The sequence below is a fragment of the Ruminococcus turbiniformis genome (assembly GCF_020687545.1).
GTDB classification, from domain to species: Bacteria; Bacillota; Clostridia; order Lachnospirales; family Lachnospiraceae; genus Mediterraneibacter; species Mediterraneibacter turbiniformis.
In genome coordinates, this window is sequence record NZ_JAJEQX010000014.1 from 1 (window position 1) to 57,671 (window position 57,671).

General features: G+C 46.9%; 46 protein-coding genes and 1 pseudogene (1 of these 47 running past the window's edge). 2 read left to right on the forward strand and 45 right to left on the reverse strand.

The features are described 5' to 3' along the window. A pseudogene (locus LKD70_RS08970) lies at nt 1-596 on the forward strand (hypothetical protein); the annotation flags it as partial. A 300-nt stretch (nt 597-896) separates the two neighbouring features. On the opposite strand, the gene LKD70_RS08975 reads toward LKD70_RS08970, so the two are convergent. The 39 genes from LKD70_RS08975 to LKD70_RS09165 form a co-directional block, all read right to left on the reverse strand. Beyond that, a complete protein-coding gene (locus tag LKD70_RS08975) occupies nt 897-1,643 on the reverse strand; it encodes a class B sortase (RefSeq protein ID WP_227707690.1) in 747 nt (248 codons plus the stop codon). Continuing rightward, complete coding sequence (locus LKD70_RS08980) at nt 1,640-2,416, reverse strand: pilin N-terminal domain-containing protein (RefSeq protein ID WP_227707691.1); 777 nt, start codon at nt 2,414-2,416, stop codon at nt 1,640-1,642. The genes LKD70_RS08975 and LKD70_RS08980 overlap by 4 nt, the downstream gene beginning before the upstream one ends. After that, nucleotides 2,409-3,227, reverse strand: coding sequence for a class C sortase (locus LKD70_RS08985; protein ID WP_227707692.1), 819 nt, complete (start codon nt 3,225-3,227; stop codon nt 2,409-2,411). The genes LKD70_RS08980 and LKD70_RS08985 overlap by 8 nt, the downstream gene beginning before the upstream one ends. Before the next feature lie 3 nt (nt 3,228-3,230). Continuing rightward, nucleotides 3,231-5,111, reverse strand: coding sequence for an isopeptide-forming domain-containing fimbrial protein (locus tag LKD70_RS18625; RefSeq protein WP_320442596.1), 1,881 nt, complete (start codon nt 5,109-5,111; stop codon nt 3,231-3,233). 233 nt (nt 5,112-5,344) lie between these two features. Then, nucleotides 5,345-6,322 carry an SPFH domain-containing protein gene (locus tag LKD70_RS08995; protein ID WP_227707693.1) on the reverse strand — a complete coding sequence of 326 codons (978 nt, stop codon included), beginning with the start codon at nt 6,320-6,322 and terminating at the stop codon, nt 5,345-5,347. Continuing rightward, complete coding sequence (locus LKD70_RS09000; protein WP_227707694.1) at nt 6,316-6,786, reverse strand: NfeD family protein; 471 nt, start codon at nt 6,784-6,786, stop codon at nt 6,316-6,318. The genes LKD70_RS08995 and LKD70_RS09000 overlap by 7 nt, the downstream gene beginning before the upstream one ends. Before the next feature lie 192 nt (nt 6,787-6,978). Then, the gene (gene tnpA, locus LKD70_RS09005) at nt 6,979-7,383 is read right to left on the reverse strand and encodes an IS200/IS605 family transposase (RefSeq protein WP_227707695.1); all 405 of its coding nucleotides are present in this window, start codon (nt 7,381-7,383) and stop codon (nt 6,979-6,981) included. Then, entirely contained in the window at nt 7,341-8,615 is a 1,275-nt protein-coding gene (gene iscB, locus LKD70_RS09010) for an RNA-guided endonuclease IscB (RefSeq protein WP_227707765.1), read from the reverse strand. The genes tnpA and iscB overlap by 43 nt, the downstream gene beginning before the upstream one ends. Nucleotides 8,616-9,133: 518 nt before the next feature. Then, entirely contained in the window at nt 9,134-9,313 is a 180-nt protein-coding gene (locus LKD70_RS09015) for a hypothetical protein (RefSeq protein ID WP_227707696.1), read from the reverse strand. Between the two features lie 57 nt (nt 9,314-9,370). Further along, nucleotides 9,371-10,486 (reverse strand): DUF4317 domain-containing protein, encoded by a 1,116-nt coding sequence (locus LKD70_RS09020; RefSeq protein ID WP_227707766.1) that lies wholly within the window; start codon nt 10,484-10,486, stop codon nt 9,371-9,373. A gap of 90 nt (nt 10,487-10,576) precedes the next feature. Beyond that, a complete protein-coding gene (locus tag LKD70_RS09025; protein WP_227707697.1) occupies nt 10,577-12,592 on the reverse strand; it encodes a type IA DNA topoisomerase in 2,016 nt (671 codons plus the stop codon). Then, nucleotides 12,589-12,864 (reverse strand): hypothetical protein, encoded by a 276-nt coding sequence (locus LKD70_RS09030; RefSeq protein ID WP_227707698.1) that lies wholly within the window; start codon nt 12,862-12,864, stop codon nt 12,589-12,591. Before LKD70_RS09030 ends, LKD70_RS09025 begins: the two co-directional genes overlap by 4 nt. After that, a complete protein-coding gene (locus tag LKD70_RS09035; RefSeq protein WP_227707699.1) occupies nt 12,861-13,046 on the reverse strand; it encodes a hypothetical protein in 186 nt (61 codons plus the stop codon). The genes LKD70_RS09030 and LKD70_RS09035 overlap by 4 nt, the downstream gene beginning before the upstream one ends. A 52-nt stretch (nt 13,047-13,098) precedes the next feature. Further along, nucleotides 13,099-13,347 carry a hypothetical protein gene (locus LKD70_RS09040; protein ID WP_227707700.1) on the reverse strand — a complete coding sequence of 83 codons (249 nt, stop codon included), beginning with the start codon at nt 13,345-13,347 and terminating at the stop codon, nt 13,099-13,101. A 93-nt stretch (nt 13,348-13,440) separates the two neighbouring features. Beyond that, entirely contained in the window at nt 13,441-15,027 is a 1,587-nt protein-coding gene (locus LKD70_RS09045) for a single-stranded-DNA-specific exonuclease RecJ (RefSeq protein WP_227707701.1), read from the reverse strand. 958 nt (nt 15,028-15,985) lie between these two features. Further along, nucleotides 15,986-16,165 (reverse strand): hypothetical protein, encoded by a 180-nt coding sequence (locus tag LKD70_RS09050; protein WP_227707702.1) that lies wholly within the window; start codon nt 16,163-16,165, stop codon nt 15,986-15,988. Between the two features lie 90 nt (nt 16,166-16,255). Next, nucleotides 16,256-17,992 (reverse strand): DUF6017 domain-containing protein, encoded by a 1,737-nt coding sequence (locus LKD70_RS18630; protein ID WP_227707703.1) that lies wholly within the window; start codon nt 17,990-17,992, stop codon nt 16,256-16,258. Nucleotides 17,993-18,077: 85 nt separating this feature from the next. After that, entirely contained in the window at nt 18,078-19,370 is a 1,293-nt protein-coding gene (gene clpX, locus LKD70_RS09060; protein ID WP_227707704.1) for an ATP-dependent Clp protease ATP-binding subunit ClpX, read from the reverse strand. Nucleotides 19,371-19,661: 291 nt separating this feature from the next. Then, nucleotides 19,662-20,582 (reverse strand): 3'-5' exonuclease, encoded by a 921-nt coding sequence (locus LKD70_RS09065; RefSeq protein ID WP_227707705.1) that lies wholly within the window; start codon nt 20,580-20,582, stop codon nt 19,662-19,664. Between the two features lie 72 nt (nt 20,583-20,654). Then, the gene (locus LKD70_RS09070) at nt 20,655-21,872 is read right to left on the reverse strand and encodes a hypothetical protein (RefSeq protein ID WP_227707706.1); all 1,218 of its coding nucleotides are present in this window, start codon (nt 21,870-21,872) and stop codon (nt 20,655-20,657) included. Nucleotides 21,873-21,959: 87 nt separating this feature from the next. Beyond that, nucleotides 21,960-22,793, reverse strand: a complete 834-nt coding sequence (locus tag LKD70_RS09075) for a single-stranded DNA-binding protein (protein ID WP_227707707.1) — start codon at nt 22,791-22,793, stop codon at nt 21,960-21,962. A gap of 105 nt (nt 22,794-22,898) precedes the next feature. Beyond that, entirely contained in the window at nt 22,899-24,731 is a 1,833-nt protein-coding gene (locus tag LKD70_RS09080) for a hypothetical protein (protein WP_227707708.1), read from the reverse strand. Nucleotides 24,732-24,850: 119 nt separating this feature from the next. Further along, nucleotides 24,851-25,621 carry a hypothetical protein gene (locus tag LKD70_RS09085; RefSeq protein ID WP_227707709.1) on the reverse strand — a complete coding sequence of 257 codons (771 nt, stop codon included), beginning with the start codon at nt 25,619-25,621 and terminating at the stop codon, nt 24,851-24,853. Continuing rightward, entirely contained in the window at nt 25,618-26,304 is a 687-nt protein-coding gene (locus tag LKD70_RS09090; protein WP_227707710.1) for a hypothetical protein, read from the reverse strand. The genes LKD70_RS09085 and LKD70_RS09090 overlap by 4 nt, the downstream gene beginning before the upstream one ends. 159 nt (nt 26,305-26,463) lie before the next feature. Further along, nucleotides 26,464-28,860, reverse strand: coding sequence for a VirB4-like conjugal transfer ATPase, CD1110 family (locus LKD70_RS09095; protein WP_227707711.1), 2,397 nt, complete (start codon nt 28,858-28,860; stop codon nt 26,464-26,466). After that, nucleotides 28,857-29,249 (reverse strand): PrgI family protein, encoded by a 393-nt coding sequence (locus LKD70_RS09100; protein WP_227707712.1) that lies wholly within the window; start codon nt 29,247-29,249, stop codon nt 28,857-28,859. The genes LKD70_RS09095 and LKD70_RS09100 overlap by 4 nt, the downstream gene beginning before the upstream one ends. A gap of 138 nt (nt 29,250-29,387) precedes the next feature. Continuing rightward, complete coding sequence (locus LKD70_RS09105) at nt 29,388-30,308, reverse strand: hypothetical protein (RefSeq protein ID WP_227707713.1); 921 nt, start codon at nt 30,306-30,308, stop codon at nt 29,388-29,390. A gap of 51 nt (nt 30,309-30,359) precedes the next feature. Next, nucleotides 30,360-30,848: a hypothetical protein gene (locus tag LKD70_RS09110; RefSeq protein WP_227707714.1), complete on the reverse strand. Its 489-nt coding sequence runs from the start codon at nt 30,846-30,848 to the stop codon at nt 30,360-30,362. 394 nt (nt 30,849-31,242) lie between these two features. Next, on the reverse strand, nt 31,243-31,929 hold the full coding sequence (locus LKD70_RS09115) for a hypothetical protein (RefSeq protein ID WP_227707715.1): 687 nt from the start codon (nt 31,927-31,929) through the stop codon (nt 31,243-31,245). Then, on the reverse strand, nt 31,914-32,924 hold the full coding sequence (locus LKD70_RS09120; protein WP_227707716.1) for a hypothetical protein: 1,011 nt from the start codon (nt 32,922-32,924) through the stop codon (nt 31,914-31,916). Before LKD70_RS09120 ends, LKD70_RS09115 begins: the two co-directional genes overlap by 16 nt. A gap of 5 nt (nt 32,925-32,929) precedes the next feature. After that, nucleotides 32,930-33,217: a hypothetical protein gene (locus LKD70_RS09125; protein WP_227707717.1), complete on the reverse strand. Its 288-nt coding sequence runs from the start codon at nt 33,215-33,217 to the stop codon at nt 32,930-32,932. A gap of 248 nt (nt 33,218-33,465) precedes the next feature. Beyond that, entirely contained in the window at nt 33,466-34,479 is a 1,014-nt protein-coding gene (locus LKD70_RS09130; RefSeq protein ID WP_320442597.1) for a transposase, read from the reverse strand. A 22-nt stretch (nt 34,480-34,501) separates the two neighbouring features. Then, nucleotides 34,502-35,158 carry a hypothetical protein gene (locus LKD70_RS09135; protein WP_227707718.1) on the reverse strand — a complete coding sequence of 219 codons (657 nt, stop codon included), beginning with the start codon at nt 35,156-35,158 and terminating at the stop codon, nt 34,502-34,504. Between the two features lie 27 nt (nt 35,159-35,185). Further along, nucleotides 35,186-36,319: a ParM/StbA family protein gene (locus LKD70_RS09140; RefSeq protein ID WP_227707719.1), complete on the reverse strand. Its 1,134-nt coding sequence runs from the start codon at nt 36,317-36,319 to the stop codon at nt 35,186-35,188. A gap of 130 nt (nt 36,320-36,449) precedes the next feature. Next, complete coding sequence (locus LKD70_RS18635) at nt 36,450-39,407, reverse strand: phage tail tip lysozyme (protein ID WP_227707720.1); 2,958 nt, start codon at nt 39,405-39,407, stop codon at nt 36,450-36,452. Nucleotides 39,408-40,358: 951 nt separating this feature from the next. Further along, nucleotides 40,359-42,620: a VirD4-like conjugal transfer protein, CD1115 family gene (locus LKD70_RS09150; protein ID WP_227707721.1), complete on the reverse strand. Its 2,262-nt coding sequence runs from the start codon at nt 42,618-42,620 to the stop codon at nt 40,359-40,361. 129 nt (nt 42,621-42,749) lie between these two features. After that, on the reverse strand, nt 42,750-44,111 hold the full coding sequence (locus LKD70_RS09155; RefSeq protein WP_227707722.1) for a hypothetical protein: 1,362 nt from the start codon (nt 44,109-44,111) through the stop codon (nt 42,750-42,752). Between the two features lie 317 nt (nt 44,112-44,428). Beyond that, nucleotides 44,429-45,355, reverse strand: a complete 927-nt coding sequence (locus tag LKD70_RS09160; protein WP_227707723.1) for a ParB/RepB/Spo0J family partition protein — start codon at nt 45,353-45,355, stop codon at nt 44,429-44,431. 117 nt (nt 45,356-45,472) lie between these two features. Then, entirely contained in the window at nt 45,473-47,515 is a 2,043-nt protein-coding gene (locus LKD70_RS09165) for an AAA family ATPase (protein ID WP_227707724.1), read from the reverse strand. Between the two features lie 186 nt (nt 47,516-47,701). On the opposite strand from LKD70_RS09165, the gene LKD70_RS09170 reads away from it, so the two are divergent. After that, on the forward strand, nt 47,702-48,361 hold the full coding sequence (locus tag LKD70_RS09170) for a hypothetical protein (RefSeq protein ID WP_227707725.1): 660 nt from the start codon (nt 47,702-47,704) through the stop codon (nt 48,359-48,361). A gap of 17 nt (nt 48,362-48,378) precedes the next feature. Here LKD70_RS09170 and dnaE read toward each other — a convergent pair whose 3' ends face one another. The 6 genes from dnaE to LKD70_RS09200 form a co-directional block, all read right to left on the reverse strand. After that, the gene (gene dnaE / locus LKD70_RS09175) at nt 48,379-52,182 is read right to left on the reverse strand and encodes a DNA polymerase III subunit alpha (RefSeq protein WP_227707726.1); all 3,804 of its coding nucleotides are present in this window, start codon (nt 52,180-52,182) and stop codon (nt 48,379-48,381) included. Nucleotides 52,183-52,217: 35 nt separating this feature from the next. Beyond that, a complete protein-coding gene (locus LKD70_RS09180; RefSeq protein WP_227707727.1) occupies nt 52,218-53,405 on the reverse strand; it encodes a leucine-rich repeat protein in 1,188 nt (395 codons plus the stop codon). A gap of 181 nt (nt 53,406-53,586) precedes the next feature. Further along, nucleotides 53,587-54,039 carry a hypothetical protein gene (locus LKD70_RS09185; RefSeq protein ID WP_227707728.1) on the reverse strand — a complete coding sequence of 151 codons (453 nt, stop codon included), beginning with the start codon at nt 54,037-54,039 and terminating at the stop codon, nt 53,587-53,589. A gap of 14 nt (nt 54,040-54,053) precedes the next feature. Continuing rightward, entirely contained in the window at nt 54,054-56,159 is a 2,106-nt protein-coding gene (locus LKD70_RS09190; RefSeq protein ID WP_227707729.1) for a coiled-coil domain-containing protein, read from the reverse strand. Beyond that, nucleotides 56,149-56,358, reverse strand: coding sequence for a helix-turn-helix domain-containing protein (locus LKD70_RS18765; RefSeq protein WP_407690940.1), 210 nt, complete (start codon nt 56,356-56,358; stop codon nt 56,149-56,151). Before LKD70_RS18765 ends, LKD70_RS09190 begins: the two co-directional genes overlap by 11 nt. A 292-nt stretch (nt 56,359-56,650) precedes the next feature. After that, nucleotides 56,651-57,671: the 3' portion of an LPD1 domain-containing protein gene (locus LKD70_RS09200; RefSeq protein WP_227707730.1), read on the reverse strand. 383 nt of this gene lie beyond the right edge of the window; the window shows 1,021 of its 1,404 coding nt (coding positions 384-1,404); the start codon falls outside the window, past its right edge — the gene reads right to left on this strand; the stop codon is at nt 56,651-56,653.

The following is a 57,671-nucleotide window of genomic DNA, read 5'->3' on the forward strand; positions in this document are numbered from 1 at the left end:
AGCATCAGATTGAAGTCATCGTTGTCGGCTACAATATAGGTACGAAGCAGGGAATAAACATCGGCAAGGCCAATAACCAGAACTTCGTCACGATTCCCTGTGAACGGTTTCTGTTCATCCTGAAAGTAGTGGGATGCCAGTATGGGATGCCGGTTGCAGAACAGGAGGAAAGCTACACCAGTAAGGCAAGCCTTCTGGATTTGGACGAAATCCCGGTCTATGGCAAAGAGGATACAGATGCTGTCGTTTTCTCCGGGCAGCGGGCGAAGCGCGGTATGTATCTATCAAGGGAAGGGAAGATCATTAGTGCTGACATCAACGGAGCAGGGAACATTCTGCGGAAGGCATACCCCCATGCATTTGACGGTGTAGATATGGGATATCTCTGCAGCGCTGTTTCTGTTATTACGGGAGAACAGATCCTGCATAAAAAGCAGAAGCCTCCGGTAAAACATTACCGGCGTCATCGAAGTGATGCCGGGAAAGTCCGCCATTTTTACCGCCAGGAAAAACGCATGCAGCTGCGCATGGTGTGGGATAACAGGGACGATACCTTTAAAAAGAGAAACAGGCCGGCAGCAAAAGCAACGGCCTGAAAAGTAAGCCCCGACGAGGGGTTAGGGGGCGTGTGTCCGCCCCGGGAGGCGCAGTTTGCCTCCTGAAGCTCCAAATCGACAGAAGTCGCTTGGAGTAGTTCACGTGGCATTTTTCTCTCTCCCTGTATAATAATTTCTTAATATTATGGTACAAAAAAACTGCCTTACCCATATTGGGCAGGCAGATTCCCTCTGGGAGCGGGGGCAGAGGGATGATGGTATGTATCAGTATATATTCAAAAAATAGGAGGTAAATGTAGCTACATAGCCAAAAAGTGAGGTGATCCCGCTCCAAGATTATTACAAAACAAAACGTTCTTTTTCCGTGTAAAATGATACCGTAAACCGGTTTGGTGTGCCGGTATATCCATTGCATGTAGCAAGCGTAAACACCTGCCTGGGCTGTTCCGGCTGCGCAGCCCCAATCGAACTTCTTTCAGACAGCTCAGTGATCAGTTCCTGCTGATCGTCATGGGCCTCTGCAAAGATCGGGTCATCATACCTGCATCCGAATGCAGAAAACACTCTACACTGTTTTGTACGGTCCGGCAGGTAGATATACATGGTACTGTTATGGGAAGCATAATCCGTGGATTGATAATTTGTCAAATCTCCAAACATCTGCTTGGATATCATGTTATGACCAAAGAGCTGAACATATTGATCCTCTAACAAATCGGTACCCGCATACCCAAAGATAGACCCTGCATAAAGATAATTCCCATTGTAATCTTTTGACAGGTATTCCTGATCCGTATCCCCAACCAGGATCGGATAATTAATCCTGGTTCCCGGGATATAGATCCATCCTTTGATATCCGGATTAACCGCTTGCAGCGCATCAAAGTCAATATGCCAATACAGCGGGTCATCTGGATCCATGCTGTTCCCCGTTTCATCCTGTGGCGTTTCCGGGACTTCAGCGACCTCTTCCCAGAGTTCCCGGTTCATGGAATCGACCTGATGGAATTTGATTAGCTCAATGACGCCCAGCCCCAGAAGCGTCAGCATAATGGAAACGAGCAGGATATTCAAAAACTTTCTCATCTTTTTTTGCGGAAAAGGAAGTTCGCAATTACAAGGATCACCACGATTGCGGCTGCTCCCCCGAAGTACAGCAGAACAGGGCTATATGCATTCGTCTGCGGTGCTCCGTTAGTGGTGCCCGGATTTTCCGATGCCTCAGGTTCTTTTACTGGCTCGTCCGGGCGTTCTGTGTGTTTAGGCGTTACATTGATGTCATACACCATATCCCCTGTTTCTTCACTCCATGTAGGGATAGCAACCAGGGCAGGTGTCACTTCATCGTAGTTGTCGTCATTTGTTGCTGAAAGCAGGTAAACCCCCACTTCAAGATCCTGGAACACAAGAGTTCCGTCTTCTGATGTTGTAGCAGTCAGCCCGGAAGGCTGGACAGTTTCTGCAAGTTTCTGTGCGGCAGTTTCCATGTCAGAAGCATTTGCGATGGAATTGAGGTCTACGCCTGATGCCTGGTACTGTTCGGTCAGGACATATTCTCCGCCCGTAATATCCGCAATCTTATCGCAGGAAAATTCCACGCCGGACTTTGAGGTTCCTTCTTTTCCATCAGTCAGGGTTACAGTGATTGTCCCTGTCACGTTGTCCATCACAGCCTGCAGCCTGTCATCCTCCATCAGGATCGAATCGCCTTCTGATCCATCGAGGTCAACAGTAAGTCCGCTTTCCTCCTCCGTTTCTGTATCAGCCGGCTGGTCTGTCAGCTCCGCTGCCGATACCGGCGTCACGGCGGTTACTGCTATCAACATGCACAGCAACCAGGTTTTCGTTCTTTTAAACATAGCGATTTTTCCTCCAATCTATGATTTTCACAATCAAGCCGATGATAATGATTACAAATGGAAGTGCAAGAAATGCAAGCTCACGCAGTGAAGGGATTGCCTCGCTGATATTTTCATACTGGGTCTCCTCATAATCCACGCGCTCCCCGGTAACAACCAATCGGTGTGTGTTGATACCATATGGTGTACAGGTAATCAAACTGAGGAGATCTTTCCCTTCCTCGATATCCAGTACACTGACATCATCCGGTTCTATCACCTGAATTTCCGTGACCTTATAAGCAAGTGTCTCGCCCATCACGTTGATGAAAACAAAATCTCCTTCAATGATCTCATCTAGTCTTGTGAACAATTTTGATCCCGGTAGTCCCCTGTGCCCGGTAATTACACTGTGGGTGTTTTGCCCGCCGACCGGGAGACTGGTCCCCTGCAAATGCCCTGCCCCTATTGCGAGGACATCATCCGAGGTACCATGGTAAATTGGAAGGTCAACGCCTATTTTCGGTATCTCAATACTCCCCATAACACCGTCTTCCCCGGCGAGAAGCGACTGATAACTTTCATCACTGAGGATTCCGGTATCCATATTATCAACAACCGCCCCCTCCGTCTGGTAGAGCATGCTGTTATATTCTTTTGCCCGATTCAATTCGTCTTCCAATTCGCCTTCGTCTTTCTGGCTCATTTCGCTCTGGTAAGTAGCGACAGCATCATGCTGATGCTGCCGCTGGACAATATTACTCACCAAAGGATAACAAATCAAGAGGAAACCGAGAAAGAAGATGAGCCTGTAAACCCATTTTCTTATCATTTTTTAGTCCTCTGTTGCTTTTTTGTGCCTCTTGTATACAAATGCTGCACCGCCTACAAGCACCACACCTGCGCCCAGCATGATCAGCATTGCATTGGATCCTGTGATCGGAAGCCTTGTTCCCACTTCATTCACAATCTGGATGTCAGCGCTTCCAGCTGCCAGGTCTGTATTAAGCTGAACGTTGTCCGTGCTGTATGCTCCATCATAGAAGGAAATGATGCTTGCATTTGCACTCATGGACTGCAGGGCCTCATCATTGTACTCTGCATCAATCGTAATTGTGATCGGGTCGAGAAGCTGGCGGTAACCTGCCGGAGCATCTGTCTCTTTCAGGTAGTATGTACCTGTATCAAGGCCATAAATGGTGAAATCGCCGTTCGCGTCAGATACCATTTCTACCGCATTGCCAGGAGTTGTCCCGCCAGTGTGGTCATTTCCGCCAAGACTGTCACGGTTGATTACAATATAGCTGTTTCCGCCAACACCATCTGCCGGTTTTACATAAACTTCCTGTGTGCAGTCTTCATCTGCGTACAGGCGGAACTTCGCGTCAGCCAGTACCCTGTCGTGGTTGTTAACCTTGTTTGCGTTCAGGACAAACGTATAGCTGGTTGTTGTGTCGAACGGGGTGTAACCAGTGCTGTCTGTCTCCGGGTCATTGGAGTACTCAAGGCGGACACTGTTGCCAATCCCCTGGGAACCCGTCTCATCGACAGCATTGTCGTTCAGAGTGGCTTCATACTGGAGTGTAACTGTAATCCCGGTATAATCGTTCTCGCCAAGGTTGTTCTCCTTTGAAAATTCCCTGTCTACGATTCTCTTGATATCCTGGACTTCGATCACAAACGTGTCGCCCTCATCGAGCTGCGCACCAGATGTTAAAACATTGTATTCTCCAGAGGTCAGGATATAATTCTTGCTGCCATCGGAAATGACAATAGAGATATCACTCTTATCAGCGTGGAATGTCAGGGACTCGCTCATCTGGTCATGCCATGCATAGTAATATGTCTCATAGCCATTAATATCCGGGATCTCAGTTGTTACCTGGTACGGGATTGTCTGCCCAATTTCAAAGTCCGCTGAATTGCCCCATTCATCTGTGTCATCTTCCTGTACTACCTTCTCAATTCCATCATCCGGATCATCCGGGTAGTCAGATTTGATGTTGATTTCTGCAGTCGGGTTCGCTGTATCTACCATACAGAGTGAAGATGCAAACCAATCGGATCCGTCGCCTGCCTGCTCCGTAATCTCATCAATGATGTAATAACCATACTGCAGGCCGCTCAGCGTAATGGTATTTGTGGATGTCGTGCCGTTGACATATACATAATCTCCGGTAATTCCCATGTCTTTGATTTCATCCCTGACATCCTCTACAAAATACCGGAACGAAGAATATCTTCCCTCCAGGACCTGGTCTGCAGTAGCACCTTCCACCTCATTCGTATTCAGAGTCTGGATATAGTCAATGACCATGTATTCCGTCACCTGTGAAGGTACCAGCTGCGATCCATCACGTTCATTCAGCTTTTCTGCAACAACAGATTTTAACGCTTCCTGATATTTCGCATTAAATGTGTAATTGATGGATTCCCCGCCGGCTGAATTCTCTGCGTCAAACAGGCGGAAGATCTCGAAACGCTTGCCTACCAGAGACTGCTCGTCATTTCCGACGATTGTAATCCGCGCTGTTCCCTGTCCAAAGTCCAGGGTACCATTATTTACGGTATAATCTCCTGCATTCATCAGGCTGATTCCATCATCTGTCTCAGCAGCAAGCACCGGCACTGCCATCGCGTATCCTGCGCCCGATGTTGCCACCGTTGCCATTGCAATACTCAGCGCAAGCATTTTACTTACGATCTTTCTTTTCATATCTTCTTCTCCTTATCTTATTATTTTCCTGTTTCCTGTTGGGTACACAAGTTCGGATGTCCCCGTATTTTTGGTACATTCATCAGTCAACGGCATGAATGCCTTTCCCTCCTTCCTGTTTTTGGCTCCTGGTCATACAGAATTTTGTCAGGAGCGGACTTATCTGACCGGTTTCCCGGCTTACAGTCATCTATAATATGGTAGAGCCCATAGCCCCAAGGATAATCTGTCATTTAGAGTGGATCCACGTCTGATAGCGGAGCCTGCCCGTCAAGCCCGGAGCTGGCTCTGGTTGATGGTGCTGCCTTTGGAATGTCTTTTCCAGGTTTTTCTTCTGTGACCACTTCACTCAAGGATTTTGCCAAGCCAGCGATCCCCTGTATTTCTGATGGGATAATAATCTTCGTTGCCCTGCCATCTGCTGCTTTTTCGAATGCCTCAAGGCTTTTCAGCGTAAGCACCGCTTCATTCACGCCTGCGTTTTTCAGGAAGACGAGACCTTCCGCCGTAGCAGACTGCACTTTCTTGATTGCCTCGGCCTCACCTTCCGCCTCAAGGATCCTCTTCTTCTTTTCTGCATCTGCCTCAAGAATCATGGATTCCTTCTTGCCTTGGGCAACCAAAATATCAGACTCTTTTTTCCCTTCTGCTGTAAGAATGACAGCACGCTTTTCCCGCTCCGCTTTCGCCTGCTTTTCCATGGCATCGCGGACTTCTGTCGGTGGGTTAATGTTTTTTAACTCCACACGCATTACTTTAATGCCCCATTGGTCCGTCGCCTTGTCAAGTGCTGCCCGCATTTTGGTATTGATTGTTTCCCTGGACGTCAACGTCTGATCCAGTTCCATTTCTCCAATAATGTTCCTTAGCGTTGTGGATGTCAGGTATTCAATCGCGCTTATAGGGTTTGCGACACCATAACAGAACATTTTCGGGTCTGTTATCTGGAAAAAAATGATCGTGTCTATCTGCATTGTCACATTATCACTTGTAATCACTGCCTGCGGAGGAAAGTCCGCTACCTGCTCTTTGAGGCTGATCTTCCTCGCAACACGGTCAATAATCGGCCACTTAAAATGGAGTCCGGTGTTCCACGTCGTTAAATACGCACCTAACCGTTCCACTACCACGGCCTGTGCCTGCGGCACAATTTTTACGCAGGAAATTAAAATAAAAACAATGAGTACAATCAAAACAAGAATCATTACCATGACAAAGTATCCTCCTTTATTTTTTCTACGATCAGCTTAACGCCTTCAATCCTTATCACTTTTGCGAGGCGTCCTGATTCAATAACCTGGCTGTCCTCTTTGGATCTGACAGTCCATTCCTGTCCTTTAACTGTCCCCTTGCCTGTTTGCGCCAGATTGTCTACCTTTTCTGTAATCAGTACGGTTTCCCCAATATATTCCTCGTAATTGGTCAAAGTTACTTTGGGATTGAAATGCCGGATTGCCCACTTCCTCGTAAATATTAAAAGCAGGCACGATAATGACAGGAATACAGCGAGCTGAATAACAATATGGTCTACGCCAAACAAATTTAGCGCCATTACTGCCAATGCACCTATAGCAAACCAGATTGTGGTAAGGCCCATTGTAATCAGCTCAATTCCAAATAAGATCAGGAATACTGCAAACCAGATCAGGGTAACAGTTGATGAAGATAGTTGCATTTGTCTCCTCCTTTCTACATCCTCATTGGCGACACTTTAATATGGGATAACGCAGAAACGCAAAAAACCAGAAGACGATGCTCCTGGTTTCTGAACGATTCATTCTGTTGTCTGGTTAACCCTTACTTTATAAGACTACCATTAGTAAAACCACATGCCTTTAGGCGTGTGGATACACGGCGTCCAACGATGTCATCCCTGGTTTTGGATGTATTTCTCAATAACTGCCTGGGATACCTGTCCTATACTGCATGCGAAATATCCATCTGACCATAGTACTCTCTGCTTCCAATACTGTTTGGATAGATAATTTCCATGATTTTTCCACATATAATAAGTACTATGCTGTTTCAACTGCTTTACTATATATGATACTGATACGTTCGGATTGTATCCGAGCAATATATGTACAGGGTCTTTGTCAGTTTCTATTTGGATAACAGTACATCCATATTTCCGTGCTGCATCATATAAGAAATGTTTTACATCATCCGCCCGTTTGCGTGATTGAAACAGTTCTCTCCTGTATTTTGTCACAAAGATCAGATGCACCTTCATGCTATATTTAGAGTGACCGCCACGGTTGTAACCATCCATGTCGAGCGTGCCTCCAACCTCTTGAGCTTTTTCAGCTTTGGCGTCTTCCACCCTTTCGGCATTGCTGAGAAATCAGCTTTGGTGCCACTGATATCCATCAGGATTGCGTACCCTTTTGTCATCCTCCCCTTGATAAAATATTCCTTTCCTAAATAACGAACCTTATCAAACTTACGGAAGCCGCTGATCTTGCCTGTTGTGATTGGCTTTTCCGAGCGGACCCCTTTCGCCTGTTGGAAGTCGCCAGCCGGAATGCATTTCTTTTTGTAAAGAGGGCTTTTCAGCGAAAACTCATTTCCCTGGGTAGCAATCACGCAGGCGTCAATATAGTGCTTTTTCCCCATGCCAAGCTGTAATTGGTTTGCTTTTGTTACATATCCTAATGTTTCAATTGCATCCGGGTACAGATTAAGGAGTTGCTTGCGGATGGAGTTCATCTGCGTCGCGTATTTCAGTGTCCCATTTGTCTTGCCATGAAAAACAGAATTAATTTTTCCGCTATGCAGAGCTTTATGGCAGGTATGGCAGAGCGTAATAAGGTTCTCCCCGTCGTCTGATCCGCCCTGGCTCCTGAACACGATGTGGTGGACTTCCAGCTTGCTGTCCTTATGTCTGCCTTTGCAGGATTGGCAGGTGTACCGGTCCCGGTTAAGTACCATTGCTTTCGTATTCTCAAACCCGTAATTCGAGCCTTTCTGATATCCCCAGTGCCGAACTTTTGGGTCTGCAAGGTTCGGGTTTTTCATAAGGTGGGGATCGAACTGGCCCGTTTCAAAAACCATTTCTGTTATCGGAAGGATCGACCGGATATACTCGATCTCCTTTACATGGCTGTGGAGCTTGCTCTGCATAGTAGGGCTGAACCGGCCTGTCCGGATAGAATTTGCCCGGTTCTGCCACCTTGCTTTCCTGTAACGGGTTTTTCGGCTCCGCCTGTTCCTGCGGTATTTCGCCCTCCTTGTCATCTTTCCGGTGATATCGTTCCGGACTTCCACTTCAGACAGATAGACAATCTCCCCATTCTCTCTGCTCACAGCAGCGCCAAGGGTCCCGCTTCCGGTATCTACGCCAAGGGTTAAGTCCTGTGTATAGTCCGTTGTTTCATAAGCCAACTGAATAGTGAAAGGTTCACGCTTCCTGACTTTTGCTTTGCCCTGCTTCAGCAGTAATCTTGCAATTACATTCGTACAGGGCATCAGAGGTTTTCTGTTTTGTGAGAGTACATATACCATCAATAAGTTTCCCCTTATAAATACTCTGCCGGATGGCAGGTTGTGCGTACTTTGCTGTACTGTTACCATACAGCTGTTCCGTCTTCAACTCGACAATGATAAACGGGCTTGTCATGGATATATCACAGGGCTTTGGTTACTCTGACCCAACCTAAACATATCCGACAGGGCAGCGGTCTGTTGCGTCAACCGAAGGTGTCATGACCCGTCTATCGTAGCACTCATTTCTGAGTTCTTAGTCTGGTGAACCATTTAACAGAAGCCACTGACCTTTACGGTCTGTGGTAGTTCACTATCATTTGCTGCATGCTATAAATCGCTTATGGTTACTAAGGCCATTGCGATTAATGTTGCAATCAGCATAACATCCATCAAATTACTGTACCTGTAATTATCAGTTTTCCATAAGAGCACGTAAAAAATTATTGCTAGTGCAAAAAAGATCAAACCTATCAAAAATAAAGTATTACTTACCATGACTTCTCCTTTTTAATTTTGTGAATGATGCATCTAAGGGATCAAATAAATGCCTTTTCATCTTCATTAAAACTAATTTCATATTTGTCAAGGTTCATGGAATTCATAGCATGTTTGCTTTCAATCTGCTCTTCAGCCCGCCACAATTCCCATCCATGATAATCGGCAGGGTACTCCGCCTGACCAACTGGATCAGGCGGATTGGAATGCCAAACATACATCCTCAGGCATCCAGCCCCTGCTTACGCCCCCCTTTCTAAACTGCTTTAGTCCTTCACCTACTGCAACACAGGGATTCCGTTAACCTCGACATTGCCATAAACAGGGATTACAATACACTTCCTTCCATTAATGACTTCCAGGTCAATGGTGCTGTCCGGCTGTGTGGTGATCGTCGTATCCTGCATCCTTAAAGTGAACTTTTTTTCCTCCGAGAGATTGGTTAACAGGAATTTCCCCCTCTCCCCCGCATACCCTTCATAAATTTCGTGAAACCGCTGTAGCTTCTCCTCCGGGATCTCACAGGATTCAAGGACCTTTTTAATTTCCTGTTCCCCAGCTTCAATCGGTGCATCCCCATGGCAGTCCTCTGCCATCTCATTAATAGCACGCTGGATTTCACAAATCTTCGCGCAGCTCGCATCGTCCCCCAGCACATCCTCAATAATCTTATGGAAGGTTTCCTTTTGAGCCTCACATGGCATAGGGACCGCAGTCCCCAAAAGCCCCTCAATCAAGTCAGGCTGCAAATCCATCGACTTTTTCGAGTAGTACAGGGCATTGTGGATATCCGCAGTCCTGTCATTAAATGCTGGAAAAAGAAATGCTTTGTCTGGTTTCTCCACAATCCGGTCCCGTATCCGGTCTGAAAAGCGCTTCTTTTCTTCCTGGTATGACAGCCCGGGCTTGGAGAGTGCCACCGGGCAAATGCAAGCGGACAGATATTCGTACACATTATCAGCCGGGTCTTCATCGAACAGGCTGATCTGATCCAACTTTCCTGGAATATCGTAAAATCCGTGAACCACGATGATATAGTAATGGTCCGGATACACATAGGAATCAATTACCTTGTCATAAAATTCTTCCAGTAATTCCTCATCTTCAAGCTTGCTGTCACGGAGCCTGAGAAGGAATTCCTGCGCCCCGTCCGGCTTTTCAGATTCCAACGGGAATGGAAGATTATACAGGTTTTTGCCTATTTGCCCGGAAAACGCTTTCCGGAAGATCTCAAAATATTTCATGCATTCCTCCTCAGGAAGAGACAGAAAAGCCTCCTTTGACTTTGCGACTTTTTGCTTGTTGCTGTCCACGTAACAACTGCATATCCTAGTGAGATTGCAATATTCCGGAGTGAACTGTTTCTTGATTTCCATTACTTCTTTTTTGTCCATAGCTTTTGTGTGTGGCAAATCCTACCGTAGAGCTTCCACAGGCTATCTGCCACTTCTCCTTTCCTTTTTGTACGCCGGCTTGCCGGCATTTTAATTGTCAAATACAAAGCTTATTTTTTTGTCATCACCAAGGGCAAGCCCTGCGGAAAAGGGTTTCCCGTTCTTAGATACGAACCCTTGCATTTGTGGAAGTACCCTGTTATTGAGCAATGCCATGATTTCCTCATCCGAGAAGGACCTGCCGCAGATCTTCCGGTAAACCTGAAGCCCGCAACTGCAGAAATACCCGGCATGCCTGACACTTACCTGCATTCCGCAAAACGGGCACCGCACGGAAACTTCCGGCGCGGCCTGCTCCACCTGGGCACATACGCGGTACAGGTCTTTCAGGATTTCCTTGTACACTGCCTGGTATTGCTGTTCCCCGCGCTGGATCTGCTTGATCTTGTGGTCCATCTGGCCGGCAAATACTGGAGAGATGATATCCACCCCTTCCATTGCCTCTACATACTTCTTTCCCGCTTCTGTGATATAGAGCGAGTTTTTCTTTACTTCCACATATCCACGCTTTATGATGTCCCCGATAATTGTTGCCCGGGTAGCCGCTGTACCGATGCCTTTGGATTCAGCCAGTGACTTCCTGAGTTCCGGGTCCTCGATCTGCCTCGCGAAATGCTCCATTGCAGAGATGAGCCCTGCCTGGGTCAGCCGTTTCGGGGGCTGTGTCTTCCGGGCAAGGAAACGGAACTGCTTTGCCATTATCCTGTCGCCCTGCTTCAGGTTCGGAAGGGTATATTCCTTCGGAATCCCATATAGCTGCCGCCATCCCGGGTCAATGACCCGTTTCCCGGAAGCGAGGAAGCCTGCTTCCCCATGCATGATTTCAATTGTGCTCGTTTCTTCCTCCATTGGCGTCATAAACTGCGCATAGAACTTATTGTAAATCAGATTCAGGATTTCTTTTTCCGGAGCTGTCATCCTGGACAGGTCTGGCTTCAGTGTTGTCGGGAGGAGCGCGTCATGGGATTCTTTCTCCACTTCCTTATCATTCACCACGTTCCGGTCCCTCTGTACCTGAGTGATACGGGCCATTGCGGGCCCGGAAGGGAGGTCCGGGAATACGGATACCACTTGGAGCAGGGCCGGGAACTCTTTGGCCTTTTCTGATGACACATACCGGCACTGGGTCCTTGGGTACGACACAGCTTTATGTTTTTCGTAGAGAGATTGGACCGTATCCAGGGTTTTCTGTGGGGAATACCCGAACATCTGACCCGCATCCATCTGGAGGGAAGCCAGGTCGTACAGCTTCGGGGCATGGACCGATTTCCGCCTGGATTGTACTCCTGAGACGATGCCCTCCGCCGGAAATGAGATTGGTTCCTCTTTGGCAAATTCTTTCGGCTTTTTGTCATTCCCGCATAGGAGCGCCTGGAACCCGCCGTAGTCAGCCTGTAATTGGAAGTACTGTCTGGGCACAAATTGCTCAATCGCGACAGAATTGTCATAAACCAGTTTGATCGTAGGTGCTTTAACCCGCCCAACCGTCATTAGGTTTCCAGTCTTTATGCTCATCAGCCGTGTGATATTCATCCCGTACAGCCAATCCGCCCTGGACCGCAGCAGGAAGGAGGCCGTAAACCTCTGGTGTACTGGATCCGTATGGTAATCTGTCATCGAAAGCAGGGATTCCAGGATCTCCTTGTCTGTCAGGGAATGTTCCATGAAGCGGAGCGCTTTCTTTTTCTGCAGGCCGAGATACTGCTCGATCAGGAAATAGATCCCGTACCCCTCTGTATCCGAGTCGGTTCCGACAATGATCCCGTCACACTCCGCAGCTTTCTTCTTGATCTCCTGGAGCATCTTTGTTTTCCCCTTGATCGGTTTGACTCCCCATTTGCCGGGGATCATCGGATATTGGATTTCCCACCATTTCCCGTCCCAGCCGGGATAATCATTCGGTTTTAAATTCCGGCAGGCGTGGCCGGCCAGGGCGCAGAATTCGATTTTTCCTACTTCATCCTCAATCTGTGTACGGTGTTTCCGGTAACAGGACTGGACATCGCGCATCAGGGATGGCTTTTCCGCTATAAACAGATACTTCAATCCGTTTCCTCCTCACTGTTGTCATTATCAACCAATTGCAGATACTCATGGATAAAATCCCTGAGATTTGCACGGCTGTATTTCTCTGTATTGTTTTTCGGTTCAGCTCCCTTCTCGTAAAGATAACACGCAAAATCCACCCATTTTTCCGGGTCATTTTCCATTTCTTCGAATTCTGTCGGGGACGGGTAAAAAGGCTTTGCCTTTGCCGGGTCAATCCGGTCAAACGCTTCCAAAAGCCGATCGTATTCATCAAATGTCATCGTTTTCAATATTCCAGCCTCCTCATATATACTTTGTTCTGCCCCTGCCCATCCATGGCAATGATGTGGAGCCTCTCTGTTTTGTATTCCCCGGGAGGAAGGGAGTCCGCATAGTCTTTATCCCTGACGGACAGCCGGGCCCCACACCTGCATTTGTAATAGAGATTGTATTTCCCCTGGGTTAACTGCATCCGTTCCCCGCACTCCCCACAATACAATGTTCTATGAGAAACGGATTGACACTTATTTTGGACCTGTTCCTGTTGCCGCATGGCTTTCCTGCTCCCTCTCCCTGATGTCATCCAGGATTGCCTGTTTCATCAATTCTGTAGCGTCCCTTGCGCATTTTCCGGTTTCCAGCAGGGTGGGGATCTCCAGTTCTTTTAACTCATCTTCCGTAAGGCTTCTGACAAACCGGTTAAACAGGTTCAGGATATCTTCCGTTGGATGGTCGAATACGAATAAAACGAATCGGTCTGTGATATGTACCATATTTTTGCCTCCTCAATGCTATTTTAAGAAAAATGGTTGACTCTCTGTTTTTTGCAGACAGAAAAGCGGCCCACATGGACCGCTTCCGCTGTGCTATTCAAAATCAATTGCTTCAAACTTCAGCTGGCGTTTCCCGTTAAACCAGGATTCTCCCAGGTAACCTACCACGTCCAGGCTTTTTGGATACCCTTTCTGGGCTTTCAAATCCTCAAACCGATTTCTCATCCCAAAAGCAACCAGTTTCACGGTATCCGCGTTTATAGAAAAGTGGCTGCCATCCCCCATTACTTTAAATTCAGCAGGGCTGACAGGAAATTTATGGATCCGGAAACGGATTTTTGGGTTTTTCTCCCCGAACGGGGAAAATTTTTTCAGCTCCTCAGCTACGTCCTCGGCTTCCCAGAGTTCCATGTCAAGGTCATACATGGTGTTCCCGGAATACGAAGGCAGCTCTCCGCACGCTTCCGAAAACTTTTTCCGGAATTTCCCAAGATTCTCGCTGCAGATGGAAAGCCCCGCTGCACCAGCGTGCCCTCCGTACCCAAGCATTTCATCCTGGATAGAGTCAAGAACTGCTTTCAGGTCAACTCCAGGAATCGACCTTCCGGATCCCTTCAGGATTCCCTGCTGCTCTGTCTGCGTGAAGCAGATAGCGGGACATAAATACTTTTCACACAGCTGCCCGGCTACGAGGCCTACGATCCCTTCCCCGATATCCGGAAGATATACGACAGCTGGCCTTTCGCCATGGCATTTGTCATCCGCCTCACTGATGGCAGTTTTCATGAGTTCTTTACGCTTATTGTTTGTCTCAATAAGACGTTTCGTCTCCCACCAGAGCTGTGGGTTATTGCGCGGGGAACGCAAGAGCTTCAGCACACGCTCTGCCCCATCGTCGAATAACCTTCCGGAAGCATTAAAGATAGGCCCGATTGTAAAACCATAATCCTCTTCCGTGATGTGGTTATCTAAGCCAACTGTATCCAGGAGTTTCCTGAGCCCCGCAGGGCCATGCCCGGTATTGATCAGCTGGAGCCCTTCCTGTACAAGCTTCCTGTTCACGCCTAACAAAGGCATAACATCCGCAACTGTAGCGATGGATGCGAGGACTTTCAGGTCAATCACGTCTTCTCCCAGGAGCTCCTTCACAAAGCGGTAAGCAATTGCTGCCCCGCAGTATCCCTTAAACCCTTCCGTACCGTCTGCACTGGGATCTACAAAGATATCGGCGTCCGGCAGGATTACCTCCCCCCTCCGCTTTGGCGGCAGGTGGTGGTCCGTCACGATAACGGTCAGGCCTTTTTCCCTGGCTTTGTTTATGGCCTCAGCTGCAGCAATCCCATTGTCAACCGTCAGGACCACACCGCTGTCCAGCTCGTCAATGATTTTTTCAGAAAGCCCATACCCCTCTGAAAACCGTCTCGGGAGCCTTGTCGTAACCCGGAACCCAGCCTTTTCCAACCCGGTTGCCATAATACAGGTCCCGGTGATACCATCCACGTCATAATCACCCACAATGTGGATAATTTCATCCTTGTGCTCCTTCAGAATCGCTACAGCCATGCTGAGATTATGGATTTCCGGTTCACCAGAATCCGCAAAAAACTCTGCTGTAGGGATCCCCGTGTTCCTCTGTACGACCTCCTCAATCGTTGTGCAATCGTCTTTTTTGAAAAACATGTACCTTCCTCCTTTTTTCTTCAATTCCGGAAGAATATGAGCAATTCCGTCCAAAAAAGAACGACATGATTCATACGGAGCAAAACTCCTGACAAACGGCGCTGTCTGGCAGTATGCCAAAACTCAAATACCTGGACAAGTTCGTCCTGCTTTTGCTGCAAACGATATAGTTTCGCGGATCCGGATCCTCCGAACTTCGCCTCTCCTGTCCACCATGCCATGAAACCTGCCAAAGCTGTCTCACACCCCAAGGGTCCCACGCTCATGGGAACTATTCCGGATCATGCAGTTACTTACGGAGCGCCGTTGTCTGCTGTGGGACCCCGATTTCGCGGATCCGGATCCTCCGAATTTCGCCCCTCCTGTCCGCCATGCTATGAAACCTGCCAAAGCTGTCTCACATCCCAAGGGTTCCACGCTCATGGGAACTATTCCGGATCATGCGGTTACTCACCAAGCGCCGTTGTCTCCTGTGAGATTCCGCAATGGATCTGGGTCTCATCAGCAGCCAGAAGTGAGGAAATTTTTCGCGGATCTGGATCCGCCGAACTTCGCCCCTCTAGTCTGCCATGTCGCGACCCCTGTCAAAGCTGTCATCCTGCCATCCCGTCTGCCATGGGCCCTGTCAAATCTGTTCCGGTCCCCAAGCATCACGCACTCATGGGAACAGTCCCGGATCAAGTGGCTACTCAACGAGCGCCGTTGTCTGCTGCGGTACCATCGGCAGTCAGAAGCGAGGAAAATTTGTGTGGATCCGGATCCGCCGATTTTGCACTCATGGTCAATCTCCGCAATCAGGGTTTCCTGAGCGCCTGACGCTCTGAATATACCAGGCCAACGTGTAAACTTGATTGTTTCCTTGATTGTTTCGCGGATCCGGATCCTTTTTGTGAATGCCGTAGGCTCACGGAGCCTTTTCGGAGCAAGCTTTGGGCAGGCTGCCAAAAGAGGCTGACAGTCAGTCGCGGTAGTGGTAGATGCATTCGAGCACTGCGTCCACCCCGAATGCCGCAAAATTCCGGTACAAGTTTTCTAGTTCCTCCGGGGTATATTGCATGAGCCTCTCCCTGAATTGTTCCTGTTCTTCCGGATCCGGCGTAAACACGGCAATGTATTGCTGCATGATCGTTTCGACCATCTCCCGTTCCTCCTCTCACCTGTTTTCTGCCGATCCCCAGTGTCAGCAGGCACTATGCCGCTGTATTGCCTGGCAGGGGGCAGGATTGTTTTAGCCAAACACAGTATCGCCATAAGCGATACGCCACGTCTCATGGCGTGTCGTATAAAAGCTCTCGATGGTAGCCGGCGCATTGTAAAGGCATGCCACAAGATACTTGCGGATATTTCTTGCGGGTTTGCTTAATTTTTTCAGGCAGTGGAGGATATAGCGGATATGCTCAATCGACACCGCCTGGACCCTTTCCAGCAGGAGCTTAAAGGGCACAACCTTCCCGTTTACACGGCTTTCAGTTTCCCTTCCTGCCAGGATGTCAGTCAAAACAATCAGGATTTCCGTGATGAGACTCTTGTCATTCGGGTTTTGGTATTCGCTCATGAGAGTGTCATAGCTGATCTGTTCTATTGCAGCATTCTCAAAGACTCTGTATTCGTCTACCGCTTTCTGTTCCTTGGTCCTGTTAGATGCTTTCCCAGATACAGGGATCCCATTCCCCTTTCTCCCAGTACCAGTGATACCCTTATCCCCATTACAGGTATTCCCCTCTGTAGGTAAGGGATTGATAAACTGGTTACTGTCAGTTACTGGGTTTACTTCAGTACGTGGTTCACTTGTAGTATGATTGATGAACCTACTGTACTGTACTGGAGTACTAGACGTTTTACAGGTAGGAAGGTATACCTCCTTACTAGAACTCTGTATATTATTCGACGTAGTAGAATCAAGTAATTTATCAATCCGCGCGCGTGAAGAATGTGCATGCAGATGCTGATCAGCGTTATGCGCTGCATAATTCTCATAACATTCGCTGCATGTACTGTCTGTGCTGAGTCCGTCGGAGGTGCGTGGATGTTTTTCTGCCTCCGGATGCATATCCATTACCTGGTGCTCATCCGAGGGGCTGATATGTACAGTATCCGATTCCTTATGTACTTTACATGTGCATAAAAAAGGATCCATGAGATAGATCTTGTTTGGCTGGCATGTTCCCAGACGGATGCGGAGGATCAGGTTAGACGTTTCAAGCTCATCTAAAATGTAGAAGATTTTTCTTCGTTTCCTGCCGAGCCATACCATCATTTCCCTGATAGGACAGATTACATATTCCATTCCGGCATCCGGATCGAAATGCCGCTGCTTCTGGTTAAAGAGTACGCAGATCAGTTTTGCTGCGTCTGTGCTCAATCCGTACTTTTCCTTGATGTTACAGATTTCCTGATTATCAGCTATGAGATCGTATACTGGAGCTGTGTTTGCTACATCTGTACATAAATGGTTTGTTAGTGGGGCTACGGTCTGAGTAGGAGGCTCAATATTATTCAATCCCCTGTCCGACCATTCACCTTCGATATGCCAGTCATATTCGGCAATCGGCCGTTCGATCTCAATCACACGGTAGATACCTGAAAATTCCGGGTTTGCCGCCTCAAACAGGGCCTTTATCATGGGACATTTCATTTCCTCCTGTAATTCGCCTATCAGCCTCCATGCTTCGCCTTTGTCAGTAAGCACTACCTCTTCGATATGATAGATTTTTTTCAGGTTTTCTCCCCTTCCTTTTACAGATGCGCTGATTAATACGCTGATTGTTCTCTTTTGGCCGTTATTATTCATACGATTACCTCCTCGTAAAAATGATTCCTTCCTGCCAGCCATGGCAGGGTTTGCAAACAGATTGGCAGCGGACTTTAACCCGCTGCTTTTGAACATGCACATCCCCACTGCCAGGGGGAAATATTCACCAAGTGCATTCGTTATTAAATATGGAAGAACCCATCCGCCCACCACGGTGGCACACAGGTTCCCTGAAGATCTTGCCGAAACGGATCCGGATCCTTTTGTGGAAATGCCCACCCCATATACGGGGCGGCCTTCAGCTGGATGCCCCTTTTGCCAGTCCGGCTTTGCGCGCCGCTTCCTCCCGCAAGATCCTTTCCGCGTCCTCTTTGGTGACGTAGGTAAAATTGTGGCGTTCAATATTGCGCGCGCTGATCGAACAATATTTGTACCCGTTAACCGGGGCGTGATACATCGCAGGCAGCGTGATCTCCTCCATAATCGCACGCAGTCCCCTGGCCCCGGTTTTCCTCTGGATTGCCATGTCTGCGATCTTTTCCAAAGCATCAGGCTTTAATGAAAAATGAATCCCGTCCATTGCAAAGAGGCGTTTATACTGGTTTAACAGGCTGTTTTTTGGTTCTGTGATGATACGGATTAAATCCTCCTTAGTCAGCTCCTGGAGGGTGACCCGGATCGGGAGACGGCCCATCAGTTCCGGGATAATCCCATAGTCAATATCATCGGGTTCCTCATACACGGGGATGGAGGCGAATCCCATAGACATTTTCCTTTTTTCCAGGTTTATGCCCTCAAATGCCCCGCCACAGATGAAAAGAACTTTCGATGTGTCAAAAGGAGTGTAGGCCCGGTTCATACCGTTTTCGGTAGGGACGTTAATGACTGCCCCTTCTACCATTTTGAGGAGCGCCTGCTGCACCCCTTCCCCAGAGATATCTCTGCCAACCGAATTGCCTGCCTGTTTCTTCCCGATCTTATCAATCTCATCAATATAGACGATCCCCTGCTCTGCCCAGGAGACATCCCCGTCAGCTGCCGTTATCAGCCGTGCCAGGATCGACTCTACGTTTTCTCCAACATACCCGGCTTCCGTAAGGGCTGTCGCATCGGCAACAACAAACGGCACATTGATGATCTGAGCAATGTTCTTCGCCAGATAGGACTTCCCGCTCCCTGTCGGTCCAATCATTAAAATGTTGCTCTTTTCGATGGTAGGATCTTTTAACCGTTTGTAATGGTTGTATACTGCAACAGACAGTACAATTTTTGCATACTCCTGTCCGATCACATTTTGGTCCAGGAGCTCTTTAATCTCTGTAGGCTTCAGGTTAAGTGTTGCCGACCGAGCAGTGTTTGTACGGCCATTTCCATATGGTAGCATCTGGTCCAGGGCTTCTTCCCTCCTGTTTTCCTCCTCAAAGTAAAAAGAGTTAACCGCCTCTTTCGCATATTCATTATTGGATGTTGCCTCCATCAGCGCCTCATTCATCTCAAGGATGCAGTGGAAGCAGACATGGATGTTTTTCTTTTTATAATAAAATGCGGGGCGGATTGACGTTTCAACGCCGCAAAAATAACATGTAGACACTTCAATCCCTCCATTTGTTTTTTTATAATTTACTATGCACTATCCTGAAATTATCTGTATTTTGCAGATGCGCCGGCTTTCAGGCGAAGAAAAAGGAACGGTTTCATTTCCGCTCCTTTTTTCTTTCCGCATAATACAATATGGCTTTATTCAGGCAGTACCATACAATGCAGGTGATTAGAAACCTCACGCACGCCGATAGCGCCGTGGCGCTTCCCTCTGCGAAGCTGCCTATGGTCCCAGGCAGTACAATAAACGGGATGATAAAGTAAGTGGTTATCACAAGAACGCTCACTGCGTTACCACCTCTTTCTTTGATTCGGCGTTTTTGGTCCTCTCCCAGCTCGCCGACAGCTCCTTCATTGACTGTGCGTTTCCGAACCGGTACCCGTATCTGGATAACACCTGGTCTTCCAGGCTTCCCAAATCAATCTCGCTGAACAGCTGCTTTGCTTTTTTTGTTTCTTTACAGGACCAGACAAGCCGTACAGCATCCCAGTAAATATCACCGTATTCGCCGTCAATCAAGGACACTTTAATCCTTTTCTGGCTCGGTTTATTCGGGTTCACCCAGAACGAAGCCCACTTCAGGTGGCATGGCCTTTTTTCTTCTGCCGGTTCCCATTTGTGGTACATCCGGAGGAATTTCGCCATTAACCGTGCAGTGGCCTTCACGTCATCAATCGCACAGTGAAACTGGATATCCGAAGTTCCAAAAACTGCAGTATAGACATTCTCCAGTTTATGGCTCCCAATATCCTCCTTTTTAATTAAGTCCCTTGCCATTTCAAGGACGTCGATTGTCGGGTGATTTGTGTAGCGCTTCCCGGTCCTCTTAGACATCTGGTCCAACATGCGGATGTCAAAAGGACTGTTATAGGCAGCCCATATGTCCGCAGAATCAAGGAACCGGAAGATCGTGTCTGCCTCCATCTGCTCGGTAGCTGCATGTTTCAGGATTTCATCCGTGATTCCCGTAATCTCTATAATTTTCTCTTTAAGAGGTTCCTCTGGATTCAGGTAGAGATCCAACATTTCTTCCGCCTTCATGCCACTGCTGTCTAAGGAATAACGGATCCCGGAAAACTGGATAATCTTTGCATCATTTCCTAATCCGGTTGTTTCCGTATCAAACACACAGACTTTCCTGGGCTTTGAGAACAGGAATTCATACATCATTTTCGACTTGTCTACATTTCGCCATTCCATCATTAAATTCCTCCATAATATATCAGGGTGCTCCGCCTGACCGTTTCCCGTGTCAGGCGGAATAATTAGCCCGAGTTACTGATCAGACATTTTATCCGCCGCAAACCTTAAAATCATTTTTTGGTATTCGAATGCAAGATCTGTCTTCTGCTTTTGTGGAAGTTTCTGATAAGTCCTGCGTATTATTTCGTGGATCAGCTTCCATCCTGTCAGGGATCCAAGTCCGTCAAGGTTGACTTTGGATGCCCGTTTTTTTCCGAGCACTCTCATAATACCGCTTGTCACTTTCGGGCTATATCCTGCAGATGAGAGGTCCATGTGCTGCCATGCATCGACAGAGACCTCAATCCCGATAAAAAGGTCCTGGATGCTTCCAATAGACCCTCTGTGATTCAGTTTGTTTACCCTGATTGGGATCTGGCATCCTTCGATGTCCACAGCAGATGAAACGGATACCGCCTTCCCGGGCAGATCCCCTGCGTTAATACAGATCAAGTACCTGGGTTCGGCAACACTCCGGAACCGGATTGTCGCTTCAAAGTCCATGATCTCCCAGGAATCCAGCGCCCATAAAGCAGGAATATAACCGATTGCTTCCTGGAAAAATTCCTTCAGGGGGATATGGACATAGGTGCGTCCGCAGGCGGCTAAAACCGGTCTCACCTTAGGGGAGCTTTCCCGGTAAAGCACCTGCATGTTTGCCGTTTTTGCGATCTTTTCTGAGAGCAGGATCGCGCTTCCGAGCTGGCAGTCATCCAATGATTTAAACGCAGATGAGCAGTCCAAAAACGACCCCACGTTCTGTGCCCCCGCCCTTGTGACAGGATAAAGGATTCCGTCTTTCCGGAAAGCAAGCTGTGTCTCCATCATCCGTGCATACTCCCAATCTTTCAAAGTAAGCTGGATAATATTGAACTTCGGTTGTCCGTCATCCCCTATCCAGAATGGAAATCCAGGCTCCAGTGCGAACCAGTTTGATACTGATCCCCCGTTCTTCTGTAATGTGGTATCACGGTAACAGAGGACTGCATCATCCGTACCAGGCTGGAAAAGTTTCTCCTTTTTGTCAAGGTTCTGGAGTTCCTGGATAAAAGTATCATATTTCCGTCCGCGTTTCTGCTTCACCGCACCGGTCTCATTCTCTGTGCGGATGCTCCAACCTACCAGGCCATCCGGCTCGTATTCGATCCTGGCATCCACAACAGTATGGTTTTGGGCGATCTGCGCCTGTTTTGTTTGGATCTTTTCTACGGATTGCAAAAAATCATCCAGATTTTTACCTGTAGCAACCATATTTGTTTCCTCCTTTTTTTAGAAAAGCAGGAAAAAGCCATATTGTCTTTCTCCTGCATTCATAAGTTCAATCAAATATGATTACATTTAGAATATTTGATTCATTATTTTGTTCTTTTCGATATTTTCCTTGTATTCAATGTCCTCATCTGTGAGGTAATTGCTTAAGTATTCTATACTATACGGAACAAATTCTGTTGCCGCGTCCGGGTACTGATATGTACAGCCGCAGTTATGGCAAACAATACTGCTTTTTACCTGCCGGTTTTGAATAAACCCGTCTACAAGGATCACTGACCCCTGCTGCAGGTACCGGAAGTCCCTTTCCGCTTCTTGCGCGTAAGAATACACCCATGGGTAGTCTGCGTGGATGTCCCCCTGTGTCTTGATGTAATATTTTCTGTCCACGCCTAAACGGAAACGGCAGCATGGGGACCGGGTCCCCTGGACCATTTCCGGTTCAGACACCACCGTCCCGATAATCAACACCTGGTTTGAGACCTCTTTAAAATGCTTTTCCAGGATCCGCTCAGGGAGTGCCTGATCGTGTTCAAATGCAGTGCGCATCCCGTTCAATTTGATCAGGGAAATCGGATAGACAAAGGTGGACGTTCCATTTTTCTTTGTATTCAATGCCCCGCAAGCTGTACATTTTGAATTCTTGTCCAAATTTATGATATTAAAAACTCCCTTGATATCAATTAAGTCAAACTGCGACAGCAATTTGATCCGGTTCATCAATTCCGTCCCGTCATAGTAGACCATAATGTCCTGGAACTTCATTCCTTCATAACCGTCTAAATCACGGTGCATTGTCCTTATGAGGAATACCGCCTTTTCCGCACCTTCCTCGTCCCTGTTTATTATTGTAGGGTCTTTCCTCAGATATCCGACAACCCTTACCTGATTATGCGTTGCCATGCAGGCCGCCTCCCTTAAAAGAAATATACTATAATATGGGAGAACCAGCCACCCAGTGGCCCTTTCAAGGCTGTCCACTGCGCGTCCCGTGAGGCAGGTAAGGAGTCAACGAAGCTGGTCCTGGATTTCTTGCGGCATATCCAGGTCGGGATATCCATATGTGCCGATCCGCTCCATAATGTCATCGCCCAGTTCTTCCGGCCTGATTGGGTGTGCATTCTCCTCCTCGGCAATTGATTCATACTCTTTCTCTGCGGCTGAGATGACTTCAGTCTCTCCGTCCAGCGCTTCTGATCGTTCCATTTCCGAATGCAGTTCTTTCGCAGTGTCCGGGTCTCCAATCACCGGGACATCAAAATAATCAATTTCGGTTTCAATTGATTGGTTTTCTCGGGTGTAGTTTTCAGCTACATAAATGTTGTTCCCGTCTTCGATCAGTTCCCGACAGGATTTAACGGAGGCCAGGATCTCATCTAGCTCCTGCTCTGTGATGCTGCCTTCTGAACGGTAGCCTGGACCGCTGATGGTCTGCCCCTGCAAATCCGGTGTCGGGGAGAACAGGTTCAATGTGACGCCCCTTTCATTATGCCTGAGGAACAGATGCGCGCTGCCATCCGGCTCCGGTTCGCCAGAGAATGTATTGAGCACCTGTCCTTCTAGGTTGCGCGTAGGCTTCATATCAGGGTTTGCAATCATCCCGACCACAAAGGCGATATCTTTCGGGTGGTACACAATCTCCCCTTTTTGGGGCACGATCCCTTCATCCCGCATTTTCGCGGCCAGTGTCCGTACATCACGTTCTGTCTCAAACCTGTAATTTCCCAGGTCAATGATCTTGTTTCCCCTGTCACAGCGGACTGAGATCCCCTCCTTTGTGCGTTCAAATGTAATCGTGTCCTTCTCCCCGATCCTCACCTGGTTCGGGGCGTCATATTCCTTGTGTAAGACGGCAAACAGTTCCTTTGTATAAGTATCGTAATCTGGCAGTTTATCTGTTGTAATGGTCGCAATGGCTTTTCCATTCAAGAATACATCTACAGCATGGTTCCCACGGTAACTGCCGTCAATCACAATCCGGTCTGACCCGTGGACCGTTTCCACGTCCACATAGGCAAGACGCATTGGGGTTCCGTTAAGCTGCCCTAAATTGAACTTCTCCATATTCCCGATATACTGGATGTTGGCAATCGCCAGTGCGGCTTTCATTGCGCAGTCGATCTTATCCCCGTCCTTGTATGCATATAGGGCTGAGGCAAGAGTGCGTCCGTCCCCATTCAAAAGATCCTGCTTTGACATCCCATAGACAGTCTTGGGAAGCCCTTCTGATTTTTTATAATACAAATAGATGTCATCAGAGCCTTTTTCCGGAATGGCTTTCAGATGCATGTTTTTTAATACGTTCTTTACTTCTTTGTCCTGTAACAGAACTTTTACAGCCTGGTCCCTTTCTTTGTCCGGGAATTTCCTTTTTTCCGTGTCCTTCTGGGGATCAGGTTTATCCTTCTTGTCTTTGTCCGGGCCCTCTTTCTTGCCGTTATCTCCACTCTTGTCCGGATTGGGTTCTGCACGTCCCCCAGCTTTTTCCCCATAGGCCCTCCGGAATGTCTCACCAATTGCAATACGGCTGTTTGCACCAAAAAGAAGATTGGAGGCGACAGTATGCATAAGATATGCGGCAGAGGCCAAAATCCCTGCAAAAAAGCCCAGAATTTCCCCTCGTATGCCATGGTTAAAGCCATCCTCCTGGTAATCCCTTTCAGATTCATATATGATTTCCTTCCCTGATGCTGTGCCATCCTTTTCCTGTATGGCGTCTTTTTTTGATGTGGGACGCACGTCATCTGTCCCGTCAAAATCATATTCCAGGTCCTCCATATCCTCATCCCGGTCATAGTAATTATCGTCTAATATGGAGTCTTCCTCCCAGTCTTTACCCATAAAATCTCTCCCTGCCTTTCTATAGTCATTGTTGTGGGCTCCTGTTTGTCAAAATGGTTAAACTGCTCCCCGAATAATCGGCAAAAAAGCCGCCATATGGCGGCTTTTTCATAGATGGATTAAAATTTTCCTTTTTTATGGAGGACAATCAGGACGACCGCAACAATGACTGCAGCAATCATCACAGGCAGCCCTTTCACGATGGAAAACTCCGTCCGTTCTTCATCATCCTGCTCGTTCCCTTCCTCATCGTAATAGATTACTTCTGCGTCTTCCGAAGGGTCACCAGTGGTCCCCTGCCCGGAATTACCGCTGTCCAGCTGGTCTGCTTCTTCCTGCGTTATGCCATTCCCTCCGGATGCTTCAGAGGTATCAGATGTTTCTTCCTGCATCTGGCGTTCGCTTAATGCTGCATACCAGTCCCCGACTGTTTCCCCGTCTAATTTTGCAATGGTAGAATCCGGGTACAGGGAATAAACAGATCCTGCCTGGCTGGTCCCGATACCCAGGATCAGTTCATCCACCCCGCCTGACTGTACCTGAAATGAGGTATTAACCGCAAATCCCTGCGTAATTACCTCTTCACTTGACCCATTGTATGTGATATCCGTCACTACATAGCTGCCTGCTTCCATCTCGGCCACGCAGCTTCTGTCAGCGTATTCATAAGCGTTTACATCAACTGTCCCGGTTGCCCCGGCATTGTCCCGATATGAGATTGTAAATGTGTCCCCGTCCTGCGGTGTAACAGTTGGTGAATAGGAAACTTTGACAGACAGCTGCCCCAACTGTGTCTCAGCTGCATGTACCGGGATTACAGAAAAACAGGTGAAGGCCGCTAAAAACAGTATTAAAAATTTTTTCATTGATTTTAATTTTTTCTCTTTCAATGGTCATCATCCTCCTTAGAAACGCGGAACCCTGATTTTAACATTTCGTCCTCAAGTTCCTGTTTATTTTTTGAATAATCCGGGTTTGCAAGGCGCTTCTTGACGGATTCCTCGTATGGATTGTACTGGTTTTTCTTCTTTTCCTCTTCCGCAAGCGCAATGCTTTCCTTCAGCTCATTGATCTGACGATTTAGTTCCTCATCAGCTTCGCGGATCATAGAATTGATATCCGCTGCCTCATCAATGACAGGGATTGTAGCATTGTTATCCCATCCCATAATCAACCGGAGCTTATCTTCTGCTTCATAACTATCAGTAAAAACCAGGTAGTGCATAATAAAATAGAAGGCCCCATCCAGCAAAAGCGGGACGATGGTCAGGGTCAGCATTTGATTATCTTTTTCAGAATCCATCAGTCCGGACATCCACTCATCCATGACTGTTTTCGCAGCAAAGAACTCTGTCCGGTTCCCCTTTGGGAAATCGGCAGTAACGACTGCGCATCCTCCAGACATAGATACTTGGATCGCGGCATTGGAAAGGACAATATTTTTCAAGGATATAACTTCCTGTTCCGATTTGAGTTCGTCAATGGCGAGTGTTGCAGCCGAAAGCGGCAGCCCATTCGCATCTTTTCCGTTTGAAAGATATAAAATCTTTTCCCATGTAATTTGGCTTTCCATAAATTTATGGCAACTCCTGCCATGGCCCCTCCATGGAAGGAATTGCCCATCCTCCTTTCCTATAATATTCGGCAGGGTGCTTTGCCTCGCCTGCCCCTGCTCAGGACTGTGTATTAACGTGCGCCAGGGCGGACCAGCCACCCTGGCAGGTTGAGGATCTTATGTCTCGGATGGTTTTGTCGTCATCAGTTTATACAGCTTTGTATCTTTCGGGAACGAATCATTCAGCGGAATAATCTCATTCTCAATCCATAACAGCCCCATACCCGGCTTCGCTGCATTGATATAACGCTGTTCCTCTGTGCTGATATTAAGCATGTCAGAGAGCTGCTGGCGGTTCATTGCCGTCTGGCCCAGGATCACTACAATAGAACTGGTGTTGATGATGGTACGTGCTTCTTCACTTTTCATCATGTCTTCCACGTTCTGCGTAATGGCCGTCGGGATTCCATTCCATTTTCTGGCACGTTTCCAGATCTGGGCTATGTAAGAAGCAGATGTCTGTGTATTCATCATCAGATAGAACTCATCGATATAGATCCATGTGCTTTTCCCTTCCGCTTTATTCTGGATCATTTTATTCCAGATATGGTCAAAACAGATCTGCAACCCGAGTTCTTTCAGCCCCGGGCCAATGTCCCTGATATTAAATACGGTAAAGCGGTTGTTGATCTCCATATTGGTATGTCCGGAAAAGATGTCAAGCCCGCCTTTTACATACCGTTCCAGCGAAAGAGCGAGTGTCTGCGCATCCTGTGATGGCATCATCATGAGCTCGTTGTAAAAATCGAGTAATGTCGGCGCATGTTCTGTATCTATGTCTTTTCCAGTCATTTTCAGGTAATTGACATAATCATCATAAATTGATGTCGCACATTTATCTATGATTGAGAGGTCCATCGGTGAAAGCCCAAGCTTTCCGCCGATCATAATATCGCAGATTGTTTGGATGAACCCTGTTTTTAATTTAACGGGATTCTCATTTTCCTCTGCGTTTTTCAGATTAAGATCAAACGGATTCAGACGGTAGTTAGATCCTGCCGCGAGCTTGATTTCCGCCCCGCCGAACGCCCTTGCGAGAGGCGCATAGTCAATTCCCTCCGGATCAATTACATAAACTTCATCATTCGGGTTTGCAAGGAGCACGTTGATAATCTCACGTTTCGCAGAAAATGATTTCCCGGCCCCGGGCATTCCGAGGATGCATCCGTTCGGATTAAATAAGGAATGCTTCCGGTCAAAAAAGATCATATTGCGGCTCGCTGCGTTTAACCCGTAATAAATCCCGGTCGGCTGGTTGATCTCACGGACGTTAAACGGGATAATCGCGCCAATTGAATTGGATGTCATAAGTCTCTGGATCTCAAGCTGGTTATTTCCGATCGGAAGGGATGAATTGAATCCCTGTTCCTGTTGCATGGAAAGAGGCTTGATTGTGACAAGGCATTTCGCAGCCAGGGTTTTCAGCTCTTTTTCAAACTGCCCGAGTTCCTCCATTGTCGCGGCAAAAACCGTGATCACGATATTTGTTACAAAGAGCCGGTTATTGTCTTTGGAAAGCCCGTCAATCAGTTCCTTTGCCTCCTCTTTTGCATCTTGGGTGTCTGGGCTGATCAGGGACGGGTCGTAACCGCTTCTGGATGCCTTCTTCTGCGTCTCAAGGATGGCAGCCGCAATATTTGTCCGCTGGTTCCTGATCAGCTTTATTGCTTCATCGTCCGGGATTGCATTGAAATAAGCGCTTACAATCATATTGGCGGGAAGGGAGGAAAGATCCGACATCATGGATGCCTTGAGCCAGGTCGGGTAGTTGGAAATATAGTAGCACCGTGCGTACATGTTGCCGATCATAAAATCGGAGGATTTGAACTCCATCCCCGACGGGGCAATCAGATCTTTTGTCGTAATTCCTTGATTTGCCAGATTTTCCAGGCTGAACGATTCTGATTCATACCCATCGTAGATTCGTTTTTGGCATAGCGGAACTACTGAATCCTGATTGTAGATCGAGTTCAATAATTCCAATCTGTCTACGGTATCCATCGGCTCCGCAGGATGCTGGGTAATAGATTTGATCCCTTCATCTACGGTATGATCCATCTGCCCGAACCTTTCATACGCTTTAAGTGGGTCCTCATCTTCGATGGTAAGGGTCAGTATTTTTATACTTTCAAGGTTATTTTTTGCCACAGACAGATTCTTCACCAGCATTTGGTTATATTCCGACCTGTAGCCATCAAGCCCATCACCAGCCATCTTAATCAGGACTTTATCCTGGAACTGCATAATATCAATTGTTTTGTTGTAGATTGTGATTTCCGCTGTTGTTCCCTGTGGGAGGGAACTGATAAACTCACTGTACCCTCCGGCTATTCTCCACTGATTTTGTGTAGATGCAGTCTTAAAGTTTGCTTCCGGGAGTAGATAGCTTTTGGAAAAGACTCCCGGACGGACTTCCATGATCCCATCTTTGTAGACTGCTTCGTAAGGGATGCTTTCCTCAATCGTTTTTGGAATATGCATCTGCTCTTTTTTCTTTGCCTTTCTTAACTTCATTTAAACGCCTTAACCCCCTTTTTCTCGGCTTTTTCGCGGTTTTTCTTTAAATTCTTTTCAGATATTTTTTTTTCGTCTTTGTAGATAACGTTCTTTGCTTTGCGCTTAGTCGGCACAAGGAACGAACGCAGCAGGACAGATTTCAGGTATTTCTCCAGCGGGATCCCCTGCGGCTCTACCCATCCGAATGCTGCAATTGGTATATCAATGAAAATCAGGGCGTATATCATAAAATCGCCGGTAAGGTCAAACGGCACGAATACCAAGCTGTAAAGCAGGATATCGGATGCGGCCATTATGGCAAGACAGATTAACTGTCTGGCTGTAAACGGCCCGATCAATTTGGCCTTATAGGCCCGTATATCTTTCGGAATTTTTGCGTCTATCATAGAAATCTCCATTCCGCCGCCTTCCCGTTGGCGGCATAGTTGTCTTTTTTACAGGTTTGGACGGCAGCACCTTTTGGAAGGCTCATTCCTCTGCCGTCCTCTGTTTTCTGTTTTTTTATCAACAGGTTGAGTCATTGGCTAAACCCCTACTACATCTCCGGATATCTGTCCGGCCTTAAACATTGCGCCTATCGTGGAAAGCTGGATGGCAATTGCCGCAATCGCGACTGACCCGGACAGCATCTCAGAAGCATTCGCAACGGTCAGCGCATCCCCAATAGAGGGTACGAGTACTAGGATTACGTTTGCCTGAATCAGAGAGGAAGCATAAAGGATAATTAACATCGCGAAAAAGGTAAGCCCTTCCCTTACAAACTTTTTCAGGTAAAGGATTCCCGCACTGCGTGTCCCCTCGTCGAATAATTGGACAACACCGATTGGTGACATGATCGCCCTTGCAATGAGGGCAATTGCGCTGCTGATGGCAATTAAGTAGGCAACAGCTTTTGCAAGCCAGCCGAAGAACTTGATAACAAAACTCAGCAGGAATAGTCCCATATGCTCAAGATAACTTCCGATGGAAGATTCAAATTCACTTTCGAAGGCATCCTGCACTTCTGAGTAAGCCGGCCATACAGAGGGGTCGCTGTTCCCGTCATCGGGGAAGAATTCCAGGACGGATGAATATGGGTTCCCCGTGCCTGCATTCATGGACTCAACAGCTATGTCGTATAAGCCCGAAACCAGCTGGAACAGGAAGATGATGATTTCCTTCAGGTAGATCAGTACGATCATTGCGATAACGTAACGGATCAAAACAAGCACTAGCTGCTCAAAGGAAAGCATCTCCCTGGAAAACCGTCCTGACAGGTCAACATATAGGAAGATGGTCATACATGCCGCACCAATTGCCAGGAAGATATCAATAAAGCCCCCGATCTGTGACATCGTAAATATTTCCCGCAGCGCATCCATGATCGTCCCTATAAAATCTGCAACATCTGTAATAAGGGAGCCTGCAAAAAGGACGCTCAAAGCGTCAAAAATAGTACTTCCCATAACTTGTCAGAGGGCAGGAGTTTCCCGCCCTCCTCTCCTTCCTCCTTTGAATTACTGCAGGTAAGATAACAGGTCGAATGTTTCGACAACCTGCGGGAAAGCGATCAGGAAAGCGGAAACGATACACAATGTAGCGGCTCGTTGTTTCGTATCCGGATCGTCATTCTTAAACCCTAAAATCATCTGGCCAATACCGAAAGCTAACAGCAGGATTCCTACGCCAATGAAAATCGTGCCAAGCTGCTCAATGGCATTTTCGAGAAGGTCCGCAACAATGGCCTGCGCCGCAAAGACAGAACGGACTGGCAGCAATACGGATGCTGTGATAAAGAACACTGCATTCAGGAATAAAATCGGCGAATGAAATACGTCAATCCCGGAAACCGCAATCATTCTGGCGGGAATGGATAAGGCTGCCGTAATAAAGAGGGAGAGCATGACGATATTGGATACTGACTGTTTCCCATGTACTGGTTCCACTTCCGGCACCAATTCCACACTGGATTCATGCATTCCGAATTTACGAGTTTCCTTAGTCATTTTCCACGACTCCTTTCTATGATTTCTTGTACAGCCCCATCCGAGAAAAACGGATGATTTTGCTGTCGTTATAAATTGGTTAAGTTGACCAGCCCAAGGATGCAGGAGCATGAGCAAAGGCAGACAAGGGACAAAACATCGTAAATCCGTATATAGATACTGTAAAATTGGCGCAAAAAAGGAGCCCTAATCAGGCTCCGTAAAGTTTCTTCCGCACTTGCATAGTAGCTGAAGAGCTTGTCATTTCACGGACATGCTCAATGACAGAAAAAATCCCCTTTTTGGGAAACCATGTGTTCGCTGTTGTCATACAGTCCTGAGAACATCTTTTTTTCTTCAAAAAATATTTTTCATGGGTTCCCTGCCCACATAAAAAATGGGGAAACCCAGTATCTCACGCCTCCCTTTCCTGTTTCCTATGGTGATAAATTGCCTGCCCCAGGCCGAACTGGGCCAGGCTGATCACTGCAGCACCTAAAAATGTCCCAAAGTTATATTGTGCCGCCAGGATCAGGATCACGCACTGTGCAATGTACTGGGTCCATAATTTTTTTGAAATCTGTTCAGTCCCCAGAACAAACACGAACAAGATGATAATTAGGATGATCGCATACAATAGCGAAGCGGGATGGATGACTTTATGTACAGAAATCTGATCCAGTGTCGAAAAGAGTTTTTCGTATAACATGGATGGTTGTACTCCTTCAAAAATGGAAGGGTCTTCCAGATAGTACAGATATGAGGCGATTTCCGCATCGCTGGGATTTTTTAGTCCGCTTACGTTAAGGAACCCATCCATGTAGTCCCCCGACTGCCTTAGGATCGTACATACGGTATCAAGGGCTGTCGTCACTCTCTCGTGGATGACAGGGATATCACGGGTCATGGCAGAAAGGGAAATCAGATAAATTCCCTCCGGGATCAGGAAAACATTTTTCACCCGCGCGCGGAACAATAGAAGTAAGAGTGAAAATGCCCCTGACGCAAAGAAGATTGTAAAAATGAGGTTATCCGATATATTCCCAGTGACTGATAAGATAGCTTCCCATACCCTGTCATTTAAAATTAATAACGGTTCCATTTATCTTCTCCATAAATCACATTGCATACCTTAGCGTAGTAGGATGCTTCCTCTTTAATCTGGCTAAAACTAGATTCCGAAACCTTCAATGCAAGGTCCGGCTTTACACAGATCCAGGACTGCATGGCTTCCTCTGCGTTTTCGCTTTTCAGGACGATCGTCATAAATTGAAAGCAGCAGGATGGCGTCAATTCTGCCTTCAGTTCATGATTCATATGCCGGTTCAGCCTTGTGCGGAGCAAATAGATCAGAGTTGCCTTGGCTCTTTCAGTGTCGTGCAGGTCATCCGGTTTTTGTGTCGGACGGGTCTCTACCGTTTTATCTTCACTATCTTCCCCTGGCTTCTGCCTTTTGGGCGGGGCACTCCTTTTCTTTCTCTCGCCATGCTCGCCCTTAGCATCCGTTCTCTTTGCCCCCTTGGCTGGTGTTTCCTCCTGTTTCTGTATCAGGGCTACCGGGGATCTGCCAGCATCCCATCGTGGATCTTCCTCCGGCATGGTCGGCTCATGCTGCTGGATTGGGTCTTCCGGTGGTTCCTTATCCCGTACAGGTCTCCCGCCTTCCTGGATTTCACCTTCATTTGAAAATCCACTGAATACCGTCATCATGTAAGGGACAGGAGCTTCCTCCTGTTTGCGCTTCAGCTTAATCCTGTTAACCCCAAATGTTTTATTTGCCCCCACCCCAGAACAGAAAGTAAGAAGCTGGTCACACAACTTCTCATAAAATGGTTCCATGGACGGGCCTATAAAATAGATATTTTCATCCCCAGAGCATTCATTGACCAGCCGTTTTAAGATTTCATTTTCATCTTTCTGGATCACAGTGTCCCTTCCATTGAGGAAATAAATTACATTCTCCTTCATTTCAGGAGGATTCCCCTCCTCACACACAAGGTAGATCCGGTCCAGATCTGTCATTTTCCCGACACAGGTTGTGCTTGAAAGGTCATCCGGGGAAACAAGGAATATCCTTTCTTTATTTCTTTTCGACATCTGGCTTATTCATCCTCCGGCTGTAAAAACTCACTCATATCTAACTCAATATGTTCCCTTGGCGGGACGACTTTGAATCCATCCGCCACTAATACATGTTTTTCTATCTGGTCATCCGAAAGAGAAATCCCATGGCCTTTCGCGCTGAACATCCTGTTATAATATTGTGGTTCCCCGTTGTTATTTATATCAGTTACAACAGTTACAAACATTGGGATCCGGTACTTCTGGCAAAGCAGAAGCAGCTCATCCGCTTTATTTAATACTTCGAATACATAATCTTTCTTTTCCAATGTCCATTCTCCTCTCCTATCCCAAAGTCAACTACCCCGACCCGTAAAGGGATCAGGGCTTGCTAAAGGCTCCCTGCCCTAAACAGTTTCCTGGATTTGTGTCTCGCCCATCTGGTCCTAACGTAAGTCTCCCAGACTGCGCTTTTGCATGCGTTCCCCGGTACAGGGGACTGCGGACACATCGCCGGGTGGTTGACAGCACCCGTTTTTTTGGCTCCTCCCAGGGCATGCCTGGCAGGAAAATGTTTTTAATTCGTTTTTCGTGGCCCAAACCGGGGATTTGAGTCACCGGAAATATACAGCGTCCCAAGAAGCTGTATATTCATTGCACCTACACGGTCGTCGTTGGAACGGTAGCCGTAGCAGTCACAGGCATATTCATGCTGCATATGGCGGCGGTTCTCCTTCCGGATCCGTCCGCATTTCGGGCATCTCTGTGAAGTATAGGCTGCATCGAACTTCATGACTTCAGAGCCGGCGGCATGTGCTTTGTAAGCGAGATGCTGCTCCAGCTGGAAGAAGGACCAGGTTCTCAGGTCCTTACGCCCTTTGGCGTTCCGGTTGGAAAGAGTCTCTTCCGCAAAGCTGACGCCGGTCAGGTCTTCCAAAGCAAACAGCGTGCCTTCCCCGTATTGTTTGACGAGTGTCTTTGATATCTGGTGGTTGACATCAGACATCCAGCGGTTCTCTCGCCCGGAAATACGCCGGAGCGCACGTCTTGCGGATTTTGTGCCTTTTGCCTGGAGCTGGCTGCGGACGTTCTGGAAAGTGTCCCGTTTTGCCATGATCCGGGAACCGTCCATAAATTTGGTTTTCCCTGCTTCATCGTAAACGACTGCAAGGAAGCGCAGGCCACGGTCGCTGCCGACGACATGCGTCACAGAAGCAGGGGCAAATTCGCAGCTGCTTTCTTTCCTCATGGGGATGTGGAAATACCATTCTCCCTTCAGGGAAACAAGTTTTCCGGTGTCAAATGCCCATGTGCCGTCAAAGTACTCTTTAAAACACTCCGGCACGTCAAAGGATACCTTTATGCGTTGCCCAAGCGTATTCAGAGAAAGCAGCTTTCCCCCGGTGTCCTGGTCGGACACAAAAGAGTAATCCCGTCCCCGCACCAGGTCCGCCTGGGGACGGGTGAAATGGATTGGCTGCCACAGCCACTCCAGGGTACGCGGGATCGAGTGCCATTTACCGGCATCATCTTTGTAACGGTACGGCTTCTGGAGGAGCTGTTCCCGGACGGTTTTGTAACGTGCGGTCACTGTCTTAAATATAGACTGTGCCTTATATGATAGATGTAAAAAGATCCGTCAGGTCCTCCTCATTTAAGTCTTCCTGCGGAACATGGCCTTCCTTTTCCGCTGTTCTTTCCTCTGTTTCTGTTTTTAAAAAGGATCCGGATCCATTTGGTTCTTTATAAAACGAATCTGCCTGCTCCGTCGGATCCGGTGGTGGGCTTTGTCCTTGATGATTTGATCTTTCTTTTTTTGATAACGCGCTTCCTTTTTTGCGCGACGTGCTTTTCTCTTGTTTCTTCGTGAACGCTGCCGCATTTGCCATGCGCTTCCCCGCCCTTAAAAATTCATAATTGGAGCTGGGAAAATCCACGCACGGGATACAAAGATAAAGCCTCAGGATTGATTTCAGGAAGCAATTCCTGCGGCGCGGCGGGACTTGGGAGATCAGTTCAAGGATCCCCGCATCTTTTGCCGGATCCAATTTCAGGTACCGATGGAGGAAGGCTTTGTGGAATTCTGTTTTCTTCTCCCTTTTTTGCGGGAGTTTAATAGCAAAAACGTCCTGTTGGCAATATGCCGACAGGGAACAGTACAGCGCTTTGCAAAAATCAAATTCATATTCCTCCAGTATTTCATAAAGATCCGCATCGTGGGCACGATATATCCGTAAATGGATCCGAACCATAGCCTCACCCTCTTTCATGTCGCATCAAAAATGCCTTTTCTGTGGTTATTTCGATACCATGTAGCGATACATATAATAGCCGCGTACATTGGAATAGATCATTGGGATCTTATCGTTGTTAAGGTTCCCTGGCAGGATAACCAATGATTTCATTCCGGAAAGGTACTTCTGGATTTTTTCCATCCATGCAGCCCCCGTCCCCCCTGTCACAATCAGGTATTGGTAATCGCGGAAGGAACTGGTGATGCTTTTGGCTTTGTTGATCGCCGTTTGGAATACTTTGTCGTTCGCTTCCTCCAGGAAGGGCGCAATAGGTTTTTCTTCTTCTTGCATCGTATCCTCATTTAAGCAGATAATAGTTCCGGCAGTAAGCTTCTTTTGCAATGCCTGAAGGCGGATATCCTCACCCGTCTGTTTTAAGATCTGCGCAGACGTCTCACTTAGGACCTGTTTCATTCCAATCTCATCAATGCTGTCCCGACACACAATTGCCCGGTTTTTGATCCCATAAAAATCAAAGGTTCCAAACCCGATATCCATGACAAGGACATTGCTGAACAGTAACGACCGTGCATCCTTTGTATATTTCCCGTCATTCTGGATTAAAACAGAATACAGGGATCCTGCCGGCTGCGCCATAACGAAAATGTTGTCCTTTTTGATCTCCAATCCGTATTCTTTCCATTTCCCGTCCCCGATCCGGAGTTCGAATCTTGCAGGCTTTGACAGTGCTTTTTTTATCTCTGGTGTATCTGCCGTTTCATAGGCAGAAGGCAGCCCTGTCTGGATCAGGATCTCCCGGTTGTCCGTTTTGTACTCCAGGGCCATTGCAATTGCTGCGTTACAGAGGATCTGGAAATTGCGGTTCCCATACCGCTTCCTGGAATATAATTCCCCATCCGTATCATTCGTTTCAAGGGAGCCTGCCATGTTCTGCGCGGAATAACCCATGATATATAATTCTCCTGTTTTTAAATCACGGTAGAGGATGTCTTCCCCGGACGGGAACATCAATTCCTGGTCAAGCCTCCGGACATAGGATGGGAAACAAAAGTATCCGGATTCATGGCAGCATTTCATTGAGGAATATCCGGCGTCGAGGCCAATAATATAGTGGTTTCCTTTTGGGTTTTGTGCCCTGCGGATTTCCTGCCGTGTGCGGAATTTTGCTGTTTGCATATATTTCAACCTCCTTTGACTCCTCATTAATATGGTTGTGTTCATCTTACCTTGAAATTCCTGTTCAGGCTTTTTGCAGACGGGAAGAACCCCATACAGCTTCCGCCATATGAGGTTCCGGAAAATATCATTATTCGAAACGGACAAATTTGTCCGCCCGTACAGTGCTGATGCAAACCGGCACTCCATCCTGTTGTGCCTCGATCATCTGATTGTTCCCTATATAGATCCCAACATGTCCCGATGTGCAGCAAATATCTCCCGGCTCAGGTGTATAGACGGTTGTCCCCTGTGCTGCCTGCTCTTCTGCCGTCCGTGGGATCGAAATACCTGCTGCCTGGTAGCAGTATTGTACCAAACCTGAGCAGTCAAATGAATCTGGTCCGGTTGCCCCATACACATAAGGCTTCCCGAGCTGCGCATAGGCTGTGTCTACGATCGCCTGGGCTGTCGTAGATGATGCCTCCGTCCCTTTATACATTTCATAAAAACTGTGGGCATAATTTATTCTTTCTTGCATAGCTGGAACTGATGCACGGGTAAATGTACGCTCAAAGATCTCCGTTGCAGTATCTATATCAGTCATTGCCTTAAATTCTTCTACGGTTACAGGATCGGGCCACCATGTAACAGTGCCATTATCATAGGTATAAGTCCCATGCCCGGTATAAGTAGAAAACACCTGGGGCATTTCAATGATAATGAAATCGAGCTGGCACTCCAGGTCTGTCCACTCCTTGCCCTGGGAATTTGCGTATTCTGACATTGTAAGCCACCGTCCCGTCCCAAGGTTATAATTCTCCCACTGTGCAATTCCAGCAGCAGGGCCTGCGCCATTCCCTTGAATCCTTGTAGGATCCAAGCCTGATTCCCGCATAAGATTACCCATGATTGCTGCAGTAGATTCCTCCGAAAATCCGGCTGACCGGAAATAATTCCAAACCTGTTGTGATGTTTCTGTACCTGACAGTACGCCGAAATTATCCTGAAGCGAGCAGTTAAATAATTCATTGAAGTAGTAAGTCGTAAGTGTCACATCGGCATCCGTCACATTATAAGGCTCGCCGTTCTCATCTGTGTAGGTGTATACATGGGTAACAATGCTCGTTGTGTGTGAGCCGTTATATAGCCGGCGTATGTAATCGCGGACTTCATCTTCACCGGCGCTTTCAAGGTCGAAATCATAGTAGACAGTAGCCATGCACAATAGCTCTGCCGCATTGGTTGTCTGGTTGATCGGGTAGGACGGCTGGTTTTCTTCCAGGGCATAGACGTCAGCATCCTTTACGTCCTGGTATGTAACCGTAACGTTCCGGTATCTGGAGCTTAAGCTTGCAATCTCCTGGTTCTGTTCCTCATAAGATTCTTCAATTTGGTTGATTGCAGCGTCTATGATTGTTTCCTCATGCGCGGTAAAGTCAAACGCGGAAATGATCGCCATGATTGCCGCCATAATCAGGATGATAAGAAGGACGATTCCAACGACAACGGAGAGCCCGATCACAAGGAAACTGGATATGGTATAAACCGTAGTCATAACGACGCTGACGGCCCGCGCGATCACCGACCCTACTGCATTTGGGATCCGTAGTACTTTTCCGGCTACACGGATCGGCTTTTTCAGGAATGTCCGGTTCAGCCTTTCTGTGATGTTCCTTTTCAGGTTCTGGGTTGCCCGTTTCCTCCAGGCACGTACTCCAAACGGGTCATGGCGGAACCGCTGGAAGCGGTCACGATGCCTGCTGTAGCCTTTGGAGAGCCGTTCTGCCCCGGTTTTTACGGTATCGGCAGTTTTCTTGGTGGTCTGGAACCCTTTGCCCTGCTTGATGCTATCCGGCAGGTGTTTCGCGGCTTTTCCGGCAGCCCATGCCGCAGCTTTCGCTCCCTGAAGGGCAGCGATCCTTGCCGTTTTCCCGACGGACCGGATTAGATAGAGCGCAGCACGCAAAGTTGCCTTGGACCGAAGCGCAATCTGATATGCAAGATAGAGGCCATACCCTCCGTCAGTTTGGCGCAAATACCTTCCGATCCATCTCCTTCCTGCCATGGAAAATCCCCTGAGGCGTTTGTTCCTTCCTAAGAGGACCTGTGCATGCATCCCGTCACGGTAAACCGTTTTTATCAGTTCCCTTAATTCTTCCGGGAGGTTTTTGTTGTCCCTGAGAAAACGCATCGCGTTATACAGCCCGACTTTCCCAGTCCCACGGATCACTGTACCATATTCTTTCTTTAAATACGCATTGATCCCTTGTTGTAACTGCAGGAGATCTTTCTTTTTCGTAATGCTCCAGTCAATCCCGTATCTGGCCCGCATGGACTTTCCGCCTGCTTTTTCAAGGAAGTCATTATAGCGGTTGATGTTCCGGGTCAAGTTCTTTTCTAAAGAGTGCGCCAGTTGGATCCTTGCGTTGTCCGCAATTACAACTGAGGACGTGACCAATGTGTCATAAGTCAGTTCACCGCCCTTGCGGGCATCAGTCCCATAGGTTGTGATATCAATCAGATACCGGATTGTAGATTTTACGGATAGCTTTTCCAGATCCGAAAACCGGAACATTTTTGTGCCATGGGAACGGAACTTCTGCATATCAAGTTTCCCGTCTGTAATGATCTCGTTTAACGCAGCATTCTCGCCATCCGCAGCCACCTCAGCCTCATTTTCCTGCTGCTGCATGGAATAGATGCTGAAAGCGGAAGCAGGCACAATCCTGTTTCCGTCCAGAGCCACCTTTTTTTTCCAGGCTTTTGGCCCCCCTGTAAAGCGGTTTGCTGCTTGCTCAAACTTTGTCTCCCTGGCATGCCCTTTCTGGAAATGGGTGCTCTCCTGTTCCCATGCATAGTTAGCATGTCCAGTGTCGTCCGGTAAATGCTGCCTGAATCCGGTATTTCTGCTTGAATTCTCCAGATGTGAAATGTCAGTGTTCTTATCGGTTTTCCCGGATGTATTCTCTTTTGGCTGCCACGGATTGTTTCCATCAATAGTGGAATGTCCGGGCGCACTTCCGGAGGAGAAAGAAGGACTCCCATAATTCCCTTTCCCGCCGAGCCCCCGGCTTTTCGCTTCAAACATTTTCTGTGCGTCAAGCACATTTCTATTGACTCCCAAAAAACCTGGCCCGGTCCGAAATTGCTCATGATTTTGGTCATGGCTGTTGTCTTTTTTTTCATGGAAAGATGGCCCATGTCCTGAATGTTGGCCATCAGGACTCTCCATGGTATGGGCCATTATATTATGATGATCTCCATTATCCCGCCCGTGATTAAGGTTTGTCTCTTTGTCCTGCTCCTTTTTCTGCGCAGACGATATATAATCGGGACGATAGCCGGAACTGTTATAAGGGCTGGATACGCTTTCCGGCGGTCTTCTACTTTGCGTAAGACTGCGATTCTTTCGTTCAAATTCCTGTTGTGCATCCAACACATTTTTATTCACTCCCGGAATGCCTGTATGCCCATCAAATGAGCCGGGACTGCTTTCATTTCCGGCCTTTTTATCGGCCATAAAATGTTGATAGCCTTTTTCTTCCTGACGTTTTGCCTGGGATGGGCTATCTACAGTTGCCGCTTGATGATCTTTTGAATTATGTATGGCTGCATTTCCGGGCTTTTCCTGATCATTTTCCGTTTTCTGCCCGCTGTATCGATTCTCAGTTGTTCCCCAGGCATGCGCTGTACTTTTGCCATTTTCGGCCCTGTCTCTCGATCTTTGTTGTGGTTCTGAGTATGGCTCGGAATGGCCGGAACGGAAATGCTGTTTATTATCTGACTCCCCCGCTTCTGGATGATAGGGATATTCAGCCTTCCCAGAAGAAGAAAGGCTCTGCTGTTGGCCGGTTTGCTGCTTTCCGGAAGAGCTTCTGTTCTCCCCACGGGTCCGCGCCTTCTTAAGAAATATTTTTTGTTCATCCTGTAAATTTTTGTTTATAATTGGTTTCTTTTTTTTGTCCACGTAAAACGGTCCCTCCTTATCTTCTGGTCAACAGCAATTATTATTTCCTGCGGGCCACCGCTTTCAGAACCCGGTATATGGCATAAGCGGTTAACAAGCCATTGAATGGATCGCAGATATAAAAAGCTGATAAGATTTAGAGTTAATGGTAAACATGAAATAATCTGCCCCATCCACCAGATTCAGGATATAATCATTGGACAGTTCTGCTTTATTCAGTCCAATTGCGGCACCTACCATTGTTTTCGCCCCGATATCTGAAAACAGGATTCCTTTTTCCTGTCCTGCGCTGATCATGGAAGTTTCAAGCAGCTCAGGCAGTGCTTTTGCCTGGATGCCCTTGATTGTGGCAACCGGGATCTCCTGCCCAGAAGACAGAATAAACTGCTCAACAATCGCATTAATGGTATCAATTTTCCCTCTGGCTAAGATCTCTGTATCCAGTACCAAAGAATTGAATGCCTGGTTTTCGTCCCCATCCAGTTTCAGGTCATCCGTGCTTTGGCTTTCCGATACTTCTGTTTCTACATATTCCTGTATCTCTGCTTCTGCCTTCAGCAAAAAGTCCAGATTGATTTTTGTATTATCGAATGCCGGAATCTTTTTATAATAGAAGGCATTCTTTTCATCAGCGTCTGCTGTGGCTTGATACAATGGATGTTTCTCATAGATATATTTTTTGTCCATCACAGGTCGCATCCCCTGCATAAAGATAATCTCATCGGTAGAATCCATTCGGCCGATCTCATCCGGGGTCATAACTTCACGTTTCGTCTGCTGGAAATTCCTGTTTGAGTTTCCACCCATCCTTCCGCCCCGGCTGATCCCTCTTGACCTTGTAGTGACTGTAGCTGTTCCTAACTTGTCAGAAAAATATTTTAGGGTATTTTGTTCCTGTCCCCCGAGGAAGATCAGTGTAGAACAGTTTGCAATTACCGTCCTCCAGTCATCTTTATACATCGCTTCTATCTGGGAAAGGTCCTGAAGGATTACTGTAGCTGAAATATTGTATTTACGCATGGTTGATAATCGGGATTGGAAATCAGGAATTTCACCCATATTTGGGAACTCGTCCATCATGCATCTTACATGATACTTCAGCCGTTCCGAACCGGTCGTTGCTTTTTGCTCCTCCCCTTTAAAATACAGGGTTTCGAAAAGCTGTGAATAAAGCATTGCCGTTAAAAATGAATAAGTCCAGTCTGCCTGCGGCACAATAATAAACAGCGCTGTCTTCTCATCCCCCAGTTTGTCCAACTCCAATGTATCCGTTTTCGTAAGGTTTGCCAGCTGTGGTGTCATAAATGGCTGGAGTCTTGCAATACAGGAAATAATAATGCTTTTCAGTGTTTTCCCTGCGCCCTGCTTGAAAGAACTATAAAACTTCCATGCCAGTGAATCCCGGGGAGCCTCATCAAACATCTTATCAAGGGGTGATTTGGCAAACGGATTAGCTTCATCGACAAGGGACATATTGATCATATTGACAATAGACGAAAAATTACGCCTGCTTGTGTCATGGTTAACCTCAATCAGGTAAAAAATACAGGCTGAGTAGAGTAATTTTTCGGAATTGATCCAGAATTCATCCCCTTTGCTGTCCTTAATTGAAGTATTATTGATTAAACAGTCAATTACCATCCTTACCCCGGCTTCATCGCGAATATAATTCAGGGGATTGTACTGGTTGGAATGCCCCATATCGGTAATATTAAATATTTTTATTTTATATCCATGCTCAGATAGGACTTTCCCGAGTGATTGGATGATTTCGCCGGACGGATCGGTTATCACCCACGAACAATTGCTGAGATTTAAGATATTCGGCTTGACCACAAATCTTGTCTTTCCTGTTCCCGCGCCGCCGACGACTAAAACGTTGTTATTGAGACCACGCATCTTCCGGTCATTGACGGGCTTACGGAATGTTTTCCCCATGATCATGTTGGGAGAAGGCAGGTTTGGGTCCGATGGTTCCGGATCTACATAATTTTTATTGTATGCCTCAAGGTCATTTGTGGTCATAAATCCACCTGTCCCGGCGACTTCATCAAGCTTGTAGGTATAGTTCCTTGCATTTTCCAGGCTTACCATAAAATAGAAAATAATACCTACAACTACCCCTGAAGCAACCCCGCCGACAAAAAACATAATGTTTACAGGCGGCAGTAGATGAAACGACAATATTTCACTAAGCGCCATGGAAAAAGAAGAGCCAAATTCTTCACCTGTGTCTGACATAATCGCGAAAGTGTATCCTCCGATATAGAAAGAGAGGATACTTACAACAACACTCATGTAGATTGTTATAAGTTTTGAATCTTCCTTCCGCTGCTGCTCTGTTACAGCCATCTTGCTTACCTCCAATCAAGTATTTCCTGCTTGCCAGTTAATTTTGCCAGTTAATATGGAACAAATGACAGCCTGAAACTCCCTAATGCATGCTTTCAGACTGCAAGCTTCCCCTTACCCGTTTCCGGTTCAGGCATTCGTTTCCCGGTCATCAGGGATCATATTTTCATTCCGGTCGTTCATAACTTCTACTGCAAGGTCGTCCCGTGAGAAGTCGCGGTCAATCTGTTCCACCATTTCCACATCGCCATCCATGATCGCATTCGCGAACTGCTCCTGGTTGAGATCGACCTGGATAATCTCATCACGGAACCCACGGAAGATACTGCGTGCGTCATCGTATAGGATCGGGTCGTTCGTTTCCCTGAGTTCCTTCATGTCATGGACAGCATCGGAATTGATCTGTTCCAGGCTTTCAAATTCCTCCTTGCGCATTTCGTTGTTTGTATAAGCATAGGCATACACAATTTGTTCCGGATTTTCCTGTGCCAGCTTCCATTCATATAATTCTTTCTGGGCTTCCATTTTCTTGATTTCTTCCATTTCAGCCGGAGTTGGGGTTGGCCTGTCAGAAGACGAATCTTTTACAATTTCCTTTTTCCTCACAAAATCCGCTTCCTGGTATTCTTCAAATGCCTCTCCATCAAGTTCTTGCGGATTATCCATCATCCCAATATACAGGACGATCTTATTTTCCCGGTCCGGATCCGAATAGTCCAGTACGCTTTCTGCCCCTCCGTATTCATGGAAAGTGACTTTATCCGCAGACGCAATCATATAGTTCCCTTTCATGTCGCCAATATAGAATGGGACATTATCTTTCTTCCCCTGTACTGTATAAATTAAGGACCGTTTTTTGGACTCCTCATAATCAATCTGCTTTTTCAGCGCTTCAAACGCTTTCGGGTAAGTTTTCTGGATCGCAAGGGTCATTTTTGCATTTTCCATCACACTCCGGTCTGCTCTTGGATAGTACAGGCTGTATTTCTTGCCGGTTCCAGGTTCTATTGCAACAGATACGCCCTGTTGCTTTGCGTATTCCGCCAGGATTGTGCAGTCATATTTGTCAAGGGAACTGATCCTTTGCACACTGCCGTTTGCCTGTATGAAGACAACATCTTTCGCCTGGATCCCACCCCTGTTATGCTGGCATCTGTATTCATTGACGATCTTATTTACTTCCTGTGCGTCTTTATCCGCATAAATAAAGATCTTGTTTCCTCCGCTTGTTACAAGTCCTGATTTGATATACTCGATTGCATTCTGCCGTAGCTTCCTTTCAATCTCCGGAGCTGCCTCCTTCGAACAGGTAATAAATTCACACCTCCCGCCTTTCTTGATATGCTCCAGCAGTTCGCTGTTGCTCCGGTCACGGGTCAGGTTGTTAACCAAACCATAAAGTGTATCGGTAAGTGTTGATGATGCACGCAAAAACAAATCTGTCTGCTTAAAGAGCAGATTGACTGTCCTGTCAATATCCGATTGCAGCATAGTAGTAACCTCCTGTTTGAATTGGCGTTACGGGTGTTTCTTCCAACCGTGCCAAAGCTTCCTGTAAAAATAATGTGGGCAGTCTCTGTCTGCACCCTGGTCATTTCGTAATATCTAATATGGTTAATTGCATAGCTTGAGGCTGCCTGCGCTACAATCTTCTCCTGACCGCGCGGCGGATCCGGATCCGCGAAAAAAGGGATGCCTCCCCTGTGAAAGAAAGGCATCCTTTTTGTGGATCTTTTTTCTGTATTTTTTCGTTTCTGCTTGATGGTCTGGGATTTTGGCTATCCCACTATTGTTGGTTCCTACTGCTGCTACTGGAAACATTCCGCAACTTCTTTGCAGGCATTGATCGCGTCCCATTCTTCCTGCGTGGGGTTATCTTTCGAAACAATCTTCCTGCACCATTCGATCACAACGTTAATCGTGTCACTCTCATCATCCCCTGGCTCATATGTATCAAACTGCTCCTTTATCGGTTCCTCTGCTTCATCTATAGAGGGCCCAGTTGCATAGCCAAGGTTATATTTGCTCATGATTTCGTCAATATCATCAAGCGCAATCTCCTCCTGGTGCGGTTTTGATGTTTTCGTAGATTCTGCAATTGCCTGCTTTACGGGGACATCATTTTTGATTTTCTGGATTGCTTTATTCTGTTCTTCTACTGGCAGTACGGCAAGCTTTGCGCCATCCTTCGGGCTGATCTCTGTGTTTGTAACCATTTCTTTTAACTCATTAGTCCCTTTTACAAAGACGGTCCGCCAGAAGCGGCTATAGCGCGGGGATAGTTTCAGATATTTCGAAATCTCATTAGCGAGCTGCCTTTGTTCTAATTCTCCGTTGTCTACCATGTGCATCAAAGTATTAATTACATCCGCACGGTGAATATTTTTTTCTTCGATGCTCGATTCCCTTGCTTCCAGGTTCCCTGTATCGATACGCAGCTGCTGGATGTCAGTTGGCATTGTTGCATCACCGACGATGTGGCATGGGACCATGCCGTCAGGATATAATTCCCGGAAAGCTGATACCCTGCGCTGCCCGCTGATCAAGGTATAATACCCTTCATCTTCTGAACGGATGACTGCCACAGGGTCCTGGATTCCAAACGTATGGATGCTGTCTTTTAAGTCCTGAAGATCTTCTTCTTTCCATTTGTTCAGTGGATTGTTCCGGATCCGGTCTACTGGAATCATGATAAAATCTTTACTGGTTTCCTGCTGTGCGTTTGTTTTACTCATAATTTTACCTCCGATTTTTTTTCTGTTTTTTTGTGCTGCTAATATGACGAAATTTGATATTTAGAATTCCTTTTCTTTAAAATTTAATAAAATTTTAATAAATGCAAAGGATAACGGCTACCAATTCGACCGTAGCCTTGTAGACAACAGCGTACACCTTTTCCGTTCGGCTCCATTTTGAACGGCATATTCAAAAGAATGGTTCACACTGTAGATGTATACTTTTTCGGTTGCCCGAGTGATCGCAGTATAAAGGATCCTTCTTGTAAGCATCCCTTTGGAGTAATCCGGCAATAAAATATAGACTTCCCTATAAGCACTGCCCTGGCTCTTATGAATGGTTATGCAGTAAGCCAGATCCACATCCCTGATATTGCTCTTTCCTATCCGTATGTCCTGTCCTCGGATCCGGACGGTCAGGGAATCACCGTCGCCGTCAACCACATCCCCGACATCCCCGTTATAAATCCCTTTTTCATAGTCCGTCTTTGTGATAATAATGGAATCACCGAGATAGAATGATTTTGCCCCATATTTCATGCATAGTTTTGCTTTGGGGTCCTGATACAATTTGTTGATAAGGTTTGTCCCAAGCCCTTCCTTCTTCACGGTAGTCAGGATCTGGATGCCTTCCTCCCTGCTTTTGGGGATCTTCTCCCTTGCCTCCTGCACCGAATCAAAATCCAGGATCTGGAAGGTTTTGTCCTGGTCAACTTTCCCATACCCGTTATTGATCCGTTCCGCGTTCTCGTATATCGTTCCCCTGTTACGGATCACTTCATTGAGCCTGTATACATCAACCTGTCCGGATCGGATCAGTTCGCTTAAGACGTTCCCGTATTCAACACTCTGTAACTGGTCTTCATCTCCAACAAGGATAAGGATTGCTCCGCTTTTTATAGCCTTAAACAATAGGGAAGCAAGCTTTAGACCGAGCATCGAAACCTCATCGACAATAATCAAGTCTCCAGGTAGCGGGTTGTTCGGCCCTTTTGATGATAGGGATTCCGCATAGGGCCGTATATCCAATAGACGGTAGATTGTTACGGCCTGCATCCCGGTAGCGTCGCTTAAGACTTGGGAAGCTCGCCCCGTTGTAGCTGCCAACTGGATCACTGAGGACGGTTCAAAGGCTTCAAGGAATCCCCGGATTACTGACGTTTTTCCGCTTCCAGGAGGCCCCGTCAGTATTTTTACGCCGCTTGTTTTCAGGGCGTCAAATGCCGCCCTTTGGTTTCTGGTATACTTAATCCCCAATTTTTCCTCAACCTCCTTGGGGCTCTGGATCTGGTAGTTCTTATGTCTTAACTGGAGTCTCCTGAAATGACTGATAAATAAACTCTCTTCCTCATAAATTTTTCTTTCGTAAATATAGATGGTTCCTTTATATTCGATGATTTTGATCTTGTCCTGCAGTTGATGGAGCGCCATATTTACCATAGCCATTGTGATTGGATAATCCTGCCTGCGGTTGATATAATCCAGGAGACTTTTAGCCGTCAGACAGGTATTCCCGATATTTCTTGATCGCAGCAGAGCGTCTATTATATAGGCGCAAAGCCTTGATGGTGCATAGCCCTGGATTCCCTGATACCTTTTTGCCATTTGATCCGCTATACGGATATCTATATCGTGGTACAAGCAGGCACGGTATAAGTGCAGGATAAAATTGGAGTAGGTTATATGCCTGTCTAACAGTGCGCTGATCCGGTCAATTGGGACATTATATTCCTGCAGGATTTTCGTAATCTTTTCCCGGTCGGATAATTCAGACAGCCTTCTGATAATCATGTCGGGATCCTTAACACGCATTTCCATAAGTTTTTCCCTGGCAGTGCTGTCTAAATGCAGTAAATTCCCGATCCCGGAAATACGACTGGCCTGATTTGGAGTTAACCATGGGGCCGCATAATCCAACAGAAGCTTTCCTTCTCCCACTCCTGTAGATGGGAGCCGGTCAGATGTCACTTGAAAAACGCCATGTTTGTCCCACTCGCCATCCAAAATAACAGGCATTTTTTTCCGGTAGATCCCCACTTTGCCTCTGCAAGTGATCAGCCCGTCACAGACATGAGGGCAGCTTGACATAGGCTGTGCCAGAAATTCTGTAATTCCGGTTATGTCATCTTGGGATATCGTTTTCCAATAAATTACATCCATCGCTCGTCTCCTCATATCAATCATACACAGGAATATGGAATGGATTTTTTTGCAGATATCTTTCATATTTATTTTTGAAAAAAACAGAAGGAGGTGCAGGCAGGGACGAGTCCTGATGCTACGAACAACCGGGCATATTTTAGCCGTCTGAGCGGGTTTGGCAGTCGTGGTACCCTGCCGAATATTATGGACACATTGTATCTGAATTATGAAAACTATTTGATTGGAGCAACGAATGACATCGGAATGCAGAACTTTTTCGGGGCTGAGCCGGGCGGGGCAAACCAGCAGCGTGCTGTCTCCTGTATAAAATATGCCCTTGAGGAAGTACTGGGATGGGATATGGAAGAATGCATCCAGAAATTTGACTCTTATATTTTATCCTTGATGAAATTGGAACGGCTTGCGGACTTCATTGAATATCCCGATGAGGTTGAGCCCCGTGATACCAGATATATCTTATCATTGATGTATCCGAAAAGAGTGCATCTTAATTTAAGGCAACTTGTTATTGAGGTGTATGACCGGGTGCTAAACCATGAATCACATTTCCCAAAGGAATATTTTTCCGGGCCGAATGGGTTCTTCCGGTACTGCATCTGCCTACAATATTTGATTACCAATTATCATCCGGTAGAATCCATTGACGAACTATATCAGTTTTTAATGTCAAACGATGGTTCCCGGTTCCTGATGGAATACCGGCTTAAGGTACCGGCGGATCATTTGGAAATTGATCTCCTTGACTGTGTACATGAGATAACGGACCACGACGAAAACAGTTCATTATACTATGGTTACTATCAGTTCTTAAGGGAACTCGGCAAGGCAAATGCCGCATCGTAAGATTTACAAAAAGGACCTCAGTGGTCCTTTTTGTTCGTGATACCTGTATGCATATAATTTATACAGCCTAGTTCTTTTATTGTATCTATATTGACATGCAACTCTGATACTGTAGGCGCGATTCTTTTTGCACTTGCGTCGAAATGGAATACAACGATCAGACTGAGAGTCCCTTTCCCATTACGCGCAATCACCTGCTTCGCTTCCTCCGTTTTTTGCCAGGAGTCAAGATTCAAGTAATATGTATGTTTTTCAAGTGGTGAGCATTTTGAAACGAAAACCGTCCCGTCTTTATAGTTTCCTTCCAGCCGTACTGCTTTTCCGGCCATCATTTTCTCTGGTTTTTCTGTGGTTTGGAAAAGAAGGTGAGCTGTCCCATCTTTTCCGTAGAGAGTTGCCGTAACATACATGCCATTTTTTTTGTGCTTCTGTTCTATCTCTGAGAGGATGCCCATCACTTTGCAATGCCCATTTTTGAGTTGCTTAAATGGAGTGCATCCGTAACCCTCCTCAGGCCCGTAACTTGCCATAGGATCTGCCGTAAGCAGGAAACCGAGGGCCTGAATTTCATGTTCGCATATCCAGCTTTCATTATAATTATTGTCTTTATCCCCGCAGTCGGTAGTTTCAGAACAGGCGCTGCCCAGAGTATGGTCATCTAAGGCAAGGAATAGTTTTTCCCTGTCCCTCGTATAAGAATCAAAGGCCCCAGCACAGATTAATGCGGACAGGATCCTTTTCCCCGGCTTAATCTCCTTTGTCCTGGAGGTGAAATCAGCCACCGAAAGAAACGGGGCCTCCGTATATGCCCTTGAACGGAGGCATGTAATCTGCTCAATATCAGAGCGGGATGCGATCCCTTTAATTCCGCAGAACCCATACCGGATTGCGTTATCTTCGATTACAAAATCAAAAAAGGAATGGTTGATATCTGGGCCAAGGACGGAAATACCGAGCCTTCTGCAGTCCTCCAGGATTCCCGGATACTTCTCAATTTCGTCGTTGTTGTACATCGCGCACAGGAATTCTGTCGGGAAATGGTATTTCAGCCATGCTGTCTGGTAGGATACAATGGCATAGGCAGCGGCATGAGATTTGTTAAACGCATATTTGGCAAATTCAGTAAGCTGTTCAAAAAGTTTTTGCGCCGCATCTTCCGCAATCCCATTATGGATACATCCTGTTATCCCGCGCTTTGGATCCCCGTAAATAAATGCATGCTTTTCAACTTTGAGTTTTTCCTCTTTCTTCTTAGACATCGCTCTCCTCACAAGATCAGCCTGTCCTAAACTGTATCCTGCCAGTTGGCGGAAAATCTGCATGACCTGTTCCTGATAGACGATAGCCCCATATGTAACAGAAAGGATAGGTTTCAGCTCAGGCACGAGATATTCGGGCTTGCGCTTCCCGTGCTTTACGCTGATCACATCTTCAATGTACTGCATGGGTCCAGGGCGGTACATAGCGACCAGGATAATTAAATCTTCAATCGTATCCGGTTTGAAGCTTTTCAGCAATTCCTTCATTCCATCCGATTCAAACTGGAATACAGAATTTGTATTCCCTTCCGAAAAGATTTCGCGGAACACTTCCTGTTCAAACTCAATCTTCTCTATGTCAATGATTTCCCCGCGATACCGTTCCACAAGCTGAAGTGTATCTGAGATACAATCCTGCGTATTTAATCCGAGAAGGTCCATTTTCAGGAGCCCTTTCTGTTCGATTTGGTTCATATCGCACTGAACAGCCCATACCTGTTTCTCCCCTCTCCAGGTCACAGGGACGTAATCACTGACATCTCCATTGTCAGAGATTACTACGCCGCCGGCATGAACCCCGACTGCGGAGAGCTTCCCTTCGATCAGCTTTGCCTTTTCCCAAAGAAGCGTCTTCTCCTCGTCATCCCCGTACATCTGGTAAAAAAGTGCATCGCACTCACTCACAGTGGATCCAATCGGAATGAGGGAAGCCACTTCTTCCGCATGTGGATAGGTCTCCACATTCAGTTCGCTTGCCCGGTCGCGGCCGGCCATGCGTACCGCAGATCGCCCTGCATAAGAGGTTTTCGTACAGATGGATGTAACAGCCTTCTCTCCGTATTTCCACTTCAGGTACTTAATGATATACGGGCGCAGGGAGCGCTTCACATCCGTGTCAATATCCGGCATGCTCACGCGCTCCGGATTTAAGTACCGGTCAAAAAGCAGATGGTAACGGATCGGGTCCACGTTGGTGATCCCCAACAAGTAGCAGACGAGTGATCCGGCAGCGCTTCCCCTGCCCGGAGGCGCATAGGTACCGGAAACATACCCTTTCCTCTTGACCCACTCCTTAACTTTTGAAAAATCTTTTGGCATTTTGGGGAGGTCGTATTGGGGGATGCAGCTTAAGAGCCTGATCATCCGGCAGTAATCTTGTACGACCATGTGGTAATCCACATATCCCATCTGCTCAATGATTTTCACTTCACGTTTCAGGCGGTCTTCATATTCCCCGGTCCATTCATCTTCACGGAATTTCTCACGTTTTCCCTCCTCCAATAGCTGATAGAAATCCATATCCGAACTGCATTTCGGGTAGTGCTTACCCATAGGGATCTCGACATGGCACTGGTCGAGGACCGCAGTGTTACGGATTGCCTCTTCTACGGGATCTTCCGGAAGTATTTCAAGGAGCGAGTCCCTCAGTTCGCCTTCCGTTTTCACATATAGTTCTTTATCAGCCTCCTGAAGGTTTTGGTGCTGCATATAATAATTATACCTTAGGATCTGCCTTGCCTGTTCTTGCCCCTTTTTTGCCATATGCGCGTCGTTAGCAGCGATTACAGGGGTCCCTGTTTCTTTTGCAAGCTTGCACAGAAGCGGCATAACATACGCTTCATCGGGAAGCCCATGGTACTGGAGTTCAATATATAACTGTGGGAATATTTTTTTGAGTGTATATAGTTCTTCCTTCGCCTGTTCATACAATTTCGGTTCTTCCGGGAGGCGTGGATGCTTGAGTTCCGCATCTAGCTTTTTATATGTTTCCGCTTTCCTGCGCAGCTTATCTGCAGCTGCTTTTTCCTCCCGGCGGGTCTTTACCGCAGCCTGGTACTTCTCCTCAGCAGCGACATAATCCTGTTGTGCCAGCCTGTTCAGGGTCTCCAGTTCATGAAGCCGGATTGCAGCTTCCTGGCTTTCTGGATCGTTTCCTGCCTTTTTCCTGGCTTTCTCAATCTGTGTCAGGAAAGTCTTGGTTAAATACTTCTTTGATTCGTTTTTATCCCGTTTGAATTCCCTTTCCGATTTGAGGGCCGCCTTGTAAGCTGCATCGGCAGACTTCCACATCTCATAATATTCTTTCAGCGAAGAAAGCTTGTCCTGTCTTTTTTGCAGTGCCCGTTCTGCTTTTTTCCGGGAGAGCAGGATCTGTGATAGCGGCCCGCTAATGCATGCGGTTGTCGCGATCACATGCTGGGATCCTTTAAAATACTTTTCCAAAGTCTCCCTTGTCATAATCGGATATGTGATATGTCCGGTTTTGGATTGGTTTGCCTCCGCATCCCTGACTGCTTTTGCAATCTGCCGGTATCCTTCCAGGTCTTTTGCGATCAGGATAAAATGCTCCTTGTGGTCCAGGTATGTTTCGATCCCAGGGACCGTATTCACCCCATGCTTCTTGCCTGCCTCTAAAAAATCGTCAATCCCGAGCATTGTCCCATGGTCGGTAAGAGAGACAGCCACCGCCCCTATCTCTTTAGCGCGCAGGACAAGTTCTTCCGGGGTCTGTGCGGAATCATGGAGGGAATACATTGTATGCGCATGTATAATTGAGAACATAGAATCATCTCCCGGGTCGTATATCTTACAATGGCTTATTCGGTTTCAATAATGTCGCGATACGAAGCTGCTGGGTTGGGGGCAGCCCCGTTTACCGTAATATTCATGTTGCCTCCCGAAGTGTTGGCTAACACGTCGAGGATTAAGGACTCCCCCTGAAGGTCAAGCTGGGTTGCCTGGGAGCAGTCAGAAAGGAAATTGGAATAATCTTCCGGATTCCCATGGACTGTAAGCGTCCCGCTTAACCGTAAACATCCATTAAAACAGGAGCTGACATCTGTTACGCCTGCCGGTATCTCTGACGGGACGGAAAGCGAGATGTCCCCGGAAAAGCACTGGCTCATGTTCTGGACGCTGTCTGGGATCTCCGGCATTTCGCGCATATTGATGCATCCCGCAAAAGCATTTGAAATATTGATCGCATTACCAGGGAGTTCTGCCTCAGTTAACACAGTGCATCCCTCATAGACAGAACTGGCGTCCACAACGCCCACTGCATTCGAGACATCTGCCCCGGATTGGAGCTGTGTGCATTCCGAATACGTCCCTGTCAGGTTCCTTGTAGATTGTGGGATCGCAGATGGCTTAGTCAGAGCCGTGCATCCAGCAAAAGTTTCTGTCATGTCCAATAAATCTTGGCACCCGTCCAGGTTTGGAGCGGATTTCAGGGCAATGCATCCGGAAAAGGTGCGTACCATGCTGGTGACAGAACTTGGCACTGATTTTACATACTCCAAAGTCTCAATGTCGCTGAAGCATTCATCCAGTGATAGCGGCATTACCTTGTCCTCAAAAGAGATTGCTGTGATCGGATGGTCATCCATATTTTCATAATCTTTCCACGGGTATTCCCCGTCCGGGAAGGCAAGGATATCCCCTTCTCCCTCAAAGCAAAGCTCACCATTGCTGTACAGGACAGCTTTCACTGCGTCTGGCTGTGGGCTCCCGCACTCAAATGCGACAATCCTTGTCCTGTCGTTTTCTACTTTTACAGTGCATTCCAAATCTTTATAAGAGACTACCACATTTGTCACGGCACCGATTTTTGCCGGCGTATCCCTTGACAGGGATATCTCGCTGCTTGACAGATCCGTCTCCATGCCGTTCTCGTGGGTTGCTGTCACATGAAAATCGGACGCTTCTATGGTCTCGCCCTGTCGATAAACATTTGTATTCTCCGCAGTAATTTCAACAATTGGGGACTGCTCCGCTGTTGCGTCCATGACGGCTGGGATAATTTTCCCGGCCCCAAAAAGGATGCCAAAAAGGATGAGCAGCAAGATAATCTTTTTTTATAAGTGTCCCAGATTCCTAGTATTATTTTCATTCTTTTAAAGGCAAAAGAGCCCGCGATTTTTATCGCGGGCAGTATGCCCTCCTCCTTCCTATATTTGTAGATTGGCGTCAGTACATGGCTTCCTGAGATTTCGGGCTGTTATCTTCTTTTTGTGTTAAAAGATACGTGACCTTTATCTTGGAAAAGATTTCTTTATGCAGTTTTTTTATCCTCCGCGAGTCAAGGTCATGGTTAATGCAGCGCAGGGCCCCCGCATAATCGCGGGCAATAGAATGGTCAAGATAAAAAATAGCCTTTCGGATCGCTTTGCGTATCTTGTTATGCTTTTTACATGCTATCAGCATATTACTGAAAGTAGATCTCAAATTCCCATCGAACTTTTCTTCAAACAGACGGACGTAATAGTTTTCCATCCTCCTTTTCCTGATCGCCCCTATAATAGAACATATGACTGCGACCAGGAGAAAAATTGCCAGGTTCATCACAAAATAAAGCTCGATTGTAATATTGCCCTGTGTTATGTCCTCAACCAGGCCCTGGATCAATGTATTCGCTTCCATGACTTACCCCTCCTCTATTTCAATGTGGAAAGCTTATCCGAGATCCGCTTCAAATCTGCTACGAGGTCATCATAAGGGAACCGGCAGTAAGCTTTCCCTTTGGACATCCCGTATGTCTCTGCAAAACTCTGTGAGTTCCAGGCGTCAAATGTTTTGGTGTAATTTCTCCTGGTGGCTTTCTCAATACAGACAACATGGAGCTTCTCATTGATATACGCTGTACAGCCGTTTATCTCAAGGCTTAAAAGAGGATCCCCTTCTCCCACAACTGGATTTACCTGGTATCCTGCATCATTCAGTACAGTTTCAGCGGGTTCGTAGACTTTTAATCCTGCAATCTTATCCTCAAGTTCTTTTGCTTTTTTGTCCTTGTCCTCAAGCTGGGCCTCCCGCTCCTTCAATGCGTCTTTCACTTCTGACAATTCCCGGTTTGTTTCCGATAAGCGCTCCTGCATACTCCTAATGTTTTCCTCTGCTTCCGAGCGCGCCTGTTCTGCATCCCTGAGACGCCGTTCAAGCTCGGGGTCCGGCGCATTACGCTCATCTTGTTTTTCCTGTCTTGACTGTAAAGCCATGACCATATGGTTGCGGTCTTTGATTTGTTCCCGTAATTCCTTGTTTTCCATGCGGAGGCTTGCGACAGTATCATTTAATTTCTCGATCTCTGCGGGGTCAGCTGAAGGGAGCTGAATCCCAAGGTCAGCCATTTCCTGCAATTCTTTAATCTCGTCCAATGTTTTAGAGACAGAATCATGTTCCCGCTTGATCTGTTCCAGCTGAATGTTTATACGGTCCTCCCGAAGGCTCAGGTCTGATTCGCGATCCTTGATCTCCATTTCTTTTTCAGACAGCTGGGCCTGCTTTTTCGTAATCGCCCCCTCTTTTTCGATCACTGTTTTCTCCCGATACTCGATTGCTTTCTGCGCAAGCGCTGTATGGCTTTCCTGGCTGGATATCCTTTCTTCCCGTTCGCCCAGTTCAGCTTCCTTGTCGGCAAAAGCGGCTTCTTTTTTCGCAAAGTCCTCCATCCTGCTTTCCAGGTTCTTTTTCGCGGACCTGTAATTGTCCCAACTGTTATTCAGCTTCTGGCGCTCTGCCGCCATTGAATCCTGCACCTTCTTTATCTCATCCTGTCCGGATTTTAATGAAACAAGTGCATTGTCTACGGCTGTTTTTTTTCGATCAAGAAGTTTTTCCCGGAAATCCAGTTGATCCATTTGGATCTGGAATGCCCGCCGAAGGCTGGTATACATTTCCATCCCTTCTGCCTCAGGGAAGGACAGAGCTCTGCTACTGGGGGCCACATTATCGAAAGACTGTGCAGTTCCGAAAGCGCCGGATACATCAGCATTTTCCTGGAACGTATAGTGATCCTGGATCCCTGCACCAGTTTCCAGTTCCAAATTTTCGTTGCTTATTTGCGTGTCAGCGCTTGTGTCCGTATGTGTATCGACGCTAACGCTATCACCCAGGGAAGCAGTCTGAACGCCGCCTATAGATTTATCCACCACGTCTTCCCGTTTTTCTGGGATTTTTGTCGGTTTCTGCTTTTTTTCCTTTTCCGCGTTATCCTCAGATATTAACATTGTAGTATTGCTGAGTGCGTCGGATAGTGCCATTGTATCATCGGCTCCATCCATGCGATGGCCCTGCTCTGGATCTGTGTTTCTGCTGGCCTCTTTTTCTGGGAGCACTTCTTCCCATTCCTTATATGTTCCGTTTTTGTCTGCAATATTCTGCAGAATGAAATCGACAAACTGTTCTGTTTTTTCCAGGATCAAGCCTTGTGCATGGTCATCCGGTGTAGACGGGAACGGTACGTTTAAGCTGAATACGACTACTCCGTCGTGGGCGATGGAAATCATCCCTTCGATTTTACTTGCCATTTCAGTAGCAAATGCATTATTTTCTGCGTCATTTCCACCTCTGTCGCAATCCGCCCGGAGGGTAAGCAGATCCCCATCTGAAAATAACCTGAACTGGATCAGCGTATTGCCGGCATTACACGAGAATTCCAAATGTTTCTTATCTTTGGGCCATTTGAAGTTACTGAGACCTTCCTTTTTCTGGAGCATCGCATATGCCGCTTTATATGATTTTACTCTAGCTTCATTCGTCATTTTGGTTGATTCCTCCTATAATTTGAATATTTTCCGGTTCAATCCCGTACAAAGAGCATAGTTCCTGCTTCACGGGATCCCGAAGCCTAGTTTCACCATGTTCCCATCTGCTTACTGTGCTTTTGCTTACTCCTAATCGTTGTGCTACGTTTGACAACGTATATCCTGCATTTACTCTAGCTGCCTTCAATGAAAACAAAATATCACTTCCTCCTTCCTACTAATGCTTTTTCCAGGTATCAAGTATACTCCGTCCTGGACACGGCCGTATTTTAAGCACGGGACAAACCTGATGCTTTTGCCACAGGGTACGGTTTCTGTGAATGTTCCGGCTACAAGCAGGGATTGTCGCCGGCTATCTTAATATGGGAAATTTTCCCACCCCAAGAGATGCCATCAGATATACTGTGGATCTTCGGCGGATCCAGATCCGCCAATCTTTCAAGGGCACAGAAAAATGGGCAGCATAGAAGCTGTCCATTTTGTGATAATTATAATGCAAAAATCAACTGTCCATCTGGTTCCTGTTGAAAAATCGGGGAGCAGACGTTTTTTTTCAGCCGTCCTTTCCAAGCCAGGGTGATTTCTGTATCTTCCTTTCCCCAGCCAGGTTCATGGAAGAAATTTTCTGCCTTCAGTGTGTAGAACAGCTGATCAAACAGTTCGTTGAATATTTCACGTTCCTCCCCTTGCGGAATTGCGCAGGCTCTCTGGTTTTCATATTGGAATACATAAGTATCTGCGTGGGCGAAAAGGTAGTCTGACGTATAACCAAGTGTATCCTTAACGTAACAGGCAAAAGCCCGTGCAAACATTTCCTGTACGCTTGACCAGTATCCATAAGCATCTTTTTTAAAATGACGATCGAATTGTCTCGATCCCCGAAAATAATCCGTTTCATTCCCGGAAGCATCTCTCTGAAGTGAACTGCACAGGGTACAAAACACAGCCGGGAGTTTCCCTTTTTCTGCTGATGTGCTTGCAAGAAGGGTGTCATGTATCCCGTAAAATCTTGCGAGCATGTTGTCCAATGCATGCCCCCATTCGTGGGCGGTGCAGCCTGCCCCATGGATCTTAGTCAGGTTAATAACCTTTCTAGTGCATTCGTAATGGGCACATGTCCCAGATGTTCCCCGTGAGCCAAAGGCCATGGCAAGCTTCCCGTCAAAAGCAATATCCTTGTCACTGATCTGCAGGGCAATTGCAAGGTCTTTAAGGGCATCAAAGCAGTAGTCCATGGAATACTGCCGATCTTTCTGTGACATCCAGTTCCCGAACTGTACGCCACGGAAATGGAATACTCTCTGCCATGCATGGTCATCAATATGGACTCCATGCCGGAAGTCTTCCCCTTCCCGTGTAACGTGTGACAGCTGGGGCGGAACGAACGCAACCTTTTTTCGATCTGGTTTTTTCCGCTTTTCAAATGGGAATCCTGTTATGCGTACATTGTTTTGCATGTCTGCAATCCTGTATTTGCTGTAGACAATCCTTTCCGCAAACGTATGCCTG

Bases quoted from the DNA above. Each gene is read 5' to 3' on its own strand.
- LKD70_RS08975 (WP_227707690.1), bottom strand. From the start codon at position 1,643: ATGAGAAAGTTTTTGAATATCCTGCTCGTTTCCATTATGCTGACGCTT.
- LKD70_RS08980 (WP_227707691.1), bottom strand. From the start codon at position 2,416: ATGTTTAAAAGAACGAAAACCTGGTTGCTGTGCATGTTGATAGCAGTA.
- LKD70_RS08985 (WP_227707692.1), bottom strand. From the start codon at position 3,227: ATGATAAGAAAATGGGTTTACAGGCTCATCTTCTTTCTCGGTTTCCTC.
- LKD70_RS18625 (WP_320442596.1), bottom strand. From the start codon at position 5,111: ATGAAAAGAAAGATCGTAAGTAAAATGCTTGCGCTGAGTATTGCAATG.
- LKD70_RS08995 (WP_227707693.1), bottom strand. From the start codon at position 6,322: ATGGTAATGATTCTTGTTTTGATTGTACTCATTGTTTTTATTTTAATT.
- LKD70_RS09000 (WP_227707694.1), bottom strand. From the start codon at position 6,786: ATGCAACTATCTTCATCAACTGTTACCCTGATCTGGTTTGCAGTATTC.
- tnpA (WP_227707695.1), bottom strand. From the start codon at position 7,383: ATGGATGGTTACAACCGTGGCGGTCACTCTAAATATAGCATGAAGGTG.
- iscB (WP_227707765.1), bottom strand. From the start codon at position 8,615: ATGGTATATGTACTCTCACAAAACAGAAAACCTCTGATGCCCTGTACG.
- LKD70_RS09015 (WP_227707696.1), bottom strand. From the start codon at position 9,313: ATGTATGTTTGGCATTCCAATCCGCCTGATCCAGTTGGTCAGGCGGAG.
- LKD70_RS09020 (WP_227707766.1), bottom strand. From the start codon at position 10,486: ATGGACAAAAAAGAAGTAATGGAAATCAAGAAACAGTTCACTCCGGAA.
- LKD70_RS09035 (WP_227707699.1), bottom strand. From the start codon at position 13,046: ATGCAGTTAACCCAGGGGAAATACAATCTCTATTACAAATGCAGGTGT.
- LKD70_RS09040 (WP_227707700.1), bottom strand. From the start codon at position 13,347: ATGGTACATATCACAGACCGATTCGTTTTATTCGTATTCGACCATCCA.
- LKD70_RS09045 (WP_227707701.1), bottom strand. From the start codon at position 15,027: ATGTTTTTCAAAAAAGACGATTGCACAACGATTGAGGAGGTCGTACAG.
- LKD70_RS09050 (WP_227707702.1), bottom strand. From the start codon at position 16,165: ATGGTCGAAACGATCATGCAGCAATACATTGCCGTGTTTACGCCGGAT.
- LKD70_RS09065 (WP_227707705.1), bottom strand. From the start codon at position 20,582: ATGATGGAATGGCGAAATGTAGACAAGTCGAAAATGATGTATGAATTC.
- LKD70_RS09070 (WP_227707706.1), bottom strand. From the start codon at position 21,872: ATGGTTGCTACAGGTAAAAATCTGGATGATTTTTTGCAATCCGTAGAA.
- LKD70_RS09075 (WP_227707707.1), bottom strand. From the start codon at position 22,793: ATGGCAACGCATAATCAGGTAAGGGTTGTCGGATATCTGAGGAAAGAC.
- LKD70_RS09080 (WP_227707708.1), bottom strand. From the start codon at position 24,731: ATGGGTAAAGACTGGGAGGAAGACTCCATATTAGACGATAATTACTAT.
- LKD70_RS09090 (WP_227707710.1), bottom strand. From the start codon at position 26,304: ATGGAAAGCCAAATTACATGGGAAAAGATTTTATATCTTTCAAACGGA.
- LKD70_RS09095 (WP_227707711.1), bottom strand. From the start codon at position 28,860: ATGAAGTTAAGAAAGGCAAAGAAAAAAGAGCAGATGCATATTCCAAAA.
- LKD70_RS09100 (WP_227707712.1), bottom strand. From the start codon at position 29,249: ATGATAGACGCAAAAATTCCGAAAGATATACGGGCCTATAAGGCCAAA.
- LKD70_RS09105 (WP_227707713.1), bottom strand. From the start codon at position 30,308: ATGGGAAGTACTATTTTTGACGCTTTGAGCGTCCTTTTTGCAGGCTCC.
- LKD70_RS09110 (WP_227707714.1), bottom strand. From the start codon at position 30,848: ATGACTAAGGAAACTCGTAAATTCGGAATGCATGAATCCAGTGTGGAA.
- LKD70_RS09115 (WP_227707715.1), bottom strand. From the start codon at position 31,929: ATGGAACCGTTATTAATTTTAAATGACAGGGTATGGGAAGCTATCTTA.
- LKD70_RS09120 (WP_227707716.1), bottom strand. From the start codon at position 32,924: ATGTCGAAAAGAAATAAAGAAAGGATATTCCTTGTTTCCCCGGATGAC.
- LKD70_RS09135 (WP_227707718.1), bottom strand. From the start codon at position 35,158: ATGAAAGAGGGTGAGGCTATGGTTCGGATCCATTTACGGATATATCGT.
- LKD70_RS09140 (WP_227707719.1), bottom strand. From the start codon at position 36,319: ATGCAAACAGCAAAATTCCGCACACGGCAGGAAATCCGCAGGGCACAA.
- LKD70_RS09150 (WP_227707721.1), bottom strand. From the start codon at position 42,620: ATGGCTGTAACAGAGCAGCAGCGGAAGGAAGATTCAAAACTTATAACA.
- LKD70_RS09155 (WP_227707722.1), bottom strand. From the start codon at position 44,111: ATGCTGCAATCGGATATTGACAGGACAGTCAATCTGCTCTTTAAGCAG.
- LKD70_RS09160 (WP_227707723.1), bottom strand. From the start codon at position 45,355: ATGAGTAAAACAAACGCACAGCAGGAAACCAGTAAAGATTTTATCATG.
- LKD70_RS09165 (WP_227707724.1), bottom strand. From the start codon at position 47,515: ATGGATGTAATTTATTGGAAAACGATATCCCAAGATGACATAACCGGA.
- LKD70_RS09170 (WP_227707725.1), top strand. From the start codon at position 47,702: ATGGACACATTGTATCTGAATTATGAAAACTATTTGATTGGAGCAACG.
- dnaE (WP_227707726.1), bottom strand. From the start codon at position 52,182: ATGTTCTCAATTATACATGCGCATACAATGTATTCCCTCCATGATTCC.
- LKD70_RS09180 (WP_227707727.1), bottom strand. From the start codon at position 53,405: ATGGACGCAACAGCGGAGCAGTCCCCAATTGTTGAAATTACTGCGGAG.
- LKD70_RS09185 (WP_227707728.1), bottom strand. From the start codon at position 54,039: ATGGAAGCGAATACATTGATCCAGGGCCTGGTTGAGGACATAACACAG.
- LKD70_RS09190 (WP_227707729.1), bottom strand. From the start codon at position 56,159: ATGACGAATGAAGCTAGAGTAAAATCATATAAAGCGGCATATGCGATG.